This is a genomic window from Sulfuricurvum sp. (assembly GCF_030691015.1).
Classification (GTDB): Bacteria; Campylobacterota; Campylobacteria; order Campylobacterales; family Sulfurimonadaceae; genus Sulfuricurvum.
The window spans coordinates 285,745-343,415 of record NZ_JAUYFF010000001.1 but is presented as its reverse complement, the minus strand read 5'-3'; the positions used below and the strand labels follow the sequence as shown (position 1 = coordinate 343,415).

The window sequence follows — 57,671 nt, the reverse complement described above, 5'->3', positions numbered from 1 at the left end:
GTAAATCGATCTCCGATAATTATCTCAGAGCTCAGGCAGAGCTATTGGCGCAGAGTGCCACTGAGTATGCTCTTATGAGGGCGCAGGGGGTTGATACGACAGCGGGGGCGTGTTTGAATCAGCTCAATATCACCGTAAACGATGCAGGAGGAACTGCTATTTTCGATATTAATGTTTCCTTAGCCTACTCATTTGAAGGAGCGGCAGCGGCAGGATGTACAACGCTGGCTGACACTACCGGAAAAGATACGATGGTACTGATTGATGCGACAGCTGTAACGCGCGCGACTATCACAACAGAACCTATCCGTGCGCATAGACGTTCTTGGCAAAAGCTGTAAGAAGAAAAAAAGGGTTCATGGTTTGACATACCCAAAGGGCACAAGTGCTCACCACGAACGGGAATAAAGTTAAAGTGCTAACTGAGCGATTTTTGCGAGGACATCTTTTTCACGAACCGGTTTCATCAAGAAACCGTTGGCTCCGCATTCTAATGCTTCCCCTTTTTTAGTCTCATCGGTGGTGAGGACGATAACGGGAAGTTGACGGAGGGATTCATCCGCACGAATGACTTTGAGCATTTCGATCCCGCCCATAACCGGCATAATGATATCGAGGAGAATGATATCAATATCGTTTTGGGATTTGAGTACACCGATGGCATCGGCACCATTTTTCGCCTCTACTACAGCGGAGACATTCGGGGTTTTCATGAGCATGGTCTTGAGTAGTTTTAGGTTGATCATATCATCATCGACCGCGAGAACTTTTAGTTTCTTCTCATCCATTTAGATTTTCCCCATTCGCTTAGATAAATTTTTCAAAAACAAGACGCAATAAATCTTTGTTGATGATATTTTTGATAATTTCATGAACATACATTGCATCCTCAGCTTCTTCCGGAACACTTGGATCGATGAGCATAACCAGAGACGTATCGCTGCTATTAGAACGGATTATATCATACAGATCCTTGAGATTTAATCCACTTAATTTTTTATCAAAAAGGGCAAGTTTATAGCGATGATTACTGATTTCTTCTTTGAGTTGATCGGAAGTTGTGACACTTTTGTAGGTATAGCCTAAATCATCAAGAATGCGGGTGAAGAGTTTTAATTCCAGAATATTTTGTTTCGCTATCAGTATATCGGCTTCATAGGCTGATACCCGCTCTTGAATCATAGGCTCATCAATAATAGCCGACTCTTCTTCCGGTTTCGGTAGGATTGGATCCTCTTCATTAGCCTCCATCAATGTATTGATGGACTCTTCCTCAGGAAGGGCAATAAGACTCTCTTCCGGAATCTCAGGAATAATAGTTTCACTTCCTTGTTCGACTATGACATCGCTGCTTGTCATAAGAGGAGCTGATTCTTCAGAGGAAGCAACAATCTCGTGAACCGATTTCGGTACAGGGTTGATTTCAATAATCTTATGGGATAAAAAGTTGTTGAGTAATGAGATTATTTCTGATCGTACCAGCGGTTTGGTGGTATATTCATCCATTCCAGCTGCCATAAACCGCTCACGGTCCCCTTTAAGTGCATTTGCCGTCAAGGCAACGATAGGGATATGATTATGGCCATAATCCTCTTCGAAATCCAAAATCTCTTGGGTTGCTTCGATGCCGTCAAGTACGGGCATTTGAATATCCATAAATATAATGTCAAAATTACCGTTTTTGCGTTTTTCAAATGCTTCAAGCCCATTGTTGGCTATCGTGATTTCTAATCCTAGATCTTCAAGAGTACGTCGAATCAGTTTTTGGTTGATAATATTATCTTCAGCAACGAGTGCGGTTGCGGCAAAACGGGAGTTTTTCTCATCGAACTTTTTGCGGCGTGATACTTTTACTTTACGGTTGCTAAATGCTTCGGCATCATACGCATCAAGGGTGATGCGAATTTTTGAACTGTTAAGAGGCTCATACAATACTTTGAAAATATCGATTCCCAGAGAGTCGATTTTTTTCATATAGAATGATTTGGTAATGAGAACCAGCTGTTCTTGTGATGATGCATACGTAAGAATATCATCATCGGTTGTGTAGTCATTGTCAATAAATAGCAAGTCGTAATTAACTTGCCGCTCCAACATTCTAAGCTCATCTAGTTCATGAAAAGTGGTATAACTCACTCCGAAATAGTCGAGATACTCTTTAAGATAGGTATTTTGGAGTTTCTTCTTCGAATGGTTCTCTAATATGACGGCATTGATATTGGAAAATGATCCCTTAAGCGGTTCATTAAGGGTTTCAATCTCTTCAAACTCTAGTGTAAAGAAAAATGTTGTGCCGTTGCCCGGTTCGCTTTCAAGATCAAGCTGTGACCCCATCAATTCAACGAAACGGCTTGAAATGGTGAGTCCTAAACCGGTACCGCCGTATTTACGGGTAATTGACGTATCGGCTTGTGAAAAGGCTTCAAAAATACGGGAGCGTTGCTCGCTGGTAACTCCGATTCCATTGTCTTTTACTTGGAAACGGACTTTGGTTCGATTGAGGGTATCACACTCTACTCGGCGTATATCGACACTGATAGCCCCGCCGCTGTTGGTAAATTTGACGGCATTGGAAAGAAGGTTGATAATGACCTCTTTGATTTTAGTCGGATCCCCTTTGAGCGGTCGCTCCAGGCTCGGATCGACATAACATGCAAGGTCGATATGCTTTTCGGAAGCACGGACTCCGTAGACTTCAACGGCACTTTCAAATTCATCGATCGGATTAAAGACAATCTCCTCAATTTCAAGTTTATTGCTTTCGATTTTTGAGAGGTCGAGAATATTATTAATGATTTCAAGAAGGTTCTCAGAACTTTTTTCAATGATATCGATAAACTCTCGTTGTTCGTCATGAAGGTCGGTATCTTTGAGTAGCTCGGTAAATCCGACGATACCGTTAAGAGGGGTACGAATTTCATGGGACATATTGGCCAAAAACATCGATTTTGCTTCGGAAGCTTCCATCGCGTATTGCTTATCATTGAGGGTTTGCTCAATGATACGTTCCAGCAAGCCATACGCTTGGGCTGTACCTGCTGTGGTATCGAGGTTAATGGTATGGCTGAGAACTTCAGCTTCGCTGTCGTGCGTATCTTCTGCAACCCGTTTGAGAACCGATTCAAGATTTTTGATGTTGGTGGTGATTTCAGCAGAGAAAAAATAGCCTAAAATCGCAACCAAAACTCCCAATATCCAGACGGCAATAGCGATGATGAGGACTTGAACCGCTTGTTCTTGTACGATAGAAGCACGAGCGTCCATGGCATCGATCAAAACTTTTTCAGCTTCGTTGATGGCATCGATTTTTTCAGAAATCATGGCAAACCAAATACCCGATTGGGTTTGATAGGCACCGGTGGTGCTGGTTTGCAAAATAGTGGTTCGTTCTGTCGTGATATCAAGGAAAAGCTCGCTGTTATCTTCACTGTAAAGGGTTGCTTGGAGTTTTGACTGGATCGGTTTGTTACTCATTCCTTCGAGATTGAAGGTATCGGCTTTTGCAATTAACGTAACCCATTTATTGAGTTCTTCTTCGGCAAGAGGGGTTGCCCGTGAGAGAACATAGGTAATGTAGTCACGTTCCACACTGCTGTATTCGTTTGCACGAACTAAAGAGAGGTAGGCAGAAGAGAGGGAATTAACTTCGTCATCAAAATGTAGTGTTGCCAGTTTGGCCAGTTCATTGATGAGCTGTTCTTCCGATTTACCGTACAGATCGGTAAAAATTTTATCAAAATTGGCATTGCCGTTATCGACGTAGGGACGAGATTGATTGATCCCTCGCTGTAGATCACTGATGAGTTTTGATAATGCAGAGGCTTTTGAAGCTTCTTCTGCATTCATATGTTCTAGGGTTGTAAGATGTTTTTGATACGCATCGATTTTTTGATCGACAATAGCTCGTTGCGCATGAAGTGATTTTAGGGTGGCCGGTGAAGCATTCCCCATATACATTACCGTCATTCCGCGTTCGCGTGAAAGGTTATTGATCAGATCATTGAGTTGTTTGTTTCCCTCAAGTCTTACTTGAAGCTGTTCCGCCCCTTTGTAGCTGACATACGCATTATAAACGTAGTAGCTTGCGAGGATAAAAAGTATCAGAATCGGTAAGAGACTGATGAGGCGAAGTCGATTTCTAAGTCCTAGTTGCATGGGGTCTCCTATATTTCGCTTATTTCTTTATAGTTGTTCAAGAAAACTGTTAAGACGCTTAGAAGCTTTGTTGGCTTCTTGAGCATCGTTTGTTTGAGATAAAATAGCCAACTCATCCGAAATCTCATTGAGTCGTAAATTATCACTGATCCCTTTGAGTTGACTTGCCGTTTTTTTCCAAGCGTGGGTATCAAAGGCGCTGATGGCACCACTTATTTCACTTCCTGCACGAAGGGCATCATGTTTATATTCATCAATCAATTCATTAAAAAAGTCAACCTCAATTCCCAATTGTCCTGCAATAAAAAATTTATCGTAATGAAGTGTTCGAGTCGTTTCGACCTCAGGAATCTCTTCAGGAATACTCTCTTCAGGGGGGGGAACTATCTCTTTAAACGGTTCATCGTACGCTAGCTCAATCGGAGTCGCATCTTTTTCTATTGCATTTTGATAGAGGTGCTCTTCATGGATGAGTAAGGGCTCTTTTTCTTTAAAAGCAAATTCGTAAATATCATCATTTTCAGGTAGAGAAATCGGTTCATACGTTGGCAGAGTCTCTTCTATGACTTCTTCTTGTACCGCTTCTTTCCCTTCTAATTTTTCGATGATGGTGTAGAAATATTTGAGATTGGCTTCAATTTCTATGGAATCGTCAGAGGTATTAATAACACTGAGTGTTTCAAATGCATCTTCGATACGGAGATTCGCTGCTACCCCTTTGAGCTTGTGTGATAATATTTTTAGATTATTGATATCTCCTCTGAGTACGGCTTCAAAAAGCTCCTCTTTAAACTCATTGGCTTGCTGGATAAAGTCGCCGATGAACTCTTGAATCAAGTCAACCGGAAGACCAAGCTCTTGTGCGGCAACATTTGGATCAAAACGATATGATTTATCAACTTTTAGAGTATTGATAAACTCTTTTTCTGCATTGCTGTATCGGACATCGCCGAGCATTGGGAGATCGATTCTCGTCTCAGCCTTAGTCTCTTCTACCGCTTCGCTGGAGAGGGAAGGCTCCGGAATGAAAAAATCTTTTTCCAACTCTTCATCATTGAGGGGAAGGGAGAGTTTTGCGTACAGATCTTCGATCGGCTCTTCTTGAACCTCCAACTCAGCAAACGAGGGAACATCGAGTATCCCCGGTTCGCTTAAGGTAGTAGGGGTGATATGATCGTAGTTAGGCAAGATGGATGGTGCTGATTCAATGATTGGAGATTTAACGTCCGTTTTGCTCTTAGGGATCATCGGTTGAGGTTTGAATTCATCTCCACTGATGGATTGAACATGGAGTAAATCAATAATATAACCGGGTTGGGAGGGTTCTGCACTTAAAAAAAGGCTGTTGACTTGAAGCGTGCAGGAGAAGGTTCGACCGTTTCCATGAACAATGGCTGAGCGGGCATCAGAATCGGCGTGGAGCAAAAAATCGATCCATCCGAAACTTTTGAAATTATGGATATAGCCGGGTTCTTTTGCAAAAAGGTCGGCAACATCACTGCAGACACTCAAGAGATCTTCCAGTGTTGCATAGTTTAAGAGTTTAAGTCCCTCTTCGTCGATCCCGATAAATTCTTGTTTATGGTTATAAAATAACACTCATCCCCCCTATTGTTCTTGCTCAATCATTTTTCGGTACAGTTGAGCCGTCTCTTCGATATTTTTACGAGATGCCGGTTTGCGTGCGGCCATGTACCCTTTTACTTTTCCGTTGTCATCGTATGTCGGTGTAACTTCCGTATCAACCCAGTAGTATCGGCCGTCTTTTCGAAGATTTTTGACCAATCCATGCCACAGTGTTCCTGATTGAATTGTGTTCCACATTTGTGCGAAAGCCGCTTTGGGCATATCGGGATGGCGGATTATATTATGAGGCTCCCCGATCAGTTCTTCAACGGTATAACCGGATATTTCACAAAATTTTCGATTGGCAAATGTAATAACACCTTTAAGATCGGTTTCACTGACAATAGCGCGTCCATCAAACAAATACTCTTCATCCACCGCAGTAGGTTTTTCCATCATCTGACCCTTTAGCTAAAAAACTGCTGAAAACATAATCTGTGGAATATGGCATAAACTCCATAAAAGATTACTTAGACGCAGTTTCTCTATAGTGATTTTGGAGACTTTCGGCATCTTTCTTCCCTATAAGTTCACAAAGGGTTGAAAAATCGCTTTTGGCAATTCCTTCGAAGGTTCCGAAATAATCAATTAGTTTATGAATTTTCGGCAAAGTGATCCCGTTAATGGCTAAAAGTTTGGAGGATTGATCGATTTTGATTTTAGTTTTTTTGTGAAAAGTGATCGCGCTCCGGTGGGCTTCATCTCTAAGCATTTGAATAAATTGGAGCCGTTTATCGGAACTCTCCAATCGCAAGGTGTTTTCACCGCTATGGAGGATGTCGCGTGCGGAACCTTTGGCACGGTGCGATGCGCCGTCAATTTTCTCTTTACTGATGGCGATAACATCGAGATAAAGTCCATGTGAACTCAGCAAATCGACGGCCAAAGCTCGCAACGTCGCTCCGCCGTCAAGTACCCACAAGTCAGGTGGAGGATTGGTAGCAAACCCTTCAATTCGACGACGCAACATTTCCGACATTTGTCCATATTCATCTCTCTCATGCAGATGATAGGATCGGTAGGATTTTTTATCAAAACGGCCATTTTCATAAACGATCATAGCTCCGACGGTAGCATCACCCCCGTGATGAGAGTTATCAAATACTTCGATTCTTATCGGGGATGTATCGAGTTCAAAAAGTTCTTTGAGTCCGGACAAGAGGCTCTCGTTGGTAGGCTGAGGTGCTCGCAGTAGCTCATGGGCATTGGTAAGGGCAAGATCAATAAGCTCTTTTTTCCCTCCCCTCTGCGGTACTTCGAGAATTGCTTTTTTCCCAAAGAGGGTACTCAAGTGTTCGTGAACCCAATCACTCGATTCAAAAGAGTGTGCCGTTAAAATAGGGGCGATTATAGGAGGCTTTTCGTTTCCGTAGAATCCAACTAATGTCCGCTCATACGCTTCATCCAGTGAAAAATAGGGGGTTACTGGGAGAAAGTCGTGAGTTGTGGATGCCACCTTTCCATCACGGATGAAAAGTCGGAGGATACAGCCGCGTGTTTCGTTTACGGCAATGGCAAAGAGATCGTAATTTTCGGTAGAGGCCAGATCGATTTGAGAGGTTAGCTCGCTTTTGTTGATCCGCTCTATTCGATCTCGAAGCACCAAAGCCTCTTCGAATCGTAGCGATTCTGAATAAAATTCCATTTTGGTTTCGAGTTCTCTGATGAGTCGACGTTTATTTTGAATCCATTCGATCCCTTGTGCAACCATCGGCAAATAGGTTTCTCTGGGAACCTGAAATTCACAAGGAGCAAGGCATTGTTCCATCTGATAAAAAAGGCACCCTTTTTTCCCTTTCAGACAACTTTTTTTCTGTACAAGTTTTAGCAGTTCATAAAGAGAATCAAGAATATCGCGTGCTCCTATCGAAAAAGGGCCGAAATAGCGGATCCCTTTACCCTTAATAATTTTGCGGGTGAGTTCGAAGCGTGGATAGGGTTCTTCCATATCAACATAGAGATACGGGTAGGTTTTATCATCACGGAGGAGAATATTGTATTTGGGCTTGAGTTGTTTGATAAGGGAATTTTCTAAAATGAGGGCGTCGTGCTCATTTTCCACGATGATGTAGTGGAGCCCTACCGCCTCAGAGAGCATTTTTTGGATACGGAGGGATAATGTTATTTTAGGGGAGAGCTGTGGGGTGAGATTAAAATAGCTTTTGACCCGTTTGGAGAGGTTTTTAGCCTTGCCGATGTAGAGAATTCTCCCTGCGCCATCCAAATATTGGTAGATCCCCGCTTGGTGAGGGAGGCTGCGGATTTGTTCTATCATCGGTGAACTCTTAATGAATAATTTATGGTAGCTATTATAACATCCGTCATTAAAGAAAAGAGAGGGGAAAGTCATGACCCGAAAATGGATGATGATCTGCAGTATAGCCCTTTTGATGGGACTGATGAGCGGATGCGGCTATAAAGCTCCTCCTTATTATGAGAAACCCTCACCGACGAAGGAATCTCCCGTTGCGTTATGATGTTGTTATCATTGGCTCAGGCGTTGCCGGCCTTTATGCGGCAATCGCTTTGCCGAAGAACTTAAAAGTTTTAATCATTAATAAATCAAACCCGTGGGAATGTAACACCTATTATGCGCAAGGCGGTGTTACCACGGCCTATAATGATGAAGATATCGCTTCTCATGTCCAAGATACTCTTGATGCGGGGGCAGGTATGTGTAACGCAACCGCAGTACAGCTGATGAGTGAAAGTTCTCAAGGGGTTATCAGGGATTTGATTGATCGCGGATTTGAGTTTGATAAAGATGAAGAGGGAAATTTACTCTACACCAAAGAGGCCGCCCATTCACGGAGTCGAATACTCCATGCAGGCGGGGATGCGACGGGGAGACACCTTCATTTCTTTTTATTGAACCAAAATCCTCATCCGATGCTTAGTGATGCAACCGTGGTCGATTTATTGATTGAGAATAATCAATGCTGCGGTGTGGAAGTTTTTAGTGAGGGGAAACGGAAAATTATTTTGTCCGATAACGTCATCATAGCCAGCGGCGGGGTGGGATCGTTGTATGAGTACCATACCAATGCTTCAACGATCAGCGGAGATATTCACGGTATTTGTATCGAAAAAGGGATTGAACTCGAATCAATGGAGATGATGCAGTTTCATCCCACCGTTTTTGTCGCCAATAATTGGGCACGCAAACAGCTCCTCTCCGAAGCACTCAGAGGAGAGGGGGCACATGTTGTCGATGAAAACGGCTATCGCTTTTTGTTCGAGTACGATCCGCGCGGTGAGCTCGCACCTCGTGACATCGTCAGCCGCGCTATTTTCGATTACAAACAACGTAGCGCTAAACAAGTCTATCTCTCCTGTGAAGATTTTGAGAGCGAATATTTTAAAGAGCGTTTTCCGAATATCTACAAATCGCTGAATGATTTGGGATACCATCTTCCAAAAGAGCGGGTTCCTATCTCTCCGGCTTTTCATTATGCCGTAGGGGGAATCAAAACAGAGAGTAATGGAGCGGTGCCTCAAGTAAAAGGGCTTTATGCTGTGGGAGAGGCAGCCTCAACGGGAGTACATGGTGCTAATAGGTTGGCCAGTAACTCTTTGCTTGAAGGGCTGGTTTTTTCCCGTAGGGCAGCAGAATCGATTCTAGAGTGTGCAGCACACGGGTGCAGTGAGTATTTTACTGTAGGAGATGAGCCGCTTAATGTAGAGGGTGACAAAGAAAAAAAAGATCAACTCCGCCGTATTATGTGGGAGAATGTGTCGATCAAGCGTACGTTACTGGGACTAAATACGGCTTTTGAAGCGATAACACAGATGCTCTCGGGCAATGTGGGAAGATTATTGCGTTTGCGGCTGCTAACGGCACTCAGTATTGTTGTCTCAGCACAAAAACGGCCCGAATCGATCGGGGTTCATTATATGACACATGAAGAGAAAGAATGACAACGGTTGTTTCAGAAGCTACGGCGATAAATCTTGTAAGTCATCCGTTCGGATGGCTTTTACTCGCTATTTTTGTAGTGGGGTACTATTTTATTGCCACCGAAGAGAAATACCATATCGATAAAGCCAAACCGGCATTGTTTACCGGAACGTTGATGTTTGTTCTAATAGGGCTGTATTATATTAGTGTTGGTGCCGATTTGACTCCGTTTGAGCGTGAAGTCGATCATATGATTTTAGAGATAGCTGAAATCTTCTTCTTCTTATTTGTGGCGATGACCTATATTGAGGCATTAATCGAGAGGGGGGTTTTTAGTGCGTTGCGTGCAAAACTGATTGCGAAAGGGTACAGCTATCGTGAACTCTTCTGGATCACCGGAGTTTTGGCTTTTTTTATCTCTCCGGTAGCTGATAATCTGACAACCGCTTTAATCTTATCTACCGTCTTACTCACTATTGATAATAAAACAAAAGAGTTCCTCGTCCCTAGTGCTATAAATGTTGTTGTTGCCGCGAATGCGGGCGGTGCTTGGAGCCCGTTTGGAGATATTACGACGCTCATGGTATGGGCAGCTGAAAAAGGAAGTTTCGTCGATTTCCTTTATCTTTTTCCTGCAGCATTTACCGGTTGGCTCGTTACGGCGGCACTTTTGGTTCGTTATGTCCCCGATCTTGATCCGAACAAAGAGGGCGATCCTGAAGCGGCGGGGAAAATCGAAATCCTCAAAGGAGGACGTGTGATTATCGCATTCGGTGCATTGACGATTGCCCTTGCGGTTGTAGGGAAACAGCTTCTTCATCTACCTCCGATGTGGGGGATGCTTTTTGGTTTAGCGATTTTGCAGCTCTATATGTATTTTCTGAAAACGAAACATAATGTCGATGTGAATATTTTCGAGGCGATGAGCAAAGTCGAGAACAACACACTTCTCTTTTTCTTTGGGATTCTGGCGGCTGTGGGAGCACTCCATTTCACAGGCTTTCTTACCTATGCGGCACAACTGTATGAGGCATTTGATCCAACTATCGTCAACATCGGAGTCGGATTTCTCTCCGCCATCGTCGATAACGTTCCAGTCATGTCGGCAGTGCTTAAAGCCAATCCTGCAATCGATCATGCTCAGTGGATGTTGGTGACAATGACGGCAGGAATCGGAGGATCATTGATCAGTTTCGGAAGTGCCGCAGGGGTAGGTGTGATGGGAAAAATGTACGGCATTTATACTTTTTCATCGCACATCAAATTGGCTTGGACAGTGCTAGTGGGATATATTGTCTCTCTTGCGGTATGGTACGTTCAATTTATGATTTTAGGCATTTATTAAACTATATCCAAAATTAAACTACTTTTAGGTACCCTTTCAATAACGTAAAGGGTATCCACTCCCTCCCGATTATCTCCACTTAAAGGCTCTCCTTTGAAAGATGTCAATATTATCGTCCTTGATTTTGGTTCACAGTATACTCAGTTGATTGCCCGTCGTCTGCGCGAAGATAAAGTGTATTGCGAAGTACTTCCGTATCACACTAAAATCGATGTTATCAAAGCAAAAAATCCTAAAGGGGTTATCCTCAGCGGCGGACCGTCTTCCGTGTATAACAAAGATGCGTACGAAGTAGATCAGGGTGTCTATGCCCTTGGCATTCCTGTTTTGGGAATTTGTTACGGCATGCAGCGAATTGCTGTCGATTTCGGCGGAAGCGTTATTCGAAGTGATCATCACGAATACGGTAAAGCGGAACTCACCATCGATATGACCCAGCACTCTGTTTTGTTTGAGGGGTGTGAAGATGAACGCGCGGTATGGATGAGTCACTCCGATAAAGTAGACGTATTGCCGGAAGGTTTTGTTCCAATCGCTTACTCCCCGAACTCTCCGTATGCGGCTATCGCGAATGAAGCAAAAATGGTCTATGCAATGCAGTACCACCCTGAGGTTAATCACTCCGAAGAGGGGTATTTGATGCTCCGTAACTTTGCTCGTAAAATTTGCGGTATCACTGACAAATGGGACATGGGACATTTCCTTAAAGAACAAATCATTAAAATCCGTGCCCAAGTGGGTGAGGGGAAAGTACTTTGTGCCCTCAGTGGCGGGGTTGATTCTTCGGTTGTTGCGGCATTACTGTATGAAGCGATCGGGGATCAACTTATCCCTGTATTTGTCGATAACGGCTTACTCCGCAAGGGAGAGCGTGAATCGGTTGAAAATATTTTCAAAGTGCACCTCAAAGTACCTCTCGTCGTCGCCGATGCATCGGAAAGTTTCCTCGGAAAACTTGCAGGTGTAACCGATCCTGAGACAAAACGTAAAATTATCGGTCATACCTTTATCGAGGTGTTTGAAGCGGAAGCAAAAAAACATGACGGGATTAAATTCTTAGCACAGGGGACATTGTACCCCGACGTAATCGAATCGGTTTCGGTAAATGGTCCCTCTGTTACGATCAAATCGCATCATAATGTCGGGGGACTTCCTGACTGGATGGATTTCGAATTGATTGAACCGCTACGTGATTTGTTCAAAGACGAAGTGCGTAAACTCGGACTCGAACTCGGACTTCCCGATTCGTTGGTAAACCGCCATCCGTTCCCGGGACCGGGCTTGGGTATCCGTATCATGGGAGAAGTGAATAAAGCGGATTTGAATCTTCTCCGTGAAGCCGATGCGATTTTGCTCGATGAGCTTAAAGTAAGCGGCTACTACACGAAAACTTGGCAAGCGTTTGCGGTACTCCTTAACGTAAAATCGGTTGGTGTTATGGGGGATAATCGTACCTATGACAATACGGTATGTGTCCGTGTCGTCGAAGCGGTGGATGGGATGACGGCAACGTTTGCCCATCTTCCTCATACGTTGTTGGAACGTATCAGCCGCCGTATCATCAACGAAGTGGACGGGATCAACCGCGTCGTATATGATATCAGCTCCAAACCGCCCGCTACGATCGAGTGGGAATAAAGGGCTCGCAGTTTGCGCCCGATCTATCTCATCTCCAAAACTCCCTATGAGGGAGTTATTCACATCCCTATCCTCAAAACTCGTTTTTTTGCCCCCGATATCGATTTTTCTCACTATGAGGGAATCATAGTCACCTCTAAACAAATTTTAAAAGCGCTTGAGCCTTATTCAGAAGAATGGAAAGCACTTCCAATAATTGCTGTCTCTGAGCCGACAGCTGACGTATTTCGTACACAAGGGTGCGTTATTGCGGCCGTTGCGAACGGATATGGAGAAGGGATAGAAGCCATAATAAGAGAAGAATCTTTGCAGAAGCGATGGCTTTATTTACGCCCTGAGCATGTCGCTTCTTCGTGGGCGGAAGAAGGCAGAAAAAATGGAGTGAAAATTGATGAAGCTGTGCTGTATAAAACAGTGTGTAATGATGAAGCTTCCCATTTTGAGATAGAAGAAAACGGTGTGCTGATCTTTGCTTCTCCCTCATCGATTAACTGCTTTCTTCAAAACTACTCTATTCTCTCAACACATTCCATCGTTGTTATCGGTAAAACGACACAAAAAGCTCTCCCTTTGGGTCTCTCTTCATCCCTCAGTGCAACACCGAGTATTGCTTCAGCAGTTGAGTTGGCTCGTAAAATCGCTTCGTAAGGGTAAAATTCATCACCCTTTTAAGATTTTAGGGCTATAATTATTTACTCTGGGCGCAGCGAGTAACCGCAATATGAGGGTTCTACATATACAACTAGTCACATCTGTAGATGTTTCGGTGTGTCGGTGGTCTTGTTTGAGCGCATTCGCGTGAGAGATTGCCGCCGGAAGAGACGCTCGATGTGGCGCAATTACAGCTTTGAAGAACCAAAGCTACTGCGAAACGCCCGCCCGGGCTTTTGTTTGATTTGAGAGACGTTCGCGCCGTTCAACTAAAACAATATAATTTATACAAGGTCAATGTATGCGAGTAATGGTAATCGGAAGCGGCGGACGCGAATTTTCAATCGGTCGTGTGTTAAAGCAAGATGCCGAAGTAAGTGAACTCTTTTTTGCCCCTGGCAACGGTGCAACGACAATGTTGGGAACGAATGTAGAGATTAAAGAGTATGAAGAACTTGCACAATTTGCAGTGGATAACGCGATCGATTTGACGATTGTAGGACCTGAAGGACCGCTCAGTGACGGTGTCGTCGATGTGTTTAAAGCAAAGGGGTTGGTTATTTTCGGACCATCCAAAGCGGCGGCACAGTTAGAGGGCTCAAAAGTCTATATGAAAAACTTTTTGAAAAAGTACGGTATTCCTACTGCCCGTTATATTGAAACCGATCATATCGGTGATGCATTTGCTTTTATCGAATCACTCTCACTCCCTATTGTGGTGAAAGCGGACGGTTTGTGTGCGGGCAAGGGCGTTATTATTGCGATGAGTTATGAAGAGGCAAAAATAGCGGTTTCTGAGATGCTCAGCGGAAAATCATTCGGAGATGCCGGCAAACGCGTTGTTGTCGAAGAGTTTTTAGACGGGTATGAGCTCTCGATGTTTGCTCTATGTGACGGAAAAGATTTTATCCTCCTCCCGGCCGCGCAAGATCATAAACGGCTTCTTGATAACGATGAAGGTCCTAATACCGGAGGGATGGGGGCATACGCTCCAACTCCTTTGGTCGATGATATTATTTATGAAAAAGTAAAAGATCGAATCGTTCGCCCAACACTTAAAGGGATGCAAGAAGAGGGGGCTCCGTTTGAGGGGGTTCTCTTTATCGGACTGATGATCGTGAATGGCGAGCCTATTACATTGGAATTTAATGTCCGTTTCGGTGACCCTGAGTGCGAGATCCTTATGCCGCTTTTGAAAACGCCTGCCAGTGAGCTTTTTTACAAAGCTGCTACCAAACAACTCGATTCTTTAAATGTAGAGTTCTATGACAAATATGCCGTCGGTGTAGTAATGGCAAGTCGAAATTATCCGTATGATAACTCTGAACCTGCAGAGATTATTGTTGATGAGACACATCATGATGAGATTGCTCAACACACACACATTGCCTATGCCGGCGTGAGCAGTGAAGATGGGAAGCTTTATGCAAACGGCGGACGGGTACTTGTATGCGTCGGAGTAGGAGATAGCATTAAACAAGCGCGTGATCGAGCCTATATGCTCTGTGGTCAAGTCCATTTTGCCGGTAAAAAATTGCGTACCGATATCGCATATCAGGCACTTCGTTAATGGATGAACGCCTCGATTCTCTTTTACAGCGTGAGCATCTCTCCCTCGCATCAGTGCGCCAGAGAGCAGCTGCTTTTGGTATCGACGAACTTCTTCTATCCTTCATTATGATTATTATTTTATGGGATTCGATGGCTAATGCAACTACATTGGAAGAGATGATTGCGGTTACCAATAGTTTTTTATTGGAATATATGGCGATTAAAATTCTCTATCACACTTTTTTTACGATGCAATACGGTGCAAGTGTCGGAAAAATTATTATGAAAATCCGTATTATTGAACTCTCTACACTCTCCAATCCACGGTTTTTAAGTGCCTTTAATCGGAGTGTTTTTCGAGTTGTAAGTGAGATACTTTTTTATCTTGGATTTGTCTGGGCAATGCTCGATCCGTTTCATCGGAGTTGGCATGATCGAACCGGAAAGACATTGGTGATCAATGCGTAAATTTTATTGGATCAGTTTGATTGCATCAACGGTACTCTTAGGTGAAGAGCGTGTAGAACTGTATGGTGTCAATGTTGATGCAAACGGGTCACTTGCGACTGCCAAAGGTAATCCCGTTGCCCTCTATCAAGATGAGATTATTACTGCCGATGAGCTTATGTATGATCGTAATACGAGTATTATGGAAGCCAAAGGAAATGTCAGTATTTTCAAAGGGGGACAGTATCACGGTATAAGTGATTATACCCGTTTGAATTTCGAGGATGATACCCGTTATTCAGCACCTTATTATGCGACGGATCAATTGTCGGGTTTGTGGATGAGTGCTGCGGAAGCACAAGGATGCCAAAACGATATTGATCTTTCCAGCGGCGCCGTATCTGGGTGTGATTCAGCTGATCCTTTGTGGAAAATCCGTTTTACCAGCGGGGATTATAATACGGAAAATATGTGGGTGAATCTATACAATGCACGTTTAGAGATCGGAGAGGTACCTGTATTTTATCTCCCTTATTTCGGCTATCCGACCGATCGAACCCGTCGAACCGGACTATTAATTCCTATAATGGGGTGGTCGGGATCGGAAGGGTTTTATTATCAGCAGCCGATTTATTTCGCTCCGCATAACTGGTGGGATTTGGAGCTTCGTCCTCAGATTCGTACCATGCGGGGATCGGGGATGTATTCAGATTTTCGTTTTATTGATACCCCCTCCTCTCAGGGCTCCATTCGGATGGGGTATTTTAAGGAACAAGCAGACTATGCTTTGAAAAATGATTTGGCTCATGTCAAACATTACGGGTATGATATTAATTACCGGCACAGTGCCCCATTGCGCGAATGGTTTGATACGGATTTAGAGGGGGAGTCGGGGCTTTATATTGAGGGCTCATGGATGAACGATGTCGATTATCTTAATTTGCAGAAAGTCGATGAAACACAAAATGTCACTTCAAATCAGGTTATGTCACGGATTAACGGATATTACAACAGTGAAGACAACTATCTTGGTACTTATTTTAAACATTATCAATATTTGAACCTTGCGAGTAATGACGAAACGATTCAAACCTTACCGACGCTCCATTATCACCGCTATTTGGAGAGTTTTTTAGATGATTATCTTTTAATTAGCGGCGATGCTACAACGACGCACTACTACAGACCGAACGGAAAAAGGGCGATAGAGGGGAATTTCAATGTCCCTTTAACGCTTCAAACCTCTTTGTTTGAAGAGTATGTCGATCTTAGCTATACGATGAACGCTTCTGCAAAGGCGATAGGCTTTTATGCAAATGAACGTCCTGCTGAAGAGGGGATGTATGAACCCGGAAAATACGCGCAACTTGATCATACGATCAGTATAGGCTCAACTCTCGTAAAACCGTATGACAACAATCTTACCCATGTTATCAATCCGTTTGCCAGTTATACCTCGGCAGGAAGCCGTTATTATGATGGGTATTATGAAACCTATAAGGATTCATGTGATGTTACAGGCACTTATGCTGGAGTAGCATGTGAATTTTATACCCTTTCCGCACCCAGTGATACTCTCTCTCTAGGAATAAACAACTATCTTTTTAAGAGGGGTAAACAATTTGTGGTTGATCGTCTCTCTCAAAACTTCCGTTATGATGATCAAGGGAGCTACTACGGTGAATTGCAAAATGAGCTGGAGTGGATGATTACCAGTACCATCTCATTCTATAATCAAACGGCTTTTAATCATGATCGCAACCGTATCACCAAAGAACAAAACACACTGAGTTATAATGACGGGACTGTTGTAGCAGGTGTAAGTCATTATTATACCGATCAGCTTCGTAATAACAGGGCAGAATATGCCTCCTATTGGACAGCAAATGCTGCCTACCAATATAATCGTCAGTATAAAATTTTTGGCAATATTGCCTACGATTACACAGAAGCTTTATTAAAGCGGAATGAAATCGGAGTGTTGTATACACAGCGCTGTTTCGACCTTGGAATACGATTCGTTCAAAATCGGCGACCGGTTTTAACCAACAGCAGTGCGAATGATTCTGTCGAAGATTCGTATATTTTTATCACCATAATTTTAAAACCGATCGGTGGGGCAGAGTTTGATTATAAACTCACCGGTAAGTAAAGGGGGTTACGTATGAAACTGGAAGCAAAAATCGGTCTCTTTGTTGTGATGGCGTTAGGTGCGTTATTGTTTCTATCAACACAGGTAACCTCTCTTGGAAAATGGGGAAGCGATGGTTATCCGATACAAGCGTATATCGAAGATGCCTCAGGAATCGAAAAACATACCCATGTCTTAATGAACGGGGTAACTATCGGTGATGTGGAAGAGATCGAGATAGAAGGCAAGAGGGTAAAACTGACTTTGATGATTAATAAGGATGTGAAAATTCCGGATGATTCATCGGTTGTTGTCGCACAAGAATCACTCTTAGGCTCAAAAGTTATTAATATTGTTGTAGGAGATTCGACAGCCTTTTTGCAAACCGGAGGTACCCTTTCGCAGTCGAAACGCTATGCTTCGTTTGATCAAACGAGTGATTCGGTAAATGCAGCTGCCAAAGAATTAGAACTTTTACTGAAAGATTTCCGCTCTACACTCGATGACGAACATCGAGCGGCAATTCAAGAGATGATTATTGCATTTCGTAATGTAGGGGTTAATCTTGATGGGGTAATTGTCGATAATCGTGAAGATCTTCATGAAGCGATCATCAATTTTAGAGCGATGTCTGCCGGATTTGCTCAGAGTGCCGATACCGTTAATAAAGATCTTCCGGCGATTATGGCACGGATTAATTCTTTGACGACACGTATGGATAACATCAGCGGTTCGTTAGAACAAAAACTTCCTGAAGCGGTTGATAAGTTTGTCAAAATTGAAGATAATGTCAGCGTTATTCTCACGGAAAATAGGTCTTCATTGAAAGAGACGATTGCAAATGCGGGATCGTTTTTCAAAAGTGGAGAAGAAGCATTCGGTAAAATAGATTCAATGTTGAGCAACTTTACTACCAGTGAACTACAGGTGGCGATGCACACGGATTATATGATGCGGGATCAATATGGAAAAGTTTATTTAGGGGTTACTTACCTTCCGAACCCTGAAACTTATTATATGTTTGACTTGGTCAGTACCGATGATTATTCCCGTTATGATACGAATCCTCCGGGCAAAAATATCAAAGGAGAAACCTATTATTCTCTCCAATACGGAAAACGGTTTGATAACACGTTATTGCGATTTGGAGCAATCGAATCAACAGGTGGAGTTGGAGTCGATTATTTTATGGATCATGATCGGTTGAAATTCAGCGGAGAAGCGTTTGATTTTAATGCTGTCAATGATATTCGCGGAACCCGTGCCCATCTTAAGGCGCAAGTACGCTACCAAATGCTTAAACACCTCGAACTCTATGGAGGATGGGATAACTTCCTCAATCCGCAATCACAAAATATTTTCTTAGGATTAGGTCTGAGATTTATTGACAACGATCTTAAATATTTGAGTGGTACAGCTTCGATGGCAAAATAATATGGGAATACAACGTTATATATTTAAAGACCGCTCTGATGCTGCTTTGCAGCTCAAAGAACTCCTCCCTCTGGATCGGATGAAAAGTGAGGGGTGGAATCTGATTGCTGTTTCGTCTGGGGGACTGATAATCGCGTCAGAGATGAATAAGCGACTTAAACTGCCGATAGATTTCATTTTCTCAGCCAGTATCACCGCTCCTCAAAACCCTGAATGTGAGTTGGCAAGGGTGAGTGAGACGGAAGAGATTGTTATTCATCAAGCCCTTGTCGATGCGTTTGAGATACAGGTAGATTATATTTACGGCGAGGCAACGCGCAAACACGAAGAAAAAATTCTCAGTGCGGTCTACCAATACCGTAAGGGAGAACATTTCAAATCGATGAAGGGGAAAAACATACTTCTGATTGATGAGGGGAGTGAAACAGGGTTAAAACTGATGTGTGCGATCAAAACCGCATTTGCTCAAAAAGCTAAAGCGGTCTACGTCGCAGCACCGATTATGCCCTCCAGTGTCGTAGAAGCACTGGACCCAATTGTGGATGGGATATTTTGCCTTCAAGAGATCGAAGATTATATCGATACGGGGTATTATTACCACGAATTTGAGACGGTAGATGAAGAAACTATAGAGACTATATTGGAGAGAAGAGATGAAATACAACGTTGAGTTAGCCTTAAAAAATAAAACCGAAGCGTACGCGTTTAATCAAGTAGCGGCGCAAGCCAACGGAGCCGTTTGGCTCAAATGCGGAGACACTGTTATTTTAGCAACGGTCGTTGTCGATGAGACCGATTTTGTCGATGAGGATTTTTTACCGCTTACGGTTCAGTATATTGAGAAAAGTTATGCGGCAGGGAAATTTCCGGGCGGATTTATCAAACGTGAAACCAAACCGAGTGATTTTGAAACCTTAACGTCACGGATTGTAGACCGATCCCTTCGTCCGTTGTTCCCAAAAGGATTCGCAAACCCGATCCAAATTACGGTTATGGTTTTAAGTGCCGATAAAGAGGCTGATTTACAGGTATTGGCGCTCAATGCGGCATCAGCCGCACTCTATGTATCCGATATCGATATTTTTAATTCGGTGAGTGCGGTACGTGTCGGTAAAATCGATGGAGAGATTGTTTTTAATCCGACACGCAGCGAGCTCGAAAAAAGCACCCTTGATCTATATTTGGCTGGAAGCAAAGACGATATGCTCATGATCGAGATGCAAACACTCGGAAGCGATGAGATGGAAATCCTTGATATCGGAATGATTGATCCATTGGTTGATCCTGCAATGAGTGTCCCCGCCATTCCTGTACGAGTATCCAATGCCATGCATGAAGATGAGCTGATCCGTGTTCTTGCATCGGCTCAAGAGGCTTTGTTTGAATCCAATAGCGCGTATGAAGCTGCATTTAAACCGTTCGCGTCAGCACCGTTTGAACTTCAGTATGTTATCAGCGAAATAAACAAAGAGATGATAGAGTATGTTCGTCTCAACCATACGGATGATCTCAAACGCGGTATCAATCAAATGGCGAAAACAGAACGTTCTACCGCATTGCGCACGATCCGTAAAACCGTTATGGGTGAAAAGCCGGAGTGGAATGAGCATGAGTTGAAAAAAGCGATCGAATCGGTGAAAAGAACAATGGTACGTACCCAAATTTTGGATGAAAAAGTGCGTGCAGACGGTCGTGCGCTAGATGAAGTACGTCCGATTAGAATTGAAACCAATGTACTGCCGAGCGCGCACGCTTCAGCTCTTTTTACCCGTGGGCAAACCCAAGCACTGGTTATTTTGACTCTGGGTGGGATGAAAGATGCACAGATGTTTGAAAACCTCACTGACAGCGGAACTCAAAATGAAGCGTTTATGGTTCATTATAACTTTCCGGGATTCAGCGTCGGTGAGCCATCACCGATCGGTGCGCCGCGCCGTCGCGAATTGGGACACGGCAATCTTGCCAAACGAGCGCTTGAAGGTGCCTGTGTCCGCAATGGCCAAACGATTCGACTTGTGTCAGAGATTCTCGAATCAAACGGGTCTTCCTCAATGGCTACCGTGTGTGGCGGCTATATGGCACTTCGTGCAGGGGACATCGAGATGGCGGACCCGATTGCGGGTGTCGCAATGGGGATGGTGCAAGAGGGGAACCGTCACGCAATTTTGACCGATATTATGGGACTTGAAGATCATGACGGTGACTTGGATTTCAAAGTAGCGGGCTCGAAAGAGGGGATTACCGCAATGCAGATGGATATCAAACTCGGCGGTATTCATTTGGATGTTCTACAAGAAGCACTTTACCAAGCTGCTAAAGCACGTGCTCATATCATTGATATTATGATAAGCAGTGAAGAAAAAATCGAACTCAATGAAGGGACATTACCAAGCACCGATCTTTTTCATATCGATCCGAGTTTTATCGGTGATATTATCGGTCAAGCGGGTAAAACGATTCGTGAGATTATCGAGCGTTTCGATGTAACGATCGATATCGATAAGAAAAAAGGGTCTGTTAAGTTGACAGGGAAAAATCGTGACGGACTCCGTGGAGCACGTGATCACATCGAAGGGATCGTTAGCGGTGCAACTCCGGTTGAGAAAGTGGAATACAAAGTGGGGGATGTCGTTAAAGGAAAAGTGAAAAAGATCGTCGATTTCGGTGCTTTTATCGAACTCCCTGGGGGAGTGGATGGATTGATCCATATCTCTAAACTCTCTGATGGACACATCAGCCGTGTTAGTGATGCGGTGAGTGAGGGAGATGAATTGATGGTTGAGGTCGTCGAGTTTAAAGGCAATAAAATCGGGTTAGGGCGAGCTAAGTAATTTTTTAGCTCATTAAAACTATAATTCCACCCACAAAGTGATAAGTAGGGACACTATCCGAACAGACTTTGATTTAAATACGGAGATTACTTATGAAAAAAGTTCTTTTTCTTATGCTCGCTCTTGTTGCTTCAGTATTCGGTGCTGAAGAAGCGGTAGCGGTTGTTGAAGCGACTGTTGAAGCTGCACCTGCTGTGGCTGCTGCATCTGCAGACGTTGCAAACCAAACATTGAAAGCGTACTCTATGATCGCTGCCGGTGTTGGTCTTGGTTTGGCTGCTCTTGGTGGAGCTATCGGTATGGGTAGTACTGCTGCTGCAACTATCGCTGGTACAGCTCGTAACCCAGGTCTTGGCGGAAAATTGATGACAACTATGTTCATCGCTCTTGCAATGATCGAAGCACAAGTTATTTATACACTTGTTATCGCTCTTATCGCTCTTTACGCTAACCCGTATTTGGCTGCGTAAGTTTTACTTCTCTTTCGGTCAGCCTCGGCTGACCACCTTTTTTATGCGGACGTGGTGGAACGGTAGACACGCTACCTTGAGGTGGTAGTGCCAACAGGTGTGGGGGTTCAAATCCCCCCGTCCGCACCATCTATTTTTTTCTTCAATACCTTTAAAATCAAAACTTTTCTTCTTAAACATCCTCTTTGTTGTTGTAATTTTGTCATATTTTTGAAGTATAATGAGATATGCAAATCACAAGTCAAAAGGATTAAAAATGGCCTATATTACTCAATTAAAACATTTGATACAAAATGAACTCATTCCCGATGTTGAAGAACATATTGACGATATTTTCGAATCGATTGCATCCCAAAAAGATGCAACGGTTGAAGAACGTGCACAGCTTGAAGATATGCAAGCACTTCGTGATGAGTATAAAGATCTTCTAGGAGAGATCAACAGCGGTGACATCGATGAAGAAGAGGCAGAACAACTGTATACGGAACTTACTTCCATGCGTGAAGGAGAAGGTGATGAAGAGGATGATCTTTATGACGATGATGAGGACGAAGATGAAGACGATTATGACGAGTTTGATCTAGAAGATGAAGATAATCAGTATTAATGGCGAAGTACATTTTACTCGATACTGAGACGACAGGTGCCGGAGAGGAAGATCGCATCATACAACTCGGATTTATGGTGCTGGACGGAAAGAGAGTGGAAGTATATAACGATCTTTGCTTAGCTCCGATTCCTATCGGGTATGGTGCTATGGAAGTGCACGGTATCACTCCTGAAATGATTGAAGGGAAGCCTTTGTGCTGTGATACTTCCGCATTTCAAGCATTGTCCGATCTTAATAGTGTTGAGAATGTTCTCATCATTCATAATGCCCCATTTGATTTGGGGATGCTCTCGAAGGAAAATTTTACGTCGCAGATGCGTCTCATAGATACGTTGAGATGCGCGAGGCACTTGTTTGATGACGAAGAATCCCATCGATTGCAATATTTTCGCTACCGCTTGGGGCTGTATAAAATAGAGCAGGCAGAAGCTGATGCCCTTGGAATTGAAGTAAAAGCACACGATGCCATCGGTGACGTATTGGTATTAAAACTTTTTTTGACCGAGTTGCGCAAACGGTTAGCCGAACGTTACATCGGGGCGAATCCTATCGATAAGATGGTGGAACTAACGCAAACACCTGTATTTTATACCCGTTCTTTGAAGTTCGGTAAATATAAAGGAAAAACTCTCACTGAGATTGCTGAAGCCGACAAAGGGTATCTTACGTGGATGTTAGGCAATATGGATAGCCTCGATGAAGACATGCGTTATTCGATTGAGAGAGTATTGGCTTCTTAAACTAATTGTTTGTGCTGGATAATTTGAGAGCTGTCTATAACAAGATTATCCATATTGTGTTCCAGTGCATAGCTAATGAGATCAAAAAGGTCATGGACCATTTGAAACTCACTGTACTCATCTGATGCTGTAGTCACTGCCATATAGAAGTGTTTTGCAAAAAAAATATTTTGGACGTCTGAGAGAACGTTATTGGCAGCTTTTATCCCTTGCTCTTCATTTGTACTATCAAAGATAAGAGCGCAAAAGTTGTTTTGAAACAAGATGAGAGTGTCACTTTCACGCAGATGTTCGGAACAGATACTCAAATCACCGTTTTCTTCAGAAATATAGGCAAGTGCAATCGAGTATTTTGTATGGTAGCGGTTAAAACGGTAATGAAATTCTGTAATCTCTTTAATCAACTGTTCTTGAAAATTCTGACGCTGTTGATTGAGTGTATTAATCATAATTAACTGCTCAGTGCCATTGCATTGTTTTCAACCGTGTCATATAACTGGGAAAATAGTTCAGGAATCATACAATCGACATCGTCATAATGATTTGAATTGACAATAGATGTAAAAAATTTTGATGAACAAAATGTGCATTTAAAATATTCTAAAAAGTTGTTGGCTGCTAGTTGACCGGTTTCAGCGGTTGTGGAGTCAAAAACAATCGCACATGTATGCTTGTCTAAAGTAATCAAGCGGTCAGTACAACGTATACAGTTGGACAATTCATTAAAATTTACATTGTCAGAACAGTATAAAAGAACGATAGAATAACTGACCTGATAGCGTTTAAACCGATAATCAAACTTTTGGATATTTTGAACTAAGGATATTTGTAGAACAGAGCAATCTTCAGCTAACGCATTCGGCATTGATCAAAACCTTTTCAAATTTTTATTTATAATTGTAGCGTATATTATACTATATGATTAAAACGTTGTTTTGGTCGATGTAGAAATTTCACTGAGACGATAGGCTGCATCCACATGCCCACTTTTCATGGCCTTCTTCCACCACTCCATTGCTTTATCGACATCTTTGTCGACCCCTTCACCGTAAAAATAGATCATGCCCATGTGAAATTGTGCCTCAGGATCACGTTTGTAGGCCGCAAGGGGGTAAAGCAACTCATAGGCTTTAGTAAAATTTCCCGCATCGTAAGCGGCAATTCCCTCGTAGAGTTCATCCATCGTTAAAATCCTTTTAAACTATTGGCGACATTATACCTTTGTGTGAGTTTTTTTAGAGTGAGTGAATATAATACGCGTTATGAACTATGAAGAGCTTTGTGGAAAATCGGTTTTACTGTTAGGGAAAACCCGTGCATTGAGTCACGAGGAGTTTGATACCCTTCTCAAATTGCATAAAATTGAGCGTGTCGGAACCTATTCAAAAAGTGTTGCCCTGATTGTTGAAGGGAGGATGATGAATCCTTACGAACAGGCTGAATCGGCGCGTCTTTATGAAGCACAATGTACCCCAATTGTAGAACTCTCACGCGTAGAAGAGTGGTTGTGCCGCTCTATTGAACCCAATCGATTATTGATGAGTCTGAAGCTTTCACACAATCAAGAGCGCCTTGTCGGTTTTTTACAAAATCCTTATATTACCGATGAATTATTTTTCAAACTACTGAAACTCTACGACTGGCAAGGAGAAGGATTATTTGATAACGATACCAATCGAGACGTAACCGCCGCAATAATAGGCCGCTTTTATGTCGATTTAGATCGCAATCATAATGTTCAGTATGCGATGAGTGGATTGGCACATTTGATCGAACAATATGGAAACAGTGACTTGATCAGTGCGATAGCAGAATTATCACCTATAGCCAAAGAGTTAAAAAACCCCTCAGATAGATCTTTATCTGGAGTCCTTGATGCGATGGCACTTCATCGTGAGACCAAAGAGGGTATTTTACGTCTATTGATGGGGGAGCGGGCAGCACTTTTAGCCCATCGGAAGCCTTTAGACTTGGAGAGTGAATTGTTGGCATTAAAAGAAGAAGCGATCAATCGGATTCTTTCAGAGAATACCACTTTATCTAAAGAAGGGGCTGATGTGCTGGAGCGTACGTACCCCGATCTTATAGCATCTAATACGATACTAAGTGATGAGCGGTTTGATCGCTTGGTCATAGACTATGCCCATAATTTAGCGGGCAATTCAAGTCTTACCTTGGTGATGCAAAAACGGTTGATGGTGTTACATGATGAAGCGGTCTATCGTTCCCTCGCGTCGAATGCTATGGCCGATAATACGATCCTAGAGCAGCTCTATAGTACGGGATGTTTTATGAAAGAACTCGCTTCTAATCCCTCACTCAATCAAAAATGGCTCGAAGCACTCTCTGCAAGTTTTGATGTTGAAGTATTGTCCTCTCTTGCAGCCAACACATCTACACCGATTGAAGTGCTGTATCAGCTCTCTCTGGATCGGCGGTTTGAGAGAGCAGTGAAAACCAATTCTGCTTTCGGAAAACATATACAAACCCATAATATAGGATGGTTCTGATGCGCAGTTCTCAGGCAAAAATAACGATTGAGTCGTTGATCGAATCGCAGATTCCGACCTTCTTATGGGGGGCTCCTGGGATCGGCAAATCCTCAATTATTAAACAGATTGCTCACGAGAAAGATCTCGAATGTATTGACTTACGCCTTTCACTTCTCGATCCGACGGATCTTAAAGGGATCCCTTTTTATGACAAAGAGGCACATCTGGCACTTTGGGCACCGCCCTCTTTTTTACCGCGTGAGGGGAGAGGGATACTCTTTCTCGATGAGCTAAATGCCGCCGCCCCTGCGGTGCAAGCATCGGCCTATCAGCTGATTTTGGATCGTAAAGTGGGAGAATATACGCTTCCTAAAGGGTGGTCAATCGTTGCGGCGGGAAATCGCGAGAGCGATCGGGGGGTGGTGTATCGTCTCCCCTCACCGCTGGCAAACCGATTCGTCCATATCGAGATGGAGGTGAGTGCCACGGATTGGAGAATTTGGGCATTACAAAGCCGGATCGATCCGCGTTTGATCGCTTATATCGCGTTTAAAAACAGCGCATTGTTCGGTTTTGATCCGCTTAGAAATGAGAGAAGTTTCGCAACGCCGCGCAGCTGGGAAGCGGTTCATAAAATTTTAGAAAGTGGGTTGCCTCGTAATCTGCTGCTTGAAGCGATTAGCGGCGCGGTGGGGGAGGATGCCGCCGTCGATTTTTTAGGATACTGTAAAATCATGGATCATCTTCCCGATATCGATGCGATTTTACGCGGTGAGGAGTGTGAAGCTCCTACTGAACTCTCCACTCTCTATGCCCTCTCTAATATTTTGGTATCACGCATATTGAGCGCTCCTGATGAAGAGGCTCTCTCTCATCTATTACGCTATACGTTAAAACTCAAAAATGAGTTTGCCGTCATGATTGTTCAAGACCTTCAGCGCCAGGGTGTAGCGATGGAACATCTGGAGGCTTTCGGCGAATGGGTCGAGGCGTATGCCTATCTGCTATGATCGATTTTTCTCCCCTTAAAGCCAAACTCCTTCTCGATTATCCGTTTTTCGGCACGATTGCCAGCGGCATGGAGAATATCGTAAACGATAATATCGAGAGTTTTGCTATCCGTGAGGGGCGTTTTGAATATCGTGAGGGGTATATGGAGTCTCTTGTCGAAGCAGAGCGGATGTTTACTCTGTGTAATGCTGCTTTGCATGAAGCGCTAAGTCATACCCAAAGACGAGGAAACCGAAGCCCGTGGCTTTGGAATATGGCGTGTGATTACGCGATTAACACGTTGCTGATCGAAAGCGGTTTTACTCCGCCTCCTGCAATCACCTACGATAAACGATTCGGTAATCTGAGTGCCGAAGAGATCTATCATGAGCTCTCCCTGGAGTTTTTAGATCAGGAACAAAACGACCGAGACAGTGATGAAGGTCGTGATGAACCGGGGCTGGATGAAAAGCTCTCTCGTGCACAGCGTGAAAAACGCTCCGAGGAGGCGCTGGAGAAATCAGACCCCCTCAGCGAAGCGATCCATTACTTGATTCAACCGCATAAAAAGAGTCTCATCGATTGGCGTAGTGAACTGCGCGAGGAAATCGGCGGGTATTATGTCAGTGACTATACTCTAATCCCCCCTAGTAAAAAGCTCCTCTATAGCGGGATCTATCTGCCTGGGGTCCATTCGCGCCATTTGGAACTTGCTGTCGCGATTGACAGTTCAGGGTCGGTTGATGAGGTACTTTTAGCGCAGTTTATTTCCGAGGTAGAATCGATCACGGAGTTGTTCGGCTCCTATAGCATCGATCTGATTGTCTGTGATGAGCGCATTCGCTCCCATAATCGATTTGAGCGGGGAGAGGCTATCACCTATACTCTCAGCGGTGGTGCGGGAACTGATTTTAGACCCGTCTTTGAGCTAATCGAATCGTGGACGCACAGACCGAAAATCCTCCTTTATTTTACCGATCTTGACGGTAAATTTCCTCCGTATGAACCGCCGTATGAAACTTTGTGGATTGCGCCGCTGTCTATGGATATCCCGTTTGGACGGGTGATTACCCTTAAGGATACGAATGATTGAAAACGCGTTAAAAAGTTTAGAAATTTCCAACCTCTTTATCACGGGCGGTGCGGGATCGGGGAAAACAACATTGACCCGTGCGCTGATCGAGGATGCGGTGCAAAAGGGTAAATCGGTTGCCCGTCTCGCTTCAACGGGAATGGCGGCGACATTGATCGGCGGGCAGACCCTCCACAGCTTTTTTGATCTGGGGATTGCTTCGTCCCAAGAGGAGTTGGAGCGCAACGGCAAACTCGATCCCTCTAAAAAAATTATTAAACTCATCAGGACGATGCAACTTATCGTTATCGATGAGATTTCGATGGTGGGGGCGCCACTACTGGATATGATTCGACTTCGACTCCTTCAAGCAGAATTTGCAGGTCGTCTCATCGTAGTAGGGGATTTTTTACAGCTCCCTCCCGTGACTCGCGGGAATGAACCGATCTATTTCGCTTTTGAATCTCCAAGCTGGGAACGGCTGGGGTTTGAGATATTGCATTTGGAAGGGTCATACCGTACTCATGAAGAGGAGTTTTTGAGTCTATTGGAGAAAGTACGCCATGCCCGTCTCGATGAAGAGGCGCATAATGCATTGGATGCGTTAGTGAGACCACTCAGCGAGGACAAATCGTCTATTACGCTGTTGTACGGTAAAAATATCAGCGCTCAAAATCATAACCGCTCCCAACTGGAACATCTAAACGGTGAGATTATCGAGGTTGAAACTTATGTCACGATCCATGATAAAAAGATGCAGGAACGCGATGTCGAGCGGTTTATGATCGAGAGTCGTATCGAACCAATATTGGCTTTGAAAGTGGGTGCTCCGATTCTCTTTACCCGAAATGCATGGAATTACTATAATGGCGAGCGGGGACGAATCACCTCCATCGAGGACGAGGTGATATGGGTCAAAAAAGAGGACGGTGCCAGTGTCAAAGTAGAGCGTGTTGATACGACTAAGACACGCTGGATTGAAAAAGGGAGCACGGCGAGTGAAGAGAAACTCATTACTCTCAGTCAGTTTCCGATCACATTGGCTTTTGCTATTACGATTCACAAATCGCAGGGGATGTCTTTAGCCGATTATGTTATCGAGACGAATGAAATCTTTGCTCCTTCGCAGTTTTATGTCGCTTTATCCCGCTCCGTGTCGGCACATCGGGTGACATTGATTCGTCCGAATCGAGGGTGGGAAAAGCTTTGTTTTGTCCATCCCAAAGCAAAACGATTTAGCGAGGGTCTGTAAACGCCGCACCGATAATAACGTGATACGAGAACATCGTGCTAAATACGGCTGCAAGGAGCGCAACAGCCACCATCATATACATGACGGCGAGTTGATACGAGATCGCTTGTAATGGATCGGCTCCCGCGAGGAGCATCCCCGTCGTAATACCGGGGATATGGATGATTCCCACCGTCTGGAGCATATTGAGTGTCGGGATCATGGATGCTTTGACGGAGGCTTTTGAGGCAAAACTAAGTGCCTCTTTGAGCGGCGCACCCAATGCGACCATCCCCTCTATCGTCTCAATCGTATTTTTGACCTCCGCGCGGAACCGCTCGGTGCTTTGGGTATAGACGTTGAGGGCATTGCCGATGATCATCCCCCCGATGGGGATCATCTCATGAGGAACCATGTGGATGACGCCGAACGCCATCATCGATAAAAAGACGATCCCCGACGAAGCCCCAAGGGTAAAAAAAGCGATTTTAAAACTATGTTCTCCTAGTGGTGAGCGTTTCTTGGCGGTATAGGCACCGAAAGTCACCATCCCTAGCAATACAAAAAAGAGCAAAGAGGGGTGTTCGATTTTAAAAAGATAGACGAGTGCATAGCCGAGGAGGCCGAGCTGAACCATCGCCAAAATGGAGTTCGTCAGAATCGTTTTTTCCAGACCAAATTGTTCACGGCGTGAATACCATAGGGCAAAAATGATAAGGGCGTAAGAGGCTAAAAAAGAGTATTGCATAAAAGAAGAATAGGGAGTTTTGGATTAAAAGTGGCTTCCCCGAAAGGGGAAAAGGAAAGATTAAAGGCTATCAGAGTGAGCAGAAAGGTATTCAGCAACACCCTCAGTGCTTGCTTTCATACCCGCATCCCCTTTTGCCCAACCTGCAGGACAAACTTCACCGTGCTCGTTGGTGAATAACATCGCATCGATCATACGAAGCATCTCATCGATGTTACGTCCAAGCGGAAGGTCGTTGATAACCGCGTGACGAACTGTTCCGTCTTTGTCAAGCAAGAATGATCCGCGAAGTGCTACAGAATCACCGAGCAATACATCGTAATCACGTGAAATTTGTTTGTTCAAATCGGCTACGAGTGGGTAACGAACTTGTCCGATACCGCCTTGGTTTACCGGAGTATTTTTCCATGCAAAGTGGCTGAATTGTGAGTCAACTGATACACCGATAACGTTGATTCCACGTTCTGTGAACGCATCAAGACGGTGATCGAACGCGATAAGTTCAGACGGACATACGAACGTAAAGTCCAACGGATAGAAGAACAATACGGCACCTTTTTCGCCGAGGTTTTCATAGAGGTTGAAGTTATCAACGATTTGGTTGTTCCCAAGAACGGTAGTAGCAGTAAAGTCTGGAGCTTTTTTAGTAACGAGCATGCGATTTCCTTGTGTGGTTTGTGTTTAATGTAGGGAAATTGTAACACACGAAGATTAATTCAAATAAGTTACAGGAAAGTAACCATAAAGTCTAAAGGAAAATTTTTATTATTTAGAATACCACTTGCATACCATTATCTCCTCTTTAGATATAATCTCTTTATGTTGACTTTTAAAACCCTTTTTTCGATGATGTTAGCACATAAACGCTCATTAGTGTGGGGCAATATCATAGCCATTCTTGCCACCTTAATCTCTATCCCGATTCCTCTGTTGATACCCCTTCTTGTCGATGAGGTGCTTCTTAAAAAAGGGGGAGGTATCACAGACGCAATCGATTTTTTCACCCCTTTGCATGAGCCTCTTCTCTACATCGGGGTCGTGCTGGCAGTGACGATCTTTTTGCGTTTTTTGTTTTTTCTTCTCAGCGTTGCATCGCAGCGTTTTTTTATCACCCTGTCGCAAGAACTAAGCTTTACGATCCGTGTGAGAGCATTGGAACATCTTAAACATGTTTCGATGTCTGCGTATGAGCGGCTCGGAAGCGGTAAAGTGATCACCCATCTAATCACCGACATCGATACGATTGAGCAGTTTTTGGGAAGCGCTCTCTCTAAACTGATTGTCTCTGTCACAACGCTCATCGGAGTAGCGGGCGTGCTGATCTGGATTAACCCTTTGTTTGGAATTCTTATTATCGTTTTTCAGCCCCTAATTATGATTGTGACCCGTAAAATATCGGGAAGTGTCGGAAAACTTAAAAAAGAGCAAAACCGAACCATCGGCGAACTCTCCGATAACTTGACACAGATGTGCGATCTGTTCGGTCAGATACGGGCGAGTAACAAAGAGGAGCGGTTTATCGCGAGTGCGATCACCCAGTCGCAGAGATTGCGTCAGAGTGCCAGCGAATACGGAATCAAGGCGTTGCGGGGAGAACGTTACTCCTACACCTTGTTTCTCAGTGGATTTGAGATTTTTAGAGCACTTGGACTAGTGATGGTTCTTTATTCGGATCTCTCCATCGGATTGATGTTTGGGATATTCGGATATCTGTGGTTTATGATGACCCCCGTGCAGGATTTGCTCTCAATGCAGTACAGCTTTGCCAATGCCAAAAATGCCCTCTTTAGGCTTAATGAGTTGCTTTCCCTTCCTACCGAGGAGAAACATTCTTCTACGTCGAATGTATTGGAAAATAGCACTTCTCTTTCGATTCAAACCCGTGATTTAGTATTTGGATACGATGAAAAAGAGCCGGTACTGAAGGGGGTGAATATCGATATATGCTCAGGCAGTACAGTAGCGATCATCGGTGCGAGCGGGAGCGGAAAAAGTACCCTTTCTCAATTGTTGGTCGGCTTTTATTCCCCCACATCTGGTAATATACTCTATAATGGTGTGAGTGTTAAAGATATCGGTTTTTCACGGGTACGTGAGGCGGTGTTTGTTGTCTTGCAGCAACCGCTGATGTTTAATGATACGCTTCGATTTAATCTGAGTATGGGCGATGAGATTAGTGATGAGATAATTTGGAACGCTCTTGAAGTTGCACAGCTTGAAGATTTTGTCCGTTCGCTTCCACAGGGCTTGGAAACACAGGTTGGAAAGCTGGGCATCCGTCTCTCAGGCGGTCAGCGTCAGCGTCTCTCAATCGCACGAATGGTCCTCTCTAACCCTAAAGCGGTTATATTTGACGAATCAACTTCGGCACTGGATGTCCATACCGAATCGGCACTTTTTGAAGCTTTGGAACCGTTTTTACGGGACAAAACGGTTATTATCATTGCTCACAGGCTTAGCACCATTACCCGAGCCGATTATATCTATGTTCTTGAAAACGGGACGGTTTTGGAAGAGGGAAGCCGTGAAGTATTGGAACATCAAGACGGAAGTTTTAAAAACTTTGTCACTCATCAGCACTAACTAGGAGTATTCATGGAAAATAAACTTTTTGTCCGATTTATGATTTTTTCTGCCTTGGGACTTGTCACCTGGCTCTTTTTGCCCTTTATAAAAAGTTTCTTTATCGCATTTTTATTAGCTATCGTTGTATTTCCGCTCTATCGTGCTGTTGAAACTAACATACGCCATATTGAGCGTCTTTCATCTATGGCATCAGTTCTTGCGGCCGGTATTGTGACATTAGGACTCTCTCTTATTCTTTTTGTTCCTATTGCAATGTTTTTATACTATCTATTTGATCAACCTGCCAATGTAGTTGGAACCCTTCGGGCCCTGAGTGATCAAATTGATACGATTACCGATTATCTTCCCACTTTTTTAGGATGGATGAAGGAGCCTCTGGATAATTTGATCCTTTTAGGAAAAGCACATAAAGATGAGATCATAGCCACTCTTGCCGCTTGGCTAGGTAATGGACTCCAAACGTTTATGGTTATGCTTGCTGAGATGGCTATGATTGTCGTATTTTTCTTTTTTCTGAGTTGGTACGGACGCAGTATGATGCTTTTTATTCTTCCTATTATCCCCCTTTCCCGTACCATTAAGCGGGCATTTTTTAGCGATATGATGACGACAACGGCGGTCGTATTTTATTCATTGGGCGGTGTTATGCTGGCGCAAGGGTTGGCGTTTGGAATCTTCATTGCTTTTTTTGAAGGATATAACCCCTTTTTACTTGGATTTATGACGGCTATTTCAGCGGTTATTCCTGTTATCGGTACCGCATTAATATGGGTTCCGGTTGCTCTACATGAATATTTTGAGGGCAATATCATGAACGCGCTGATCATTTCACTCTATTCATGGGCTATGATGGCATTTTTTATTGATAATATTGTGAAGTTGCTGATCCTAAATTTTGTCAATCGGAAGTTAAGTGACGGAAAAAATCGTATGAATGAATTTATGATTTTCTTTGCTATTGTGGGAGGATTGGCAACATTTGGATTCTGGGGATTTATCTTCGGACCGGCGATTGTGGCTTTTACTCTAACGACGCTTCGGATGCTTCGTAAAACGTCACGTCATCTTCGTTAATAGTATTCGAGAAGAACCCAATTTAATGGGTTCTGAGTTCTCTAACTTCTTCACGTAGCTTTGCCAATTCAGCCATAATAGCGGTAATTTCATCAGCCGATTTATCTTCATTGCCGTGGGTATACCGCTCAATGGTAGATTGAACACTTTGGGTCAGTGTATCGAGTTTGCTTTTTGCTTTGTCGATAAGAGTGTTGTGATCGATATGGAGATTTCCTTCGAGTTCATGGATTTTATCAACGATTTGGTCTTGATGTTTAAAGAGGTAGTATCCTGCAACTCCGCCGAGCGCGGCACCTAATACAAAGCTGAGAGTATTGTCTTGATTCATTTTATTTCTCCTAAGGTGTGTTTTTTTTCTTTAAAAATTGCGAAAGTGCCCCGATTGCGAGTGAGCCGATGGTCACTTTTGCGATGCCGTTGGAAGCTTTGAGAGCAAGCTCTTTGGTTTCGTCATGGAGATACGAAATCAAATCATGCAATTCATGCAATGAGAGTTTGGATTTATCTCCAATTGATTTTGTTTCCTCTTTGAGTTGACCGAGTAGTCCATTTACTTCATGGAGGGTTAATACGGCCTTGGTAGAGAGGAAACTAAGTTCATTTTGGAGATTAGTCATAAATTCCTGTGCTTTTTCCATTGTTTTCATCGAATTGATACCGATTAAAACAATTACAATAGTAATGAATACCATACATATCGCGATGACCCCGACAAATAAAGTAAGAAGTTGTTGCTCAGTCATACTAGCTCCTTTCGCGATAATGTTAATTATACTCCTCTTTTAGATAATAGGTAAATCAATATGTTATTTTTTACTTTCTGGTTTGATCTACTTTAAGTATCTAAAATATATACTTTCAATATTTTAAAAATACATAAGGCATATAAATGATCCTTACCCTTTCGCATCAAAAGGGGGGAGTCGGTAAATCTACGGTAGCGTGGAATCTTGCCGTACACTTCTCAAATTTTATCGATACCCGCATCGTTGATCTTGATACGCAACGCTCCCTTACCGTGACCAATGCTCTGCGCCAAGAACATCACCTCGCACCGATCCAAATGCTCCATTTTAACACTGCCGAAGAGTTGGCGGAGTATGCAGCGGCAGATTCGGAGGATACCCTTACGATTATCGATTCAGGCGGATTTGACAGTGCCTATAATCGCATTGCTATCATAGCTTCGGATCTTCTTATCACCCCGGTGAGCGATAAACCTTTTGATTTGATGGGATTGCAGAAATACGAAGATATCCTCAGAAGCCTCTCCGATATACAAGGTGAGAGTATAAAAACGCATGTCCTTTTTAATAACATCAATCCGGCAATGAAACGGTTTGGGGATTTGGTCGATTTTATTTGTATGTCGGATCACTTTGAACTGCTTACCTCCGTGTTACGGCAACGGGTCGATATCGCCCATTCCGTCGGTGAGGGCAAAAGTATCAAAGAGTATCGTATTTTTAGTAAAGCCGATCAAGAGATGGATGAGTTATTTGCGGAAGTAAAATCTATTTTAAATATAAAATAAATATTTAAAATATATATAAAGGATATAAAATGGCAAAAAAAAGTTTTCTTCAAAATATCGAAAAAGTGAAAAGTTCTGCCGCAATGAGTGAGAGAGAAGAGCATCTCAAAGGTGATAAAGAGAAGAAAAAGAAGCTGATTACTATTCCGATAGAGTGGGAAGATAAAATCCGAGAATTTCATGGAGGAACGGTAAGCGCTTATATCCTTATATCGCTTCAAGAGCGGATGCAGCGTGACGGATTGATATAAAAGGGGAAGCTATCAATTATCATCCATTGGCTCAAGGGAGTACCAGGTTCTTTCATTTTCTGGAGTAACGCCCCCCTTGTTGACATGATCGAGCAGGTTTTTAATGATTTTTAAATTTTGAATCGTTTTATTGCCGCTTTGAAGTTTGGAAGTATTACTCTCAAGCTTAGAAACGTGATTTGAGGTGATTGGCTCAATGGGTATCCATTTTTTTTCTCTGTTTTCAGCATATAAGGCTGCCGTTAACATCAAAACGGCCAACACAGTGCCAATACCTTTCATAAGCCCTCCGGGAGTGAGATTATAGTATCAAGATTATAGCGAGTAGCCACTCTACTTATAAGAAGTTTTATTATTTTTATACTACAATCAACAATAGTAGTGAGTAGATAAGAAAATTTAGAAGTGAGTAAATGTGATTAAAATTATCAATAGCGAAGAATTTTCCTATTTTTTGCGTATAAGCAGAAATGAGATTATAAAAATTTGGATGGATCAAAGTGAAGTTCAAAATGTACTTCATCGACACTCTTTACCTATCATTGAAAAAAACACCCACCTTTTTTACCAGTTTTGTGATTGTTACATCAGTGTAATTGAGTGGCGTGCAACGGTCACGGAGTGCCAAGTAAAAATTGATTTTTTACAACTTTTGAATAATTACAATGTCACAGTCTCCGATCTTTTTACCTTGATTACAAAACTCAAAAATGCGATAGAGCAGGTGATTTTTGAAAAAGGAAATCTCTCCTATGCACTCCAAAGTGAAATTGATTCGTTAACGTTGCAAATGGCGAATGATCTGGCATCCAATTTTGAAAATCTTATAAGTTCAAACAGCAATTATAAAAGTGAAAACTCAAATCTTTTGGCGGAATATAAAAAAGCGGTTGATTTGAGCAATATTGTCTCTAAAACGAACCCTAAAGGGGTTATAACTTATGTCAATGACAAGTTTTGTGAGATATCAGGATACACCAGAAATGAACTGATAGGCAAACCGCACAACATCATCCGACATCCGGATATGCCTCGAGATGCTTTCAAAGATTTATGGGACACCATCAAAGCAAAAAAAAGCTGGAGCGGTGTGGTCACCAATATGAAAAAAGACGGAGGGCAGTACATCGTCGATACCACCGTTATACCGATTCTGGATGTTGATGGAGATGTTGTAGAGTACATAGCGATCCGACACGATATCACTGAGTTAGAAGAGACCAAACAGCAGTTGCGAAATATCAATAAAGCGATGAAGAATAAGGTTGATGAACTTTATTCCATGACAAATACATTGGAGCAAAAAGCGTTCAGAGATAAACTGACGGGGATTAACAATCGGGAAAATTTTGAAGATATTTTTAGCATAGAGATAGCCAATGCGAAGCAGAATAATCTACCGCTCAGTTTGATCATTTTTGATGTTGATCACTTTAAACTGGTAAATGATACGTATGGGCATCAGGCGGGTGATATTCTTTTAATTGACTTGGTAAACCTTGTTGAAAGCAATATCAAAAACGGAGATATTTTTGCACGGTGGGGGGGCGAAGAGTTTGTCGTTTTAACCCCGGCAACCGATATGACGGGTGCGTATAATTTAGCAGAAAATCTAAGAAAGATTGTCGAAGCGCATACCTTTAGTTACGTCGACAAGAATATGACATTAAGTTTTGGAATTGCTCAGCTAAGCGGAGAAGATACTAAAAAAACACTTTTTGAAAAAGCGGACGGAGCAATGTACGAAGCGAAGAAAAACGGCAGAAATAGAATTGAGATTAATAAATCTTAATAAGACTGAGAAAGTTTCAAGAAACCGTATTCAAAAGTAAACGGTACCTGTTTGAGTGTGGTTAGATTGATATAAGGTTTTACGCTTCTTCCGATATACAGTGATATTGCCACCCCTTTTTGAAGTAATACGGGATCGAAGCTAAACGTCAATATTTTATTCTCATGTGCGTGTTCCAACAGGGGTGAGAGGATACTCTCATCCGGATCTAGCAGTAGAATAAAGCCATGCGCATTTTTGATCTCCAAAGCTTCTTTAGCCGAAACAATTGAGACGTTAAGAGAATAATTGCTAAGTGTTCCGCCGTATTGACGTTCAATCATCTCGGATAATCGTTGTGCAGCCACTTTATTTGAGGGGGTTGTAATAATGATAAAATTTACATTCGATTGAATACGTTCTTTTGTCCCTTTTTCCATCACTGCGACTTTGGGAAATAGTTTTGCCCCAATCTGCAATAAGGTAGCATCATACGTACTACCCCATAGGAGAAACGGTATGCAAAAGAGAAGAATCGATTTTTTCATTATCGGCTCAGAGCCATAGTCAATGTGAAGAGGGCACCTTCATGCGTATTACGCACACTGAGGGAGCCTTCAAAATGTTGTTCGATGATGACTTTGGACATATAAAGTCCGATACCGGTCCCTTTTTTATGAAGTTTGGTTGTAAAGTAGGGGTCAAAAATACGTTCGACTATCGAAGGCGGCACCCCTCCTCCTGTATCGCTGATATCAATATAAAGATGATGTGCATCGCAACGCAAAGTGACTTCGATCTTTCCTCCGATTTGATCTTGTTTGCTTTTAATGGCATCTTGAGCATTATTGACAATATTTAAAATCACTTGTTTGAATTCATTGGCAACACCGAAGATCTCATCATCACATTTTTTATGTATGAGATACGTGATGTTGGCATAGCGCAGTTGTTCGCCTAAAAGGGTAAATATTTCATTGATGGGTTGGATCGGGTCAAAATTGAGACACTCTTTATCCATGTTGAAAAAGTTTCGGAAATCATCGATAGTATTCGACATAAAAGCAAGATTGTTATTGATAATGGCATTATTTTTCTCAATCTCGGCATCTTCAAGCAACCCAAGTGCCCGTTTCATATTGATGTCGGCGATTGCCAATCCGATGATATTCAAAGGTTGACGCCATTGATGGGCAATGCTCTCTATCATCTCCCCCATTGCTGCAAGACGGGATTGATGAACCAGGAGCTGTTCTTTTTCACGACGCTTGGTAATTTCGGTCTCGACCCGATGTTCAAGCTCATTATTGATCTGCTCCATTTGACAACGATAGTTATCGATGGTTTCGAGCATTTTATTGGCCGAAGAGGTGATGGTTAATATCTCGGTATTCGTATTATCACTTTTGAACGGTTCGGTAGCTTTATCTATGGTGTAGCTTCCCATCCAGTTTGACAAAAGGCGGAGAATAAAAAACTGTTTTCGAAAATACAAGTAGGTAATGGAAAATATCAGCAACGCAAACAAAGAGAGAAGAATGAGCTGCAGAAAAAGTTTATATTGAAGATCATGGACAAATTTGTTTGAGTAACTGATTACAAGCGTAGCTTGTTTCTGATGGGTAATGGAATCGCTCACAGGGGTAGAGAAGGTTGTTGTCTCTTCTGTTTTGGAGTGGGGATAGTGTTGCTCAAAAATAACCTTTTGGTTTGTACCGATCAACGATACCTTCAGAATATTAGGATTTTGAAAAAAGGTACGCATAGTATCGCTGAGCATATCTTGCTGTTCGAATGTCAGATAGGCTGAAATAATCGGTTTGAGCGTTTGGGTAACCAGTTCAACTTTTGCTTTTTCACTTTCGTTGAGAACCGATGAGACATTGATTTGAATAAAGATAAAGATAGGGGCAATAACCGCAATGTAAAGCAGCCAGAATACCCAGGCGAATTTTCCGATAAGAGAATGTGTCATCATAATCCAATGTGTAGTAACATAAATTAATAATATATAAGTATTGGTTAATTTATGATTAAATGTTCAGACAACTTTACCCTGCTTGTCTGATATTCACTAGAATTTATAAAGCAAATTAACCCAGAACGTCTGCCCCATGTAGGGGACATCACTCGTATTAGGCGGATTTAGCGGAAAATAGAGAGTTTTTAGTGTTTTTCCAAAGACATTTTTGACACCGAATTCCAAATCAACCCCTTTGGATATTCCATTGATTTTTTGTGTGATATTCAAATAATCTTGAGCAGGTGTAGAACCGTTTGTAGTATAAATAGTGACGATGTTGCCATTGGCATCCAGCATAGCATTATTGACTCTGTTTTTGTTTCCGGTATAGTGATACCATAATGTCGTCGGATAGTGCGTATCGCTGTTGAGGGTAGCGAATACATTTGCCATCACCTTAGAGGACAATGCGAACTCACTGGGGTCATAATTAAGCACAAGACCGCCTCTACTCAGGTGTACTTCTCCTCTGTGTGATTTATAAAAAGCCATATTTGCACCAAGATTGAGCGTTTCATAATTTTTGCTCAACTCAAGTTCAAGTCCGTTAACGGTTGTCGGGCTCTCAAGATTTATCGTTTCGTAGGTAAAATCATGATACGTAATCATATTATGAGTTCTGGAATGAAAGGCTGTTGTTTTGATAGAGGTCTCTTTTGTTTTGAAAATGTAAGAGAGCTCAACCGTATCGGCCGTTTCTGATTCATACGTTTTCGTTGAAACCTGATTATTAGGAGAATACTGTTCTGAAAAGCTAGACGGTCTAAAAGCTCTTGAGTATTGAGCTTTTAGAATATTGGATTCATCGTGCATATAGACAAAAGCTATTCTAGGAGATAAAGCATTCCTACCGTCACTGTAGGTATCATAACGTGTTCCGAGGGTTAGCGTACTTTGGTCATTTAGCAGTATTTCATCCTGCAGGTACAAAGCTCTATTGATTCTTTTAGGATCATTTACCGTTAATAAATTGGTTGATATACCTGGGTTATAGTTGTTACCGCTCCACGTTTGTAAAACATCATCTTGATCAACAGAGAGAAAACCGGCATAGACTCCGCCCAGCAACCGGTTGGATCCAACCGTTGTTTCTACAATTCCTTCAACATATTTTGTACTTTCAACGTAATCAACTTTTCGTACACCGTCTAGGTGATTTGGATTATTTCCCAATACGGATGACGGTTTGAATACAACTTCGGCCCGATTGGTGTATTGATTGATACCGGCTTTTGCGGTGAGTACAACATTGGAAACATTATACTTTCCTTGCACACCTATCATGGTGTAGGTATTGGATTGAACAGGCTCATCATTATCTTGGGGCAGATAGTTTGAGGGGTCCCATTGCAAACGTGCATAGTCATTCTTGGCTTCCAGTCTGTATGTCCAGAAATCAAAATTTTTATAAGATATATCAGCCATAAAAAGATTGTTTCTGCTTGCATTGGGAAGATTGCCATCCCTTGCCGGAGATTGGGTGGTTATCGGCAAATCCCAGCCGTCACTTTTATCCGCTGAGACAATTGTGGTTACTTCTAAATCATTTTTTTCAAAAGTACCGTAGGCGCCTACCCCTTTCCCGAATTTATTGCTTTCCATCTGCGATAGAGTGGTAAACACACTACCCGTCTCTTTTTTTGTAATAATATTAACCACGCCGTAAATTGCGTTACCGCCATAAATCGCTGATCCGGGCCCTCTGATGATCTCGATTCGATCAACCGCATCTGTCGGGATCGGGAATACTATCTGCCCGACACCCAGTTTCGGAATTCCCCATATTTCGGAACTTATCGGCTTGTCATTGATCATCCACTTGATTTTATTCCCTTGCGCTCCATAGATTGATCCCGCTCCTCGGAGGGAGAGGGTTGATGAATCAAATCCGACAATCATGTCAAACGCGTTTTGTTCCGCAAGATTGGTTATTCCCAGCGACTTTAATTTTTCACCGCTGATTACTGTTACCGTTCCGGGTACATAATCGGCATTTAACTTTGTCTTTGTCGCAATATAGGTTGCTTCTTCTAAGACTTTATCAAGATCATCATCATTTTCAGCCAAGAGTAGTGATGATGGTAGTAAGAGTAAAATAAATAAAACTGATAAAGGCTTCAATCGCGCTCCGTGGTAAAAAGGCTTTAAATGGACTATATGGATGATTACTCATAATAATAACATAAAAGGCACTTCTCCTTTTGCACGCCACAGAAAAATTACGGTTGTTTCAAAGAAAGGATTACGAATATTCTCTAAGTGATAGTTAATTTACTGCTAATTGCGGTACAATTTGCCTATTTTGTAGACGAGAGTAGTGATGAAATTTTACGGTATTTTTATAACTCTTCTTTTCTTTTCCAGCACGATTGATGCTGATGACGATTTTAGTGCATTATTGAATGAAGTGACCGGCATCGCCACCAAAACCAAACTCAATATCGATTATCAGCCCTCTGTTGTTTCTATTTTACATGCCGATAAGCTTAAAAAAATCGGTATCCGCAATCTGCATGAAGCGATTGGGTTGCTTCCGGGGATCGAAACATCGATTCTCCATACGGGATGGAAAAAGGTGATTATTCGCGGAGCTCACAATCCCGATACTTTTGTTTTCGACAAGTATAAACTCTATATCGACGGAGTAGATGTCGGAAGCGATCTTTATAGCACCAGCTATTTCTACCTCGATTTCCCTGTGGAACTGATTGACCGAATCGAAGTGCTTCGCGGATCGGCTTCGACGATTTACGGCCCGGGAGCGTTCAGCGGAGCGATCAACGTCATCACAAAAAGTTCGCAGAGCGGGACGAGTGATGCGGTATTTGGCTCGGTGGGGAGTTATGATTATACCAAAGCCGGATTTATCAAGCATCTCAATATAGGTCAATGGAATGTCGGAATTGACAGCTATCATCAGCATAGCAACAAAAAACTAGATGCCGGCAGTTCATTCGTTGCGGCGCAAGAGGCATCCTATCAACGTTTAGATTATAATAGTTTGGAGAGTTTCGAAGATTATTCAATCGGGGTCATTGCTAAAAACAGCGATTTTACATTGATCGCCCGATACAAATCGGAAATAGCGGATAATTTTTACGGATTGAATGAAACGCTTGAGCCGGTTGAGGGCGGTTATCAGCACAATCAAAGCGGTATCGTTGAACTGCAAAACAGACACACCCTCGATCATGATCTGAGTCTGGAAACGAAAGTCGGAGTGAACTATTACGCCTTTAGCTTTGACTCAACGGTGTATCAAGATTATGGCGGAAGCGGCATGATATTACGGATGAACCCGACCTATCGGCAATTAAATTCCTATCTTGATATGAACCTTAAGGGGGAAAATATTGAAGACCATGCGTGGATGGTCGGGGTCGGTGCGCAAAAGATCAATACTCTAAAAAATGTTTTTGGAGCAACGATTCGAGATCAGCAAGATGGTGGGCCTACTTTCTTCAGCCCTTCTTTGGTGTATCTCGATGGACAATACGGATTGTTAAACGGTGATAACGATCAATGGATTAAATCTGCCTATGTTCAGGATATCTATTCGATCAACAACGATTGGGATCTCTCCGCCAATGTGAGGTTAGATAATTATGCGTTGTTTGAAACGATGTTTAGTTACCGTTTAGGTACTGTCTATCGACTTGATGAGGGCAATATTTTCAAAGCGGTTTATGGACGCTCGTACAGAGCCCCTTCGTACGTTGAAGCGTTTGAATCGGCACAGGAAGGGTTAAAAAACGGAAATCCGAATTTGACACCGGAACTGATCGACACGTATGAACTGGCATATACCCATAAAAATGAGTCTACGATTATACGAGGCAACCTATTTTACTCACGTATGCAAGATGTGATTGACCGTATAGAAGATGAGCCTCCCTCTTTTGTCGGGGATTATGCCAATCATAAACAGCGCAACGCCAAAGGGGCAGAGCTGGAGTTTACCCGCCGCTTCGGAAACGGGTCTGAATTGATGGCGAATTTCTCCTATGTGAAAACAGAGTATTTTTCTCCCAGCTATACTCATCCGGTGTTATTTCAAAGTCCTGAGATTTCTGAGGTGTTGAGCAAGGGGTATTTTCTCTATCCGTGGAGTGAAGCGTTGAGCTTCAATACGGCGTGGTATTACAGCGGTCCTAAAAAGGGATATGATCGTGATAACACCGGTAACGGAGTAACCTACGATTCTACGATGATTATCGATCATACGATAGCGTATGACATGGATGAATCTTCGACTGTAACAGTGAGTGCGAAAAATCTTTTTAATGAACCGGTGATGTACCCGTCGTATCAAGGAAAAAATGAGGGGTTGCGACGTGAAGGGCGTAATTGGCTGGTAACGTACGAGAAAAGGTTCTAAGATTTAGTGTTGGGTTTTATTTTTGAGGGAGTTTGAAACGTGGTGGTGGCCAATCTCGGAATCGAACCAAGGACACAATGATTTTCAGTCATTTGCTCTACCGACTGAGCTAATTGGCCACGTTTGTGAGGGTGAAATTATAGCTTCACAAGCTTAAAAAGAAGCTTAAAGCCGCTTAAACGACTATTTTGTCGCTTTTGCCAGCTCTTTGAAGAGGTTTCCACGCTCTGCATACGAGGTAAATTGATCCAAACTTGCCGCCGCTGGAGAGAGCATTGCAATGCTGTGACGGTTATGTTTTTTGCTGATCTGCTCTACTGCCACATCGAGAGTGTTACACAGGATGCAGGGGATAGCGTATTGCTTGCAGAGCGCTTCAAGGCGGAGGGCATTGGCTCCGATCGCATAGACGGTTAGATCATAGCGTTTAAGAGGCGTAAAGAGCTCTTCAAGGTCTACCCCTTTATCATCCCCTCCCAAAACCAAATGGATCGGATAATCGCTGTAGGTACGTAGAGCGGCTAACGTTGCATCGATATTAGTCGCTTTGGAATCATTAACCCAGAGACGATCACGAGCATCACGGAACTCCTCTTGACGGTGAGGATCGAGAATAAAGGCATTGATACGGTCATAATCGCAGCGGTCGTAGAGGATTTTATCAATCCCCATCGCGATCATGGCATCCATCAAGAATGCCCCTTTAAATTTAATTTTACTCGCATCAAACCCAAAATACTTCGCAAGATCTTTCTCATCTTCATAGACGATTTTGAACCCTTTTGTCGGAGCGTCAGCAAACATTTTAGGCAAGATGACCGCTTCCCCCTCTCTCATCATCGAGAGAGGCTTTAATTTCGCGTTGTAATACTCTTCCATACTCCCATGCCAGCTCACGTGATCGGGGGTAACGGGGAGAAGGGCATAAATATTGGGACGGGCGGTATTATTGTAATGCATACTGAACGAACTCGTTTCCAAAATCCAGATTGGAGCATCGGGTGACATGTCGGCAAGCGGCGTTCCGATATTACCGCCACTGATAGCACCTTTGTCGCTGAGGAGATGCTCAACCATCTGTGTTGTCGTTGTTTTACCGTTGGTACCGCTGATCCAAATCGAGAACGGCATCTGCGGAGCAAAAAAATCGTATTCACTGATGAGGTGCTGCGCATTTTTAATGAGCGTATGCGACGGAGGAAAACCGGGAGAGGGGATCTCATGGGTGAAGAGACGGGTGTCAAATTCACCGACAGGTTTGAGGGTGTTTCCCTCTTCATCGACAGAGGGGACGGTGATTTTATCATCGAAAAACGTACAAGGACCGAAGTGTTTTGCAATGGCACGGGTTGTTTTCCCGTAGCCGAAACAGGCAATTTTTTGATTTTTCATTAGCGAATCTTTAATGTGATGAGTGCGAAGATATTAGAGAGGAGCGAGATAATCCAAAAACGGACGATGATTTTGTTTTCCGCCCACTTTTTCATCTCAAAATGGTGATGGATCGGTGCCATCAAAAAGACCCGTTTTTTACGAAGCTTATAGCTTCCGACCTGCAAAATGACGGAAATGGTTTCGATGACAAAGATAAGACCGATAAGGATAAGGAGGATTTCACTTTTTCCGATAATCGCCATATACGCAATAAACGCACCGATAGTGAGAGAACCGCTATCACCCATAAAGACTTGCGCGGGATGGCAGTTAAACCATAAAAAGCCCAGCAGTGAGCCCATCAGCGCACTGGCAATAATCATCACTTCCCCCGCAGGGATTTTAGGCATCAAGAGGTAGTGCGCAAGGGCGGCATTCCCGACGATATAGACGATGATACTGAGTGAGAGTAGTGCAAAAATCGAAGGGACGGTAGCTAGACCGTCAAGTCCGTCAGTTAGGTTGACGGCGTTAGAGGTGGCGATAATAACAAAGACCCAAAAAGCGACGCTCCATCCTCCCATATCGAAAAGGCTCGATTTGATAAAAGGGACGTAAAATCCCGTTTCGAGTTTGGCAATATAAATCAAAAATAGTCCGATGGCAATACCGAAAACAATTTGGAAGGTCAGTTTTGCACGTGCGCTAAGGCCTGCGAGGTTGTCACCCCCTCGGATTTTTCCCCAATCGTCGGTAAAACCGATATAGGCGTAAAACACTAACGTAAGGAGTCCGCCGATGACGAAAGGGTTCATCATGTTGACGGTCAGCAAGGAGGCGATAACGGTAGAGGCAACAAAAACAATGCCACCCATGGTTGGGGTCTTTGCTTTCCCCTGATGGGCACTGACGTATTCATTAATCGGCTGCACGCGTGCAGAACGTTGTGCCCAAGCAATAAAGCGGGGCATAAAAAAGAGAGTGAGGAGTAACCCGATAAAAAAAGCAGCTCCTGCCCGAACCGTGATGTATTGAAGAATATTTAAGTGGAAAAAAGAATCAATAGGGGTATTTTGATAAAGCCAATATAACATTTTAGGATACTCTTTAAAGGACAAAATTGTAAAGCAAGTGACATTTTAATATAATTACTCAAAAGTTTGATTAATCGAAGGAGTCAATTTGAGCAAAAAAACCGTTTTGGTCATTACAGACGGCATCGGTTACTCACCGAAATGCGATTTTAATGCGTTTCATACCGCTAAAAAACCGACGTATGATCACTTATTTAAGGATATCCCTTACTCTTTGATCGATACGTTTGGTTTGAGTGTGGGTCTTCCAGAGGGGCAAATGGGTAACTCCGAAGTGGGACATATGTCGATCGGGAGCGGTCGGGTATTGTATCAGGATCTGGTCAAAATCTCTCTTGCTCTTGATGAGGGAACGTTTGCCGATAATGAAGTTTTTGCCTCATTGCTTAAAACCAGCAAGAGACTTCATTTGATTGCACTTATGTCCGATGGCGGTGTCCATTCACATATTGATCATATTATGGGAGTAGCGGAAATCGCTGCCGAAGAGGGGAAAGAGGTGTGGCTCCATCTGATCACGGACGGACGTGACGTGGCTCCAACCTCGGCAAAACTTTTTCTCCATACCGTTACTGCACACGGCTATCCGAATGTCAAAATCGGCTCCATCGGCGGGCGTTTTTTCAGTATGGACAGAGATAACCGATGGGAACGTGTACAGAGCGGATATGACGCTATCGTGAATGCTACTCCAAAAAGCGAGCAAAGCGTTGCCGATTACATTGAAAATGCCTATGCTTCCGGAGAGAGTGATGAATTTATCACCCCTACGGCATTTTACGGCTATGAGGGATTTAAAGAGGGGGATGCGGTACTAACCCTCAACTTTCGAAGTGACAGGATGCGGGAATTGACTACCGCTATCGGAGATAAAGAGTTCAGCGGATTTAATCGAACATTTGTTCCGACCCATTTGGCAACGATGACGCAGTACGATAAAAATTTCCCTTATCCGGTACTTTTTCCGAAAGACGCGCCGATAAATACATTAGCCGAAGTAATTTCTCGCGCAGGATTGCGGCAGCTTCATACGGCTGAAACCGAAAAATATGCCCATGTCACTTTTTTCTTTAACGGCGGTATCGAAGAGCCGTATGAAAATGAGACACGGGTACTGATCCCGAGTCCGCAGGTTAAAACGTATGATATGCAGCCTCAGATGTCTGCTCCCGAAGTGGGTGATGCCGTGGTAAAGGCGATGGATGAGGGGATCGATTTTATCGTCGTTAACTTTGCAAACGGCGATATGGTAGGACATACCGGCAATTTTGAAGCGGCGGTGAGTGCGGTCGAAGCGGTGGATACAGAACTTGGACGGATTATTGAAGCGGCCAAACGTAACGATTATTCTCTTGTCATCACCTCCGATCACGGTAACTGCGAAGAGATGCGCGATGATGCGGGTAATGTTTTGACCAACCATACGGTCGGTAAAGTGTGGTGTTTCGTTATGGCGGAGGGGGTGAGTGAAGTTCATTCCGGAGCTCTTAACAACGTCGCACCGACAGTTCTAAAACTGATGGAGCTTGAAATACCATCTGAGATGGATACACCACTTATTTAAATTTAAAAAGGAATGTGCATGAAGTTTAGCGGTAAAAATGTATTAGTAACAGGTTCAAGCCGAGGAATCGGAGCGGAAGTGGCAAAAGTATTGGCAAGCTATGGCTTGAAAGTATGGATCAACTACCGAAGCGGCGCGAGCGCGGCGGATGCGGTTAAAGCGGAGATTGAATCAGCGGGCGGACAAGCGGCGGTTATCGGGTTTGACGTAGCGGACGAAGCGGCATTTATGGATGCCATCAAAACGATTATCGATGCGGACGGTGAACTTTCGTATCTCGTTAACAATGCCGGAATCACAAACGATAAACTGGCACTGCGTATGAAGGCCGAAGAGTTTACCAGCGTACTGGATGCAAACCTCACATCGGCATTTATCGGATGTCGCGAAGCGATGAAGGCGATGCGCAAACAAAAATTCGGAAGTATCGTTAATATGGCTTCCATCGTCGGTGAAACAGGCAATGCGGGACAAACCAACTATGCAGCCTCTAAGGGGGGTATGATCGCGATGACAAAAAGCTTTGCCATCGAAGCGGCAACCAGCGGTATCCGCTATAATTGTATCACTCCCGGCTTTATTGCCACAGATATGACGGATGAGCTAAAAGAGGAAGTGAAAGCCGCATTTACCGCAAAAATCCCGATGGCCCGTTTCGGAAATGCTAAAGAGGTTGCGGAAGCAACAGCTTTTTTACTCAGTGATCATGCGAGCTATATCACCGGAGAGACCCTCAAAGTCAACGGCGGAATGTTTATGTAATTAGGGACTTAAAGGGAAAACTTTCCCTCTTAAGTAAAATATGTTATAATTTCGCGATTTTATTCATAGGAACAGGAGCTATTATGGCACTTTTGGAAGATATTAAAGAAGTAGTGGTTGAGCAACTCAGCGTTAACCCGGACGAAGTTAAAGAGAATTCTAAATTCGTAGAAGATCTTGGTGCTGACAGCCTTGATGTTGTTGAATTGGTAATGGCTCTTGAAGAGAAATTCGATATCGAAATCCCTGATGACGAAGCGGAAAAAATCCAAACTGTTCAAGATGTAATCAATTACATCGAAAGCAAAAACTAAAAACCGTTATCGAGGTTTTCCTCGATAAAGCAAATTTATTTTATGGTCTAAGATATTGGCTTAATGGAGCCAAAGTTTCAGACCATCTACCATCAGGAGAGAATGTGAAAAGAGTAGTAGTAACCGGAATGGGAATGATCAATGCCGTTGGTCATGATAAAGAGAGCTCATTCAAAGCAATTTGTGAAGGCGAATGCGGGATTGACATGATCACGATTTTCGATGCTTCGACACAAAGTGCACAAATTGCCGGTGAGGTAAAAAACTTCGATCCTGAATCGGTTATGGATGCACGAGAGGTGAAAAAAGCAGACCGTTTTATCCATCTTGGTATTAAAGCGGCGCAAGAAGCGATGGCGGATGCTAATTTTCCTGAAGATTTTAATAAAGAGCGTTTTGGTATCGATGCGGCATCAGGGATCGGCGGATTACCGTCGATTGAGCGTAGTTCCATTATTCTTGAGACCAAAGGGCCTCGTCGCATCTCTCCATTTTTCATTCCGGGTGCATTAGTAAATATGCTCGGCGGATTTATCACGATCGATCACGGTTTGCAAGGACCGAATCTCTCGGCGGTGACCGCATGTGCGGCAGGAACTCATGCTATCAGTGAAGCGGCTAAAACAATTATGATCGGCGGTGCAGATCAAATGCTCGTTGTTGCGGCTGAATCGGCAATTACCGGTGTCGGGATCGGCGGATTCGCATCGATGAAAGCGCTTTCTACGCGTAATGATGATCCAAAGCACGCGTCACGACCATTTGATGCGGAGCGCGACGGTTTTGTTATGGGTGAGGGTGCGGCGGCATTGGTACTCGAAGAGTATGATGCGGCGGTAGCGCGCGGTGCGCGCATTTATGCTGAGCTTATCGGATTCGGTGAGAGCGGTGATGCGAACCATATCACGACACCAAGCCTAGAGGGGCCACTTCGTGCAATGCAAGCGGCACTTAAAATGGCGGGAAATCCGAAAGTCGATTATGTTAACGCGCACGGAACGAGTACCCCGACGAATGATAAAAATGAAACTGCGGCTCTTAAAATCGCATTCGGAGGAAAAGAGAACTGTCCTCCTGTGAGTTCGACAAAAGGACAAACGGGTCACTGTCTCGGAGCGGCGGGCGGTATCGAAGCGGTTGTCAGTATTATGGCAATGCGTGATGGAATTATCCCTCCGACGATCAACTACGTAAACCCGGATGAAAACTGTGATTTGGATATTGTTCCGAATGCGGCACGAAAAGCAGAACTCAATATCGTTATGAGTAACTCTTTTGGATTTGGCGGCACTAACGGTGTTGTCATTTTCAAAAAAATATAAGAGGGCAAGCCTTTGGCTACCTATTTAGATTTTGAACAGAATATTTGTCAAATTCAAGAAGAGATCATAGCGGCAGAGGTTCGTTATGACCGACACGCCGTAGAGATTCTCAAGGAAGAGTTGGACAAAGAAGTAGAAAAAACGTATGCGAATCTCTCTCCGTATCAAGAGCTTCAGCTTGCGCGTCATCAAGATCGTCCGTATGCACTCGATTATATCAACCTTCTGTTGGATAAAAAATATGAGATTCACGGGGATCGCCATTTTCGTGATGATCTCTCTATTATTTGTTACATCGGAACCATCGGCGAAGAGCGTGTGATGGTCATCGGGGAACAAAAAGGGCGCGGAACCAAAAATAAACTCAAACGTAACTTCGGTATGCCTCATCCGGAGGGGTATCGTAAAGCTCTTCGTGCCGCAAAAATGGCCGAAAAGTTCAAGATTCCGCTTTTGATGCTTATCGATACTCCGGGCGCCTACCCGGGGTTGGGTGCCGAAGAGCGAAACCAAAGTGAGGCTATTGCCCGCAATTTAATGGAGCTTTCTAACCTTAACACGATTACGGTCTCTGTCGTTATCGGTGAAGGGGGAAGCGGTGGAGCGTTGGCGATCGGTGTGGCTGACCGCCTTGCTATGATGCGTTACTCTGTTTTCAGTGTTATCTCTCCCGAGGGGTGTTCGGCTATTTTGTGGAACGATCCGACGAAAGTTGAAGCGGCGACAAAAGCTCTTAAAATCACCTCGGCAGATCTAAAAGATCTTGATTTAATCGATGATATTGTGGATGAACCGCTTATCGGTGCCCATCGTGATAAAGAGGGGGCCGTTAAAGCCCTTAAAGAGTATTTTTTAGGAAAAGTTGCCGAGCTCAAAGTTTTGAGTGATGAAGAACGCCTTGAAAAGCGCTACAACCGTCTTGTTAGTATAGGACAGTATTCCGAATAAGGTTTTTCCTTATTCTTCCCCTTTTTTCTCTTTTTCCTGTTTCTCTTTTTTCTCCGGTTTCAACCGTTTCATTTTTTTTGCCTCTTTTGAAAAAGCAATCAATTCTTCTGTCGTATGTAGTGAAGTCGGAAGAAGTTTAAGGGTTCGTTTGAGCAGTTTGGTTGTCGTCATGGCATCGGAGAGGGCGCGGTGGTGTGTCGCATCACGGTAAAGCTCAAGCTGTTCGTTGAGATAGGCTAAGCCGTATCGTTCCGATTCAAAGGTACGTTCGGCCAAATCTATCGTACACAATGAACGGTTCAAAAGCCGTTGCAGTCCGACTCTCTCCATCATAGCCGAAACAAAATTATAGTCAAACTTCGCATCATGCCCTACAAACACGGCATCTCCCAAAAAGAGACGAAATTCACGCATCACTTTACTCAGAGAAGGGGCTTTCAGGGTTTGTGAAATTTTGATTCCTGTAATCTCTTGAATTTGATCAGAGATATCGGTGCAATAGACTAAACTTTCATACGTATCAAGTATTTTTCCGTTTTGGAGCTTCACGGCACCGATTTCAATGATTTGATGATGAGAGGGTTTGGAACCGTTAGATTCTACATCGACAATACAAAAAAGGGTATCTTCAACTGATGTTGTGCTACTTCGAAAGCGATAGACACCGTTCTCTAAAATGATATTCATCCCTTGGGCTTTGAGAAGCTCCAAGGTGAGGTCGGCTTCACTGCCTAGAGAAGATTCAAACTCCTCTTTCGGGATACCGTTTTTACTCAAGCGGGTTAAAACTTTCGGGTCTAATATTTTCACGCTTTGGCCCTTTTGATAAAAGAGGCAACACGGAGGGGATCTTTTTTTCCATATGATGCTTCAACACCGCTGCTGACATCGACACCGTAAAATCCATAAGGCTTTAAATCGGCGACATTCTCGGGATCAAGTCCTCCTGCAAGGATAATTTTAGAACACTCAATTCCCTCGAACCATTCGATATTCAACCGTTTTCCGCTTCCGCCAAAGCTTTCGCAATAAGCATCTACGAGACGGTATTCATCGGCATACTCAAGGATATCTTCTCGTTTTTTGGCACGTACAACACGCAGTGAAGGGAAATGGATGTGGGTAAAAAAATCGTCTGTTACATCAAAATGGATTTGTGCCAAAGTACAACCTGTCTCTAGGCAGATAGAGCGGATTGTTTCAGGCGTTTCATTGACAAACAAAGCTACTTTTTCAACAAAAGGGGGGAGATTTTTGATGATAGTACAAGCATTTTTAGGGGATATATAGCGAGGTGACTCAGGATAAAATACAAAACCGAGTGCATCGGCTCCCGCATTGATTGCTAGAAGGGCATCTTCAAGATTGGTGATACCGCAAATCTTGACTCTCATACTTTTAGGCTATCAATCGCAGTTTTATAGTCCTTTGAGCCGAATACATAGCTTCCTGCTACACACACATCGACTCCGGCATCTTTGAGCAGAGCTATGTTGGAACTGCCTACCCCGCCGTCGATTTCAATAAGGCAGTTCGGATTGATGGAATCGCGAAGTGTTTTAAGGCGTCGGATCTTATCAACAGCACTTGGTATAAACTTTTGGCCTCCGAATCCCGGATTAACCGACATAACCAGTACCATGTCAACATCACCGAGGAGATATTCTATCGCTTCAGCGGGGGTGTGAGGATTAAGGACGATCCCCGGTTTGATCCCGAGTGAACGGATATAATGGACGAGACGATGAGGATGCTTTTCCTCTTCGATATGAAAGGTAATATATTCGGGTTTGAGTGGAGCGAACAGATCGACAAAAAAGGTATTGTTTTGAACCATAAGATGGATATCAAGGGGTTTAGTGGCTGACGCAGCAATCGCGCTGACAACAACCGGCCCGATGGTGAGATTGGGGACAAAGTGTCCATCCATAACATCGACATGCACCAAATCGCACCCTGCGTCACAAATGGCACGGACATCGCGCGCTAAATTACCGAAATCGGCAGAGAGGACACTGGGGGCAACGAGCATGGTGGACACCTTTAGAAAATCTTTTCGTTATTTTAGCGAAAAAGATTTGTAGCTAGCTTTGGTACTCTTACCTCGTGAGGAAAAAGATAAAGTTGCTCCCCTCGAAACGCAAATTAACTTGAACCCCTTTTTTGTTTTGTGCCATTTCTAAAAGAGAATTAACATCTGCATACGTACGAGGAAGGGTAATATCGACACGGTTTTTTTTCTCACCCAAGAGGGCTTTTGCACGTCCGCCGATGATGTTTACAAACTCCGCCAGTGAGTCAAGTATCGCCTCTTCGTCTTCGCTATCCTCTCCAATGAGGAGTGAACATGCTTTTTTTGCAATATCTTTAGGGAAGATTAGGATAATCATTCCGTCCAAATCGCCGTAAAATCCAATGGAACTAGCGTATTGATTTGCGGCGTTTTTAATTTCCAACGTTTGGATGTTCATCGACTCTTTAACCGCTTGAGCATTGGTCATCATGGCAATAGTTGAAACAGTGGCATCGATAAAACCGGGGAGTTCATTAATAAGTGCTTTTGTGAGGGTTCGAATTTGTTTAGAGGAAGAAGAGCTGCTTCCGCCGAGCTCTTGCAGCAACTCTTTATTTTTAAGGATATCTTCCATTTGATCAAAAAACATGATTCCGGCATCTTCGAGATCGTTTTTAAAACTTTGCGGCGTTTTTTCAAACGTCAATCCTACAAAACAAATAGAAGCGTTATATTCGGCCGCAGATGAGGCGAGTTTGGTGAAAAAGTTAAGGGCATGGATATTCATCGATACCACTTTGTACGCGTCAAAAATAAAGAGTCGAAATCCGACGTTGAGAGAGTTGTTGTGGTAGGCGATGTTAAACGTATCGGTGATTTCAGCATCTAAAAAATTGGCAATGGTATAAATAATGGCATTGCCGGTAACACGGGTTGCAATTTTTTGACCGAACAATCCTAAATAGGTCTCTTCAATAATGGCGTAATAGAGATCAGGACTCTGCTTTTTTTCTTCAAACTCTTTTTTACTTTGGGCGATAACGGGATTGTGGCCGTAATCGAACAGTTCAATCGCCATAGCTGAACGTTGCGATGCATCTTCATTGTACAACAGAACGGTTTTGGAGTCGTTTTTATTGCTAGGCACAAAAAGCTCGGCAATTTTTTCGGTACGGAAAAGAGAAAAAGTGAGAGTGCTGCCGTAAAATTTATTGATCGTAGCGAATTTAGCGGAATCGTAATCGCATAAACCAACCGCTATATGCTTATGCGATCGGATACTGTCCAAAAGGCGAATAAAAACATCCAAGCCGTTTTTGTTAAAAAAGATCACTTTTTTCAGTGATACCAAAAGCATATCGATGTTAAGTGATTCGGTCGCTTTGATATCATCGATAGTGAGAAATGAGGGGGCATTGTTCCCATCCAAAAATCCTTGCGGGTGGAAGATGGCAATGCGCCCTTTAACCGTTGGTCTCATCGTACTCCACCACCTGCATAAAGGATTCATATATCTCTTGGACAAATTCAATTTGGAATTCAACGAATTCATTGAGTCCTGCACTTACGTACGTACTTTGGCTTAATTCATAAAAGAGCAATAAATGCATCCATTGCGCCAATATTTTGTCGTTTGCTGCCAACTCTTGATCCAAGCCGGATGAGGCATGGACGATGCGGCTGATAGAGGGGGATATTTCCCATTTTAGTGCAATCTCGGTACAAATATCAAACAAACTCATTTTGGTGAGCCTATGAAGAATAGTATTGTAATCCAATGCTTTAACACTTCTGAGCTGTTCCACTTCGCTTTTGTACTCACCGAATAGGGCATCACAGACAATAATACTGGCCGGCAAAAGGGTAATAGCACTTTCGTTATCGTGATTGAGAAGATTGAGATGAGTAAGAATTTTTGCCCATTTACGGCTGAGTGAGGCCTGCAAGTCATAAAAAGCTTGGGAACTGAGGTTGAAAAGTCCCCACTCTTTTGGAGCCAAAAGGGTCATTAAATAGTTATATAAAATTTGTTGTGCGGTAGAAATACCGAGGATACTAAAGATTTGCGATAAATCACTTACTTCATTGCGAAACCCGTAGATAGGACGGTTTACCAGCGTTCTGAGATACAGCTTAAGTGCCGGATCTTCTTCTGCACATTTGGCCGCTTTGGTTAGGTCACCGACCCGTACATAATCAAGTGTTTGCTTGACGACAAAGGGGGCAGGGGGGATATTTTGGATGTAAAGCAAAATTTGTTCTTGAGTAACCACGTATCACAGCATCCGATCTTAATTATTTTAATAGAGTCCGCTAATTGTAATCGTCTAATGATTAAAGGAGCCTTTATATGAGGTTGATCCGTTGCTTAAGGTAAACTTTGGGTTTACTGCGATAAAATTCGCAACTAAAATTTACGCAAGGAGCCTCAAAATGGCAAGAAAATGTGCTATTAGCGGTAAAGGCCCGATGAGCGGAAACAATGTTTCTCACGCGAAAAATAGAACTAAGCGTCGTTTTTTACCAAACCTTCGTACTGTTCGCGTAACGCTTGAAGACGGTACTACCAAAAAACTTAAAATCGCTGCTTCTGAACTTCGTACATTGAAAAAAGATTCGTAAACGTCCCCTGAAGGGTATACGTTGAATCTTATTCAAAAGTTACAGAAATTTCTCAATTGGGAGCCTTCTCCCAAGCCTGATATCACTTTGAATGCTGAGTTATACGCTCAGTTTCTCCCTTTTAGAACCCCCCTGATTTTAATCCAGCTTTGTATGATTTTCGGCACGCTCGGCTATATGTACATCGAAGGCCATACTCTTATCAATGCATTATTCCAAACGGGATACACCTTCACGACGGTTGGATTTGGATCTCTCGGAGAGGGAGAATTTTCCCCTCTAGGTAAACTTTTCACGATTACCCTTATTATTTTTGGATTTGCAGTATTTACGCTAGCAATAGGTATTATCGTTGATGTGATTAATCGCGGAGAACTCAAGCAAATTTTGAAGGAGAGAAAAATGTTGTATCGGATTGCCCGTCTTAAAAAGCATTTTGTCATTTGCTATCATAATGAATATGCGGTGCAGGTGACAAAACAGCTGCGAGCGAATCAAATTCCTTTTGTTGTAATCGATCCGAGAGAAGATATGGAAGCACTGGCAAAGCAGTATAAATATCCCTATTATATTCAAGCCGAACCCCATACGGAAGAGGCGATGCTAAAAGCGCATCTCAGTTCTGCCAAAGGGCTTATTACGTTATCGAGTTCCATTGCGGACAATATTGCCCTTATCGCATCGGTGCGACTCTTTGAAAAAGAGCATAAGATTCCTGCACCTTATTATGTTATCAGTTCGGCAGAGGGTGTGAACGATATCGATAAACTCAAAAAACTGGGTTCCGATACGGTGGTCTCTCCGACGAAATTGACCGCGCAGCGTATCACGGCAATGGCCGCACGTCCCGACATGGAAAATTTACTCGAGCAGTTTTTATATAAAAGCGATACTCCGCTCGATATGGAAGAGATATTTGTCCCTAAAACGAGCTGGATGGTTCTTAAAAAGCTTAAAGAGACCCATTTACGCGATATCGCAAATGTATCCGTTATCGGAATTACGAAAAAAGACGGAAAAATGATGCCGATGCCCAAAGGGGATGTTTTAGTTATGAGTGAGTCTAAACTGCTGGTTATCGGGACTCAGAAAGGGATTTTGTTTACCAAAGCATTGGTGAAAAAACAAGAAAAACCGGAGGAACTTAAGTATGTATAAATTAAAAGCTATTGAAGGCGGTGTGTGTGCGGCAAAAGGGTTCTTTGCTGATGGGATACACATCGGATTAAAAAAAGAGGGGGCCAAAGACCTCGCTTTTATCTATTCACAAAAGCCGTGTGCGATTGCCTCGGTGTTTACCACCAATAAAATGACGGCGGCCCCGATACGCCATTTTCGTGCACAGGGAGAGTTTGAAGGAAATTTTGTCCTGATCAACGCCAAAAATGCCAATGCGATGACAGGACGTGCCGGAATCGATGATATAGACGATGTTTTATCGGCAGTGCAAAAGAAATTTCCCGTGATCCAAAACCCTGTGATGAGTTCGACGGGAGTTATCGGGGTACGTCTACCGAAAGCGAAGATTATTGAAGGGGCGATGCATTTCGATCTTACCGCTCGCGAGGGGATCAATGCTTCCGAAGCGATTATGACAACCGATACCTTCTCGAAACGGATCGCTTATGAAGTGGTATTAGAGGATGGAAAATCGTTTCGTATCGGTGCGATGGCGAAGGGTGCGGGGATGATCAATCCTGCGATGGCGACAATGCTCTGTTTTATTACGACCGATGCGGCGGTAGATAAGACAACCATGCAAAGTATTCTCGATGAGGGTGTCCATACGACGTTTAATGCCGCGAGTGTCGATGGGGATACCTCGACGAACGACACTGTGTTGGTAATGGCGAACGGGGAGAGCGGAGTGTTTCATCCGGAAGCTTTCAAAGAAGCGCTAGAATCCATTATGCTCTTTTTAGCCAAGGAGATGGTACGTGACGGTGAGGGAGCTACGAAGCTTGTTACGTATAAGGT

At 43.2% G+C, this 57,671-nt stretch carries 56 protein-coding genes and 2 tRNA genes (2 of these 58 only partly in view); 34 read left to right on the top strand and 24 right to left on the bottom strand.

Annotation, left to right across the window (positions count from 1 at the left end; translation table 11 throughout):
• On the top strand, window positions 1–341 hold the 3' portion of the coding sequence (locus tag Q8O20_RS01820) for a type II secretion system protein (protein ID WP_305529749.1). It extends 106 nt beyond the left edge of the window; the window shows 341 of its 447 coding nt (coding positions 107–447); its start codon lies off the left edge, out of view; it ends in the stop codon at window positions 339–341.
• A gap of 69 nt (window positions 342–410) precedes the next feature.
• On the opposite strand, the gene Q8O20_RS01815 is transcribed toward Q8O20_RS01820, so the two are convergent.
• The 5 genes from Q8O20_RS01815 to uvrC all read right to left on the bottom strand — a co-directional run bounded on the left by Q8O20_RS01815 (window position 411) and on the right by uvrC (window position 8,056).
• Window positions 411–788 carry a response regulator gene (locus Q8O20_RS01815; protein WP_304739610.1) on the bottom strand — a complete coding sequence of 126 codons (378 nt, stop codon included), beginning with the start codon at window positions 786–788 and terminating at the stop codon, window positions 411–413.
• A 19-nt stretch (window positions 789–807) separates the two neighbouring features.
• Window positions 808–4,155 (bottom strand): nitrate- and nitrite sensing domain-containing protein, encoded by a 3,348-nt coding sequence (locus Q8O20_RS01810; RefSeq protein WP_305529748.1) that lies wholly within the window; start codon window positions 4,153–4,155, stop codon window positions 808–810.
• Between the two features lie 27 nt (window positions 4,156–4,182).
• Complete coding sequence (locus Q8O20_RS01805; protein ID WP_305529747.1) at window positions 4,183–5,754, bottom strand: hypothetical protein; 1,572 nt, start codon at window positions 5,752–5,754, stop codon at window positions 4,183–4,185.
• Between the two features lie 9 nt (window positions 5,755–5,763).
• Entirely contained in the window at window positions 5,764–6,177 is a 414-nt protein-coding gene (locus Q8O20_RS01800) for a PAS domain-containing protein (RefSeq protein WP_305530028.1), read from the bottom strand.
• 70 nt (window positions 6,178–6,247) lie between these two features.
• Entirely contained in the window at window positions 6,248–8,056 is a 1,809-nt protein-coding gene (uvrC, locus tag Q8O20_RS01795; protein ID WP_305529746.1) for an excinuclease ABC subunit UvrC, read from the bottom strand.
• 73 nt (window positions 8,057–8,129) lie between these two features.
• Here uvrC and Q8O20_RS01790 point away from each other — a divergent pair, with 73 nt between their 5' ends.
• The 15 genes from Q8O20_RS01790 to Q8O20_RS01720 all read left to right on the top strand — a co-directional run bounded on the left by Q8O20_RS01790 (window position 8,130) and on the right by Q8O20_RS01720 (window position 23,527).
• On the top strand, window positions 8,130–8,258 hold the full coding sequence (locus tag Q8O20_RS01790; protein ID WP_304742416.1) for a hypothetical protein: 129 nt from the start codon (window positions 8,130–8,132) through the stop codon (window positions 8,256–8,258).
• Window positions 8,248–9,699 carry an L-aspartate oxidase gene (gene nadB / locus Q8O20_RS01785; protein WP_305529745.1) on the top strand — a complete coding sequence of 484 codons (1,452 nt, stop codon included), beginning with the start codon at window positions 8,248–8,250 and terminating at the stop codon, window positions 9,697–9,699. The genes Q8O20_RS01790 and nadB overlap by 11 nt, the downstream gene beginning before the upstream one ends.
• Window positions 9,696–11,024 (top strand): sodium:proton antiporter NhaD, encoded by a 1,329-nt coding sequence (nhaD, locus tag Q8O20_RS01780; RefSeq protein WP_305529744.1) that lies wholly within the window; start codon window positions 9,696–9,698, stop codon window positions 11,022–11,024. The genes nadB and nhaD overlap by 4 nt, the downstream gene beginning before the upstream one ends.
• A 93-nt stretch (window positions 11,025–11,117) precedes the next feature.
• Window positions 11,118–12,662 (top strand): glutamine-hydrolyzing GMP synthase, encoded by a 1,545-nt coding sequence (guaA, locus tag Q8O20_RS01775; RefSeq protein ID WP_305529743.1) that lies wholly within the window; start codon window positions 11,118–11,120, stop codon window positions 12,660–12,662.
• Between the two features lie 12 nt (window positions 12,663–12,674).
• Complete coding sequence (locus Q8O20_RS01770; RefSeq protein ID WP_305529742.1) at window positions 12,675–13,310, top strand: uroporphyrinogen-III synthase; 636 nt, start codon at window positions 12,675–12,677, stop codon at window positions 13,308–13,310.
• 304 nt (window positions 13,311–13,614) lie between these two features.
• Window positions 13,615–14,883 carry a phosphoribosylamine--glycine ligase gene (gene purD / locus Q8O20_RS01765; RefSeq protein WP_305529741.1) on the top strand — a complete coding sequence of 423 codons (1,269 nt, stop codon included), beginning with the start codon at window positions 13,615–13,617 and terminating at the stop codon, window positions 14,881–14,883.
• Window positions 14,883–15,332, top strand: coding sequence for an RDD family protein (locus Q8O20_RS01760; RefSeq protein WP_305529740.1), 450 nt, complete (start codon window positions 14,883–14,885; stop codon window positions 15,330–15,332). Before purD ends, Q8O20_RS01760 begins: the two co-directional genes overlap by 1 nt.
• A complete protein-coding gene (locus Q8O20_RS01755) occupies window positions 15,325–17,463 on the top strand; it encodes an LPS-assembly protein LptD (RefSeq protein ID WP_305529739.1) in 2,139 nt (712 codons plus the stop codon). Before Q8O20_RS01760 ends, Q8O20_RS01755 begins: the two co-directional genes overlap by 8 nt.
• A gap of 12 nt (window positions 17,464–17,475) precedes the next feature.
• A complete protein-coding gene (locus tag Q8O20_RS01750) occupies window positions 17,476–18,876 on the top strand; it encodes an MlaD family protein (protein ID WP_305529738.1) in 1,401 nt (466 codons plus the stop codon).
• Between the two features lies 1 nt (window position 18,877).
• Window positions 18,878–19,546: a phosphoribosyltransferase gene (locus Q8O20_RS01745; RefSeq protein WP_305529737.1), complete on the top strand. Its 669-nt coding sequence runs from the start codon at window positions 18,878–18,880 to the stop codon at window positions 19,544–19,546.
• A complete protein-coding gene (locus tag Q8O20_RS01740) occupies window positions 19,530–21,707 on the top strand; it encodes a polyribonucleotide nucleotidyltransferase (protein WP_305529736.1) in 2,178 nt (725 codons plus the stop codon). The genes Q8O20_RS01745 and Q8O20_RS01740 overlap by 17 nt, the downstream gene beginning before the upstream one ends.
• Window positions 21,708–21,799: 92 nt before the next feature.
• Window positions 21,800–22,177 carry a F0F1 ATP synthase subunit C gene (locus Q8O20_RS01735; RefSeq protein WP_304738650.1) on the top strand — a complete coding sequence of 126 codons (378 nt, stop codon included), beginning with the start codon at window positions 21,800–21,802 and terminating at the stop codon, window positions 22,175–22,177.
• 45 nt (window positions 22,178–22,222) lie between these two features.
• A tRNA-Leu gene (locus Q8O20_RS01730) sits at window positions 22,223–22,306 on the top strand.
• A gap of 127 nt (window positions 22,307–22,433) precedes the next feature.
• Window positions 22,434–22,784: a hypothetical protein gene (locus Q8O20_RS01725; protein ID WP_304738647.1), complete on the top strand. Its 351-nt coding sequence runs from the start codon at window positions 22,434–22,436 to the stop codon at window positions 22,782–22,784.
• Complete coding sequence (locus Q8O20_RS01720) at window positions 22,784–23,527, top strand: exonuclease domain-containing protein (RefSeq protein WP_305529735.1); 744 nt, start codon at window positions 22,784–22,786, stop codon at window positions 23,525–23,527. The genes Q8O20_RS01725 and Q8O20_RS01720 overlap by 1 nt, the downstream gene beginning before the upstream one ends.
• Here the strand turns inward: Q8O20_RS01720 and Q8O20_RS01715 are convergent.
• The 3 genes from Q8O20_RS01715 to Q8O20_RS01705 are packed head-to-tail and all read right to left on the bottom strand — an operon-like array spanning window position 23,524 to window position 24,710.
• On the bottom strand, window positions 23,524–23,976 hold the full coding sequence (locus Q8O20_RS01715; protein ID WP_305529734.1) for a hypothetical protein: 453 nt from the start codon (window positions 23,974–23,976) through the stop codon (window positions 23,524–23,526). The genes Q8O20_RS01720 and Q8O20_RS01715 overlap by 4 nt on opposite strands.
• Window positions 23,977–23,978: 2 nt before the next feature.
• Entirely contained in the window at window positions 23,979–24,392 is a 414-nt protein-coding gene (locus Q8O20_RS01710; protein WP_305529733.1) for a hypothetical protein, read from the bottom strand.
• A 57-nt stretch (window positions 24,393–24,449) separates the two neighbouring features.
• The gene (locus Q8O20_RS01705; protein ID WP_305529732.1) at window positions 24,450–24,710 is read right to left on the bottom strand and encodes a tetratricopeptide repeat protein; all 261 of its coding nucleotides are present in this window, start codon (window positions 24,708–24,710) and stop codon (window positions 24,450–24,452) included.
• A gap of 79 nt (window positions 24,711–24,789) precedes the next feature.
• On the opposite strand from Q8O20_RS01705, the gene Q8O20_RS01700 reads away from it, so the two are divergent.
• Genes Q8O20_RS01700 through Q8O20_RS01685 form a run of 4 tightly spaced genes read left to right on the top strand, consistent with a single transcriptional unit; the run spans window position 24,790 to window position 29,333 of the window.
• Window positions 24,790–26,037 (top strand): hypothetical protein, encoded by a 1,248-nt coding sequence (locus Q8O20_RS01700; RefSeq protein ID WP_305529731.1) that lies wholly within the window; start codon window positions 24,790–24,792, stop codon window positions 26,035–26,037.
• Complete coding sequence (locus tag Q8O20_RS01695; protein WP_305529730.1) at window positions 26,037–27,029, top strand: AAA family ATPase; 993 nt, start codon at window positions 26,037–26,039, stop codon at window positions 27,027–27,029. The genes Q8O20_RS01700 and Q8O20_RS01695 overlap by 1 nt, the downstream gene beginning before the upstream one ends.
• Window positions 26,999–28,102, top strand: coding sequence for a VWA-like domain-containing protein (locus tag Q8O20_RS01690; protein WP_305529729.1), 1,104 nt, complete (start codon window positions 26,999–27,001; stop codon window positions 28,100–28,102). The genes Q8O20_RS01695 and Q8O20_RS01690 overlap by 31 nt, the downstream gene beginning before the upstream one ends.
• Complete coding sequence (locus tag Q8O20_RS01685) at window positions 28,095–29,333, top strand: ATP-dependent RecD-like DNA helicase (RefSeq protein ID WP_305529728.1); 1,239 nt, start codon at window positions 28,095–28,097, stop codon at window positions 29,331–29,333. Before Q8O20_RS01690 ends, Q8O20_RS01685 begins: the two co-directional genes overlap by 8 nt.
• Here Q8O20_RS01685 and fetB read toward each other — a convergent pair.
• Both fetB and Q8O20_RS01675 read right to left on the bottom strand, forming a co-directional pair.
• Window positions 29,317–30,060: an iron export ABC transporter permease subunit FetB gene (gene fetB / locus Q8O20_RS01680; protein ID WP_305529727.1), complete on the bottom strand. Its 744-nt coding sequence runs from the start codon at window positions 30,058–30,060 to the stop codon at window positions 29,317–29,319. The genes Q8O20_RS01685 and fetB overlap by 17 nt on opposite strands.
• 60 nt (window positions 30,061–30,120) lie before the next feature.
• A complete protein-coding gene (locus Q8O20_RS01675) occupies window positions 30,121–30,717 on the bottom strand; it encodes a peroxiredoxin (RefSeq protein ID WP_305529726.1) in 597 nt (198 codons plus the stop codon).
• Window positions 30,718–30,879: 162 nt separating this feature from the next.
• Here Q8O20_RS01675 and Q8O20_RS01670 point away from each other — a divergent pair, with 162 nt between their 5' ends.
• Together Q8O20_RS01670 and Q8O20_RS01665 are read left to right on the top strand one after the other, a co-directional pair.
• Window positions 30,880–32,643, top strand: a complete 1,764-nt coding sequence (locus Q8O20_RS01670; RefSeq protein WP_305529725.1) for an ABC transporter ATP-binding protein — start codon at window positions 30,880–30,882, stop codon at window positions 32,641–32,643.
• A gap of 12 nt (window positions 32,644–32,655) precedes the next feature.
• On the top strand, window positions 32,656–33,720 hold the full coding sequence (locus tag Q8O20_RS01665) for an AI-2E family transporter (protein WP_305529724.1): 1,065 nt from the start codon (window positions 32,656–32,658) through the stop codon (window positions 33,718–33,720).
• 22 nt (window positions 33,721–33,742) lie between these two features.
• Here the strand turns inward: Q8O20_RS01665 and Q8O20_RS01660 are convergent, their stop codons facing one another.
• Both Q8O20_RS01660 and Q8O20_RS01655 read right to left on the bottom strand, forming a co-directional pair.
• Window positions 33,743–34,051 carry a hypothetical protein gene (locus Q8O20_RS01660; RefSeq protein ID WP_305529723.1) on the bottom strand — a complete coding sequence of 103 codons (309 nt, stop codon included), beginning with the start codon at window positions 34,049–34,051 and terminating at the stop codon, window positions 33,743–33,745.
• Window positions 34,052–34,061: 10 nt separating this feature from the next.
• Complete coding sequence (locus tag Q8O20_RS01655) at window positions 34,062–34,466, bottom strand: hypothetical protein (protein WP_305529722.1); 405 nt, start codon at window positions 34,464–34,466, stop codon at window positions 34,062–34,064.
• Between the two features lie 146 nt (window positions 34,467–34,612).
• Between Q8O20_RS01655 and Q8O20_RS01650 the strand changes: the two genes are divergently transcribed.
• Window positions 34,613–35,257 carry a ParA family protein gene (locus tag Q8O20_RS01650; protein WP_305529721.1) on the top strand — a complete coding sequence of 215 codons (645 nt, stop codon included), beginning with the start codon at window positions 34,613–34,615 and terminating at the stop codon, window positions 35,255–35,257.
• Between the two features lie 29 nt (window positions 35,258–35,286).
• The gene (locus Q8O20_RS01645; RefSeq protein ID WP_304738600.1) at window positions 35,287–35,508 is read left to right on the top strand and encodes a hypothetical protein; all 222 of its coding nucleotides are present in this window, start codon (window positions 35,287–35,289) and stop codon (window positions 35,506–35,508) included.
• 12 nt (window positions 35,509–35,520) lie between these two features.
• Here Q8O20_RS01645 and Q8O20_RS01640 read toward each other — a convergent pair whose 3' ends face one another.
• Window positions 35,521–35,790, bottom strand: coding sequence for a hypothetical protein (locus tag Q8O20_RS01640; protein WP_305529720.1), 270 nt, complete (start codon window positions 35,788–35,790; stop codon window positions 35,521–35,523).
• A 208-nt stretch (window positions 35,791–35,998) separates the two neighbouring features.
• Between Q8O20_RS01640 and Q8O20_RS01635 the strand changes: the two genes are divergently transcribed.
• Complete coding sequence (locus Q8O20_RS01635; RefSeq protein WP_305529719.1) at window positions 35,999–37,300, top strand: sensor domain-containing diguanylate cyclase; 1,302 nt, start codon at window positions 35,999–36,001, stop codon at window positions 37,298–37,300.
• Here Q8O20_RS01635 and Q8O20_RS01630 read toward each other — a convergent pair.
• The 3 genes from Q8O20_RS01630 to Q8O20_RS01620 form a co-directional block, all read right to left on the bottom strand.
• Window positions 37,297–37,827, bottom strand: a complete 531-nt coding sequence (locus tag Q8O20_RS01630) for a hypothetical protein (RefSeq protein ID WP_305529718.1) — start codon at window positions 37,825–37,827, stop codon at window positions 37,297–37,299. The genes Q8O20_RS01635 and Q8O20_RS01630 overlap by 4 nt on opposite strands.
• On the bottom strand, window positions 37,827–39,257 hold the full coding sequence (locus Q8O20_RS01625; RefSeq protein WP_305529717.1) for a sensor histidine kinase: 1,431 nt from the start codon (window positions 39,255–39,257) through the stop codon (window positions 37,827–37,829). The genes Q8O20_RS01630 and Q8O20_RS01625 overlap by 1 nt, the downstream gene beginning before the upstream one ends.
• Before the next feature lie 96 nt (window positions 39,258–39,353).
• Window positions 39,354–41,369, bottom strand: a complete 2,016-nt coding sequence (locus Q8O20_RS01620) for a TonB-dependent siderophore receptor (RefSeq protein WP_305529716.1) — start codon at window positions 41,367–41,369, stop codon at window positions 39,354–39,356.
• A gap of 253 nt (window positions 41,370–41,622) precedes the next feature.
• Here Q8O20_RS01620 and Q8O20_RS01615 point away from each other — a divergent pair, with 253 nt between their 5' ends.
• On the top strand, window positions 41,623–43,680 hold the full coding sequence (locus tag Q8O20_RS01615; protein WP_305529715.1) for a TonB-dependent siderophore receptor: 2,058 nt from the start codon (window positions 41,623–41,625) through the stop codon (window positions 43,678–43,680).
• Between the two features lie 43 nt (window positions 43,681–43,723).
• On the opposite strand, the gene Q8O20_RS01610 is transcribed toward Q8O20_RS01615, so the two are convergent.
• The 3 genes from Q8O20_RS01610 to mraY all read right to left on the bottom strand — a co-directional run bounded on the left by Q8O20_RS01610 (window position 43,724) and on the right by mraY (window position 46,148).
• A tRNA-Phe gene (locus Q8O20_RS01610) sits at window positions 43,724–43,799 on the bottom strand.
• 64 nt (window positions 43,800–43,863) lie between these two features.
• On the bottom strand, window positions 43,864–45,072 hold the full coding sequence (gene murD, locus Q8O20_RS01605) for a UDP-N-acetylmuramoyl-L-alanine--D-glutamate ligase (RefSeq protein ID WP_305529714.1): 1,209 nt from the start codon (window positions 45,070–45,072) through the stop codon (window positions 43,864–43,866).
• Window positions 45,072–46,148: a phospho-N-acetylmuramoyl-pentapeptide-transferase gene (gene mraY / locus Q8O20_RS01600; protein WP_305529713.1), complete on the bottom strand. Its 1,077-nt coding sequence runs from the start codon at window positions 46,146–46,148 to the stop codon at window positions 45,072–45,074. Before mraY ends, murD begins: the two co-directional genes overlap by 1 nt.
• A gap of 88 nt (window positions 46,149–46,236) precedes the next feature.
• Between mraY and gpmI the strand changes: the two genes are divergently transcribed.
• The 5 genes from gpmI to accA all read left to right on the top strand — a co-directional run bounded on the left by gpmI (window position 46,237) and on the right by accA (window position 51,058).
• Window positions 46,237–47,712 (top strand): 2,3-bisphosphoglycerate-independent phosphoglycerate mutase, encoded by a 1,476-nt coding sequence (gene gpmI, locus Q8O20_RS01595; protein WP_305529712.1) that lies wholly within the window; start codon window positions 46,237–46,239, stop codon window positions 47,710–47,712.
• An 18-nt stretch (window positions 47,713–47,730) separates the two neighbouring features.
• Window positions 47,731–48,474, top strand: a complete 744-nt coding sequence (fabG, locus tag Q8O20_RS01590) for a 3-oxoacyl-ACP reductase FabG (RefSeq protein WP_304738572.1) — start codon at window positions 47,731–47,733, stop codon at window positions 48,472–48,474.
• An 83-nt stretch (window positions 48,475–48,557) separates the two neighbouring features.
• On the top strand, window positions 48,558–48,788 hold the full coding sequence (acpP, locus tag Q8O20_RS01585; RefSeq protein WP_013459228.1) for an acyl carrier protein: 231 nt from the start codon (window positions 48,558–48,560) through the stop codon (window positions 48,786–48,788).
• A gap of 104 nt (window positions 48,789–48,892) precedes the next feature.
• Entirely contained in the window at window positions 48,893–50,110 is a 1,218-nt protein-coding gene (locus tag Q8O20_RS01580; RefSeq protein WP_305529711.1) for a beta-ketoacyl-ACP synthase II, read from the top strand.
• A gap of 12 nt (window positions 50,111–50,122) precedes the next feature.
• Window positions 50,123–51,058, top strand: coding sequence for an acetyl-CoA carboxylase carboxyl transferase subunit alpha (accA, locus tag Q8O20_RS01575; RefSeq protein ID WP_305529710.1), 936 nt, complete (start codon window positions 50,123–50,125; stop codon window positions 51,056–51,058).
• Between the two features lie 9 nt (window positions 51,059–51,067).
• Here the strand turns inward: accA and Q8O20_RS01570 are convergent, their stop codons facing one another.
• The 5 genes from Q8O20_RS01570 to Q8O20_RS01550 all read right to left on the bottom strand — a co-directional run bounded on the left by Q8O20_RS01570 (window position 51,068) and on the right by Q8O20_RS01550 (window position 55,345).
• Window positions 51,068–51,868 carry a 3'-5' exonuclease gene (locus Q8O20_RS01570; protein WP_305529709.1) on the bottom strand — a complete coding sequence of 267 codons (801 nt, stop codon included), beginning with the start codon at window positions 51,866–51,868 and terminating at the stop codon, window positions 51,068–51,070.
• Window positions 51,865–52,452 (bottom strand): phosphoribosylanthranilate isomerase, encoded by a 588-nt coding sequence (locus Q8O20_RS01565; RefSeq protein WP_305529708.1) that lies wholly within the window; start codon window positions 52,450–52,452, stop codon window positions 51,865–51,867. Before Q8O20_RS01565 ends, Q8O20_RS01570 begins: the two co-directional genes overlap by 4 nt.
• Window positions 52,449–53,090, bottom strand: coding sequence for a ribulose-phosphate 3-epimerase (rpe, locus tag Q8O20_RS01560; RefSeq protein ID WP_305529707.1), 642 nt, complete (start codon window positions 53,088–53,090; stop codon window positions 52,449–52,451). Before rpe ends, Q8O20_RS01565 begins: the two co-directional genes overlap by 4 nt.
• A 67-nt stretch (window positions 53,091–53,157) precedes the next feature.
• Window positions 53,158–54,552 (bottom strand): chemotaxis protein CheX, encoded by a 1,395-nt coding sequence (locus tag Q8O20_RS01555; protein WP_305529706.1) that lies wholly within the window; start codon window positions 54,550–54,552, stop codon window positions 53,158–53,160.
• A complete protein-coding gene (locus Q8O20_RS01550) occupies window positions 54,536–55,345 on the bottom strand; it encodes an HDOD domain-containing protein (RefSeq protein WP_305529705.1) in 810 nt (269 codons plus the stop codon). The genes Q8O20_RS01555 and Q8O20_RS01550 overlap by 17 nt, the downstream gene beginning before the upstream one ends.
• Window positions 55,346–55,505: 160 nt before the next feature.
• On the opposite strand from Q8O20_RS01550, the gene rpmB reads away from it, so the two are divergent.
• The 3 genes in view from rpmB to argJ are tightly spaced (at most 21 nt apart) and all read left to right on the top strand, a layout consistent with a single transcriptional unit that may run on beyond the window.
• Entirely contained in the window at window positions 55,506–55,694 is a 189-nt protein-coding gene (rpmB, locus tag Q8O20_RS01545) for a 50S ribosomal protein L28 (RefSeq protein ID WP_013459236.1), read from the top strand.
• 21 nt (window positions 55,695–55,715) lie between these two features.
• On the top strand, window positions 55,716–56,852 hold the full coding sequence (locus Q8O20_RS01540; RefSeq protein ID WP_305529704.1) for a TrkA family potassium uptake protein: 1,137 nt from the start codon (window positions 55,716–55,718) through the stop codon (window positions 56,850–56,852).
• Window positions 56,845–57,671 carry the 5' portion of a bifunctional glutamate N-acetyltransferase/amino-acid acetyltransferase ArgJ gene (gene argJ / locus Q8O20_RS01535; RefSeq protein WP_305529703.1) on the top strand. It continues 361 nt past the right edge of the window, so only the first 827 of its 1,188 coding nucleotides appear in the window; the start codon lies at window positions 56,845–56,847; its stop codon lies beyond the right edge, outside the window. Before Q8O20_RS01540 ends, argJ begins: the two co-directional genes overlap by 8 nt.

Coding starts and splice junctions, on each gene's coding strand:
- Q8O20_RS01815 (WP_304739610.1), bottom strand. CDS start 788: ATGGATGAGAAGAAACTAAAAGTTCTCGCGGTCGATGATGATATGATC.
- Q8O20_RS01810 (WP_305529748.1), bottom strand. CDS start 4,155: ATGCAACTAGGACTTAGAAATCGACTTCGCCTCATCAGTCTCTTACCG.
- Q8O20_RS01800 (WP_305530028.1), bottom strand. CDS start 6,177: ATGGAAAAACCTACTGCGGTGGATGAAGAGTATTTGTTTGATGGACGC.
- uvrC (WP_305529746.1), bottom strand. CDS start 8,056: ATGATAGAACAAATCCGCAGCCTCCCTCACCAAGCGGGGATCTACCAA.
- Q8O20_RS01790 (WP_304742416.1), top strand. CDS start 8,130: ATGACCCGAAAATGGATGATGATCTGCAGTATAGCCCTTTTGATGGGA.
- nhaD (WP_305529744.1), top strand. CDS start 9,696: ATGACAACGGTTGTTTCAGAAGCTACGGCGATAAATCTTGTAAGTCAT.
- purD (WP_305529741.1), top strand. CDS start 13,615: ATGCGAGTAATGGTAATCGGAAGCGGCGGACGCGAATTTTCAATCGGT.
- Q8O20_RS01760 (WP_305529740.1), top strand. CDS start 14,883: ATGGATGAACGCCTCGATTCTCTTTTACAGCGTGAGCATCTCTCCCTC.
- Q8O20_RS01755 (WP_305529739.1), top strand. CDS start 15,325: ATGCGTAAATTTTATTGGATCAGTTTGATTGCATCAACGGTACTCTTA.
- Q8O20_RS01750 (WP_305529738.1), top strand. CDS start 17,476: ATGAAACTGGAAGCAAAAATCGGTCTCTTTGTTGTGATGGCGTTAGGT.
- Q8O20_RS01745 (WP_305529737.1), top strand. CDS start 18,878: ATGGGAATACAACGTTATATATTTAAAGACCGCTCTGATGCTGCTTTG.
- Q8O20_RS01740 (WP_305529736.1), top strand. CDS start 19,530: ATGAAATACAACGTTGAGTTAGCCTTAAAAAATAAAACCGAAGCGTAC.
- Q8O20_RS01735 (WP_304738650.1), top strand. CDS start 21,800: ATGAAAAAAGTTCTTTTTCTTATGCTCGCTCTTGTTGCTTCAGTATTC.
- Q8O20_RS01725 (WP_304738647.1), top strand. CDS start 22,434: ATGGCCTATATTACTCAATTAAAACATTTGATACAAAATGAACTCATT.
- Q8O20_RS01720 (WP_305529735.1), top strand. CDS start 22,784: ATGGCGAAGTACATTTTACTCGATACTGAGACGACAGGTGCCGGAGAG.
- Q8O20_RS01715 (WP_305529734.1), bottom strand. CDS start 23,976: ATGATTAATACACTCAATCAACAGCGTCAGAATTTTCAAGAACAGTTG.
- Q8O20_RS01710 (WP_305529733.1), bottom strand. CDS start 24,392: ATGCCGAATGCGTTAGCTGAAGATTGCTCTGTTCTACAAATATCCTTA.
- Q8O20_RS01705 (WP_305529732.1), bottom strand. CDS start 24,710: ATGGATGAACTCTACGAGGGAATTGCCGCTTACGATGCGGGAAATTTT.
- Q8O20_RS01700 (WP_305529731.1), top strand. CDS start 24,790: ATGAACTATGAAGAGCTTTGTGGAAAATCGGTTTTACTGTTAGGGAAA.
- Q8O20_RS01695 (WP_305529730.1), top strand. CDS start 26,037: ATGCGCAGTTCTCAGGCAAAAATAACGATTGAGTCGTTGATCGAATCG.
- Q8O20_RS01690 (WP_305529729.1), top strand. CDS start 26,999: ATGGGTCGAGGCGTATGCCTATCTGCTATGATCGATTTTTCTCCCCTT.
- Q8O20_RS01685 (WP_305529728.1), top strand. CDS start 28,095: ATGATTGAAAACGCGTTAAAAAGTTTAGAAATTTCCAACCTCTTTATC.
- fetB (WP_305529727.1), bottom strand. CDS start 30,060: ATGCAATACTCTTTTTTAGCCTCTTACGCCCTTATCATTTTTGCCCTA.
- Q8O20_RS01675 (WP_305529726.1), bottom strand. CDS start 30,717: ATGCTCGTTACTAAAAAAGCTCCAGACTTTACTGCTACTACCGTTCTT.
- Q8O20_RS01670 (WP_305529725.1), top strand. CDS start 30,880: ATGTTGACTTTTAAAACCCTTTTTTCGATGATGTTAGCACATAAACGC.
- Q8O20_RS01665 (WP_305529724.1), top strand. CDS start 32,656: ATGGAAAATAAACTTTTTGTCCGATTTATGATTTTTTCTGCCTTGGGA.
- Q8O20_RS01660 (WP_305529723.1), bottom strand. CDS start 34,051: ATGAATCAAGACAATACTCTCAGCTTTGTATTAGGTGCCGCGCTCGGC.
- Q8O20_RS01655 (WP_305529722.1), bottom strand. CDS start 34,466: ATGACTGAGCAACAACTTCTTACTTTATTTGTCGGGGTCATCGCGATA.
- Q8O20_RS01650 (WP_305529721.1), top strand. CDS start 34,613: ATGATCCTTACCCTTTCGCATCAAAAGGGGGGAGTCGGTAAATCTACG.
- Q8O20_RS01645 (WP_304738600.1), top strand. CDS start 35,287: ATGGCAAAAAAAAGTTTTCTTCAAAATATCGAAAAAGTGAAAAGTTCT.
- Q8O20_RS01640 (WP_305529720.1), bottom strand. CDS start 35,790: ATGAAAGGTATTGGCACTGTGTTGGCCGTTTTGATGTTAACGGCAGCC.
- Q8O20_RS01635 (WP_305529719.1), top strand. CDS start 35,999: ATGGATCAAAGTGAAGTTCAAAATGTACTTCATCGACACTCTTTACCT.
- Q8O20_RS01630 (WP_305529718.1), bottom strand. CDS start 37,827: ATGAAAAAATCGATTCTTCTCTTTTGCATACCGTTTCTCCTATGGGGT.
- Q8O20_RS01625 (WP_305529717.1), bottom strand. CDS start 39,257: ATGATGACACATTCTCTTATCGGAAAATTCGCCTGGGTATTCTGGCTG.
- Q8O20_RS01615 (WP_305529715.1), top strand. CDS start 41,623: ATGAAATTTTACGGTATTTTTATAACTCTTCTTTTCTTTTCCAGCACG.
- murD (WP_305529714.1), bottom strand. CDS start 45,072: ATGAAAAATCAAAAAATTGCCTGTTTCGGCTACGGGAAAACAACCCGT.
- mraY (WP_305529713.1), bottom strand. CDS start 46,148: ATGTTATATTGGCTTTATCAAAATACCCCTATTGATTCTTTTTTCCAC.
- fabG (WP_304738572.1), top strand. CDS start 47,731: ATGAAGTTTAGCGGTAAAAATGTATTAGTAACAGGTTCAAGCCGAGGA.
- acpP (WP_013459228.1), top strand. CDS start 48,558: ATGGCACTTTTGGAAGATATTAAAGAAGTAGTGGTTGAGCAACTCAGC.
- Q8O20_RS01565 (WP_305529708.1), bottom strand. CDS start 52,452: ATGAGAGTCAAGATTTGCGGTATCACCAATCTTGAAGATGCCCTTCTA.
- rpe (WP_305529707.1), bottom strand. CDS start 53,090: ATGCTCGTTGCCCCCAGTGTCCTCTCTGCCGATTTCGGTAATTTAGCG.
- Q8O20_RS01555 (WP_305529706.1), bottom strand. CDS start 54,552: ATGAGACCAACGGTTAAAGGGCGCATTGCCATCTTCCACCCGCAAGGA.
- rpmB (WP_013459236.1), top strand. CDS start 55,506: ATGGCAAGAAAATGTGCTATTAGCGGTAAAGGCCCGATGAGCGGAAAC.